Source organism: Mesorhizobium mediterraneum (assembly GCF_002284565.1).
Classification (GTDB): Bacteria; Pseudomonadota; Alphaproteobacteria; order Rhizobiales; family Rhizobiaceae; genus Mesorhizobium; species Mesorhizobium mediterraneum.
Map to the genome: position 1 here is coordinate 113101 of NZ_NPKI01000017.1, position 57671 is coordinate 170771.

General features: G+C 62.4%; 53 protein-coding genes and 1 pseudogene (2 of these 54 only partly in view). 17 read left to right on the plus strand and 37 right to left on the minus strand.

Translation table 11 applies throughout. The features are described from left to right. The 3 genes in view from CIT25_RS14435 to CIT25_RS14445 are tightly spaced (at most 7 nt apart) and all read right to left on the minus strand, a layout consistent with a single transcriptional unit that may run on beyond the window. On the minus strand, positions 1-635 hold the 5' portion of the coding sequence (locus tag CIT25_RS14435; RefSeq protein WP_095485220.1) for an ABC transporter ATP-binding protein. Its footprint begins 37 nt before the window's first position; the window shows 635 of its 672 coding nt (coding positions 1-635); the start codon lies at positions 633-635; its stop codon lies beyond the left edge, outside the window. Next, positions 632-1873, minus strand: coding sequence for an ABC transporter permease (locus CIT25_RS14440; protein WP_095485221.1), 1242 nt, complete (start codon positions 1871-1873; stop codon positions 632-634). Before CIT25_RS14440 ends, CIT25_RS14435 begins: the two co-directional genes overlap by 4 nt. Positions 1874-1880: 7 nt before the next feature. Continuing rightward, positions 1881-2909, minus strand: coding sequence for an efflux RND transporter periplasmic adaptor subunit (locus CIT25_RS14445; protein WP_095485222.1), 1029 nt, complete (start codon positions 2907-2909; stop codon positions 1881-1883). Positions 2910-3056: 147 nt separating this feature from the next. Between CIT25_RS14445 and CIT25_RS14450 the strand changes: the two genes are divergently transcribed. Further along, positions 3057-3740, plus strand: a complete 684-nt coding sequence (locus CIT25_RS14450) for a TetR/AcrR family transcriptional regulator (RefSeq protein ID WP_245329868.1) — start codon at positions 3057-3059, stop codon at positions 3738-3740. A gap of 117 nt (positions 3741-3857) precedes the next feature. Here CIT25_RS14450 and CIT25_RS14455 read toward each other — a convergent pair whose 3' ends face one another. From CIT25_RS14455 to CIT25_RS14475, 5 genes are all read right to left on the minus strand, one after another. After that, positions 3858-4382 (minus strand): cupin domain-containing protein, encoded by a 525-nt coding sequence (locus CIT25_RS14455; RefSeq protein WP_095485224.1) that lies wholly within the window; start codon positions 4380-4382, stop codon positions 3858-3860. A 21-nt stretch (positions 4383-4403) separates the two neighbouring features. Further along, positions 4404-5279, minus strand: coding sequence for a class I SAM-dependent methyltransferase (locus CIT25_RS14460; RefSeq protein ID WP_158302554.1), 876 nt, complete (start codon positions 5277-5279; stop codon positions 4404-4406). 204 nt (positions 5280-5483) lie between these two features. Then, positions 5484-6032 (minus strand): cytochrome c, encoded by a 549-nt coding sequence (locus CIT25_RS14465; protein ID WP_095485226.1) that lies wholly within the window; start codon positions 6030-6032, stop codon positions 5484-5486. Between the two features lie 142 nt (positions 6033-6174). After that, positions 6175-8697 (minus strand): two-component system VirA-like sensor kinase, encoded by a 2523-nt coding sequence (locus CIT25_RS14470; protein ID WP_095485227.1) that lies wholly within the window; start codon positions 8695-8697, stop codon positions 6175-6177. Beyond that, positions 8694-9584 carry a cytochrome-c peroxidase gene (locus CIT25_RS14475; RefSeq protein ID WP_158302555.1) on the minus strand — a complete coding sequence of 297 codons (891 nt, stop codon included), beginning with the start codon at positions 9582-9584 and terminating at the stop codon, positions 8694-8696. The genes CIT25_RS14470 and CIT25_RS14475 overlap by 4 nt, the downstream gene beginning before the upstream one ends. 258 nt (positions 9585-9842) lie before the next feature. Between CIT25_RS14475 and CIT25_RS14480 the strand changes: the two genes are divergently transcribed. Continuing rightward, positions 9843-10622: a response regulator gene (locus tag CIT25_RS14480; RefSeq protein WP_095485229.1), complete on the plus strand. Its 780-nt coding sequence runs from the start codon at positions 9843-9845 to the stop codon at positions 10620-10622. Positions 10623-10666: 44 nt separating this feature from the next. Here CIT25_RS14480 and CIT25_RS14485 read toward each other — a convergent pair whose 3' ends face one another. Next, positions 10667-10969 carry a DUF982 domain-containing protein gene (locus CIT25_RS14485; RefSeq protein WP_095485556.1) on the minus strand — a complete coding sequence of 101 codons (303 nt, stop codon included), beginning with the start codon at positions 10967-10969 and terminating at the stop codon, positions 10667-10669. A gap of 308 nt (positions 10970-11277) precedes the next feature. On the opposite strand from CIT25_RS14485, the gene CIT25_RS14490 reads away from it, so the two are divergent. Further along, positions 11278-12735: an NCS1 family nucleobase:cation symporter-1 gene (locus CIT25_RS14490; RefSeq protein ID WP_095485230.1), complete on the plus strand. Its 1458-nt coding sequence runs from the start codon at positions 11278-11280 to the stop codon at positions 12733-12735. A gap of 162 nt (positions 12736-12897) precedes the next feature. Here CIT25_RS14490 and CIT25_RS14495 read toward each other — a convergent pair whose 3' ends face one another. The 5 genes from CIT25_RS14495 to tpiA form a co-directional block, all read right to left on the minus strand. Further along, positions 12898-13437 carry a DUF1697 domain-containing protein gene (locus tag CIT25_RS14495; protein ID WP_095485231.1) on the minus strand — a complete coding sequence of 180 codons (540 nt, stop codon included), beginning with the start codon at positions 13435-13437 and terminating at the stop codon, positions 12898-12900. A gap of 18 nt (positions 13438-13455) precedes the next feature. Further along, positions 13456-15093, minus strand: a complete 1638-nt coding sequence (locus CIT25_RS14500) for a CTP synthase (protein ID WP_095485232.1) — start codon at positions 15091-15093, stop codon at positions 13456-13458. Between the two features lie 137 nt (positions 15094-15230). Further along, complete coding sequence (locus CIT25_RS14505) at positions 15231-16361, minus strand: L,D-transpeptidase (RefSeq protein WP_095485557.1); 1131 nt, start codon at positions 16359-16361, stop codon at positions 15231-15233. Positions 16362-16573: 212 nt separating this feature from the next. Further along, positions 16574-17053: a preprotein translocase subunit SecG gene (gene secG, locus CIT25_RS14510; protein WP_095485233.1), complete on the minus strand. Its 480-nt coding sequence runs from the start codon at positions 17051-17053 to the stop codon at positions 16574-16576. 178 nt (positions 17054-17231) lie between these two features. Further along, a complete protein-coding gene (tpiA, locus tag CIT25_RS14515; RefSeq protein ID WP_095485234.1) occupies positions 17232-17999 on the minus strand; it encodes a triose-phosphate isomerase in 768 nt (255 codons plus the stop codon). A gap of 144 nt (positions 18000-18143) precedes the next feature. Between tpiA and CIT25_RS14520 the strand changes: the two genes are divergently transcribed. The 6 genes from CIT25_RS14520 to lexA all read left to right on the plus strand — a co-directional run bounded on the left by CIT25_RS14520 (position 18144) and on the right by lexA (position 24525). Continuing rightward, positions 18144-20036, plus strand: a complete 1893-nt coding sequence (locus CIT25_RS14520) for a SurA N-terminal domain-containing protein (RefSeq protein ID WP_095485235.1) — start codon at positions 18144-18146, stop codon at positions 20034-20036. Further along, entirely contained in the window at positions 20033-21043 is a 1011-nt protein-coding gene (trpD, locus tag CIT25_RS14525; RefSeq protein ID WP_095485236.1) for an anthranilate phosphoribosyltransferase, read from the plus strand. The genes CIT25_RS14520 and trpD overlap by 4 nt, the downstream gene beginning before the upstream one ends. 4 nt (positions 21044-21047) lie before the next feature. Next, on the plus strand, positions 21048-21899 hold the full coding sequence (gene trpC, locus CIT25_RS14530; RefSeq protein WP_095485237.1) for an indole-3-glycerol phosphate synthase TrpC: 852 nt from the start codon (positions 21048-21050) through the stop codon (positions 21897-21899). Between the two features lie 66 nt (positions 21900-21965). After that, positions 21966-22463, plus strand: a complete 498-nt coding sequence (gene moaC / locus CIT25_RS14535) for a cyclic pyranopterin monophosphate synthase MoaC (RefSeq protein ID WP_095485238.1) — start codon at positions 21966-21968, stop codon at positions 22461-22463. Beyond that, positions 22463-23668, plus strand: a complete 1206-nt coding sequence (locus tag CIT25_RS14540; RefSeq protein WP_095485239.1) for a molybdopterin molybdotransferase MoeA — start codon at positions 22463-22465, stop codon at positions 23666-23668. The genes moaC and CIT25_RS14540 overlap by 1 nt, the downstream gene beginning before the upstream one ends. A 104-nt stretch (positions 23669-23772) precedes the next feature. Then, positions 23773-24525, plus strand: coding sequence for a transcriptional repressor LexA (gene lexA, locus CIT25_RS14545; protein WP_095485240.1), 753 nt, complete (start codon positions 23773-23775; stop codon positions 24523-24525). On the opposite strand, the gene CIT25_RS14550 is transcribed toward lexA, so the two are convergent. Then, the gene (locus tag CIT25_RS14550) at positions 24519-26963 is read right to left on the minus strand and encodes a ComEC/Rec2 family competence protein (RefSeq protein ID WP_095485241.1); all 2445 of its coding nucleotides are present in this window, start codon (positions 26961-26963) and stop codon (positions 24519-24521) included. The two genes, lexA and CIT25_RS14550, sit on opposite strands and share 7 nt — an antisense overlap. 102 nt (positions 26964-27065) lie before the next feature. On the opposite strand from CIT25_RS14550, the gene gltX reads away from it, so the two are divergent. Together gltX and gltA are read left to right on the plus strand one after the other, a co-directional pair. Further along, positions 27066-28490 (plus strand): glutamate--tRNA ligase, encoded by a 1425-nt coding sequence (gene gltX, locus CIT25_RS14555; protein WP_095485558.1) that lies wholly within the window; start codon positions 27066-27068, stop codon positions 28488-28490. A gap of 181 nt (positions 28491-28671) precedes the next feature. Next, on the plus strand, positions 28672-30000 hold the full coding sequence (gene gltA / locus CIT25_RS14560; protein WP_095485242.1) for a citrate synthase: 1329 nt from the start codon (positions 28672-28674) through the stop codon (positions 29998-30000). 61 nt (positions 30001-30061) lie between these two features. Here the strand turns inward: gltA and lpxB are convergent, their stop codons facing one another. From lpxB to CIT25_RS14625, 12 genes and pseudogenes are all read right to left on the minus strand, one after another. After that, the gene (lpxB, locus tag CIT25_RS14565) at positions 30062-31228 is read right to left on the minus strand and encodes a lipid-A-disaccharide synthase (protein WP_095485243.1); all 1167 of its coding nucleotides are present in this window, start codon (positions 31226-31228) and stop codon (positions 30062-30064) included. After that, positions 31218-32120: an LpxI family protein gene (locus CIT25_RS14570; protein ID WP_167391059.1), complete on the minus strand. Its 903-nt coding sequence runs from the start codon at positions 32118-32120 to the stop codon at positions 31218-31220. Before CIT25_RS14570 ends, lpxB begins: the two co-directional genes overlap by 11 nt. After that, positions 32107-32940, minus strand: coding sequence for an acyl-ACP--UDP-N-acetylglucosamine O-acyltransferase (lpxA, locus tag CIT25_RS14575; RefSeq protein ID WP_095485559.1), 834 nt, complete (start codon positions 32938-32940; stop codon positions 32107-32109). The genes CIT25_RS14570 and lpxA overlap by 14 nt, the downstream gene beginning before the upstream one ends. 13 nt (positions 32941-32953) lie before the next feature. Then, a complete protein-coding gene (gene fabZ, locus CIT25_RS14580) occupies positions 32954-33412 on the minus strand; it encodes a 3-hydroxyacyl-ACP dehydratase FabZ (RefSeq protein WP_095520391.1) in 459 nt (152 codons plus the stop codon). Between the two features lies 1 nt (position 33413). After that, a complete protein-coding gene (gene lpxD, locus CIT25_RS14585) occupies positions 33414-34472 on the minus strand; it encodes a UDP-3-O-(3-hydroxymyristoyl)glucosamine N-acyltransferase (RefSeq protein ID WP_095485246.1) in 1059 nt (352 codons plus the stop codon). Between the two features lie 179 nt (positions 34473-34651). Continuing rightward, positions 34652-37024, minus strand: a complete 2373-nt coding sequence (bamA, locus tag CIT25_RS14595) for an outer membrane protein assembly factor BamA (protein WP_095485248.1) — start codon at positions 37022-37024, stop codon at positions 34652-34654. 217 nt (positions 37025-37241) lie between these two features. Beyond that, positions 37242-38384 (minus strand): RIP metalloprotease RseP, encoded by a 1143-nt coding sequence (gene rseP / locus CIT25_RS14600; RefSeq protein WP_095485249.1) that lies wholly within the window; start codon positions 38382-38384, stop codon positions 37242-37244. 103 nt (positions 38385-38487) lie between these two features. Continuing rightward, positions 38488-39303 carry a phosphatidate cytidylyltransferase gene (locus CIT25_RS14605; RefSeq protein WP_095485250.1) on the minus strand — a complete coding sequence of 272 codons (816 nt, stop codon included), beginning with the start codon at positions 39301-39303 and terminating at the stop codon, positions 38488-38490. Next, a pseudogene (locus CIT25_RS14610) lies at positions 39300-40043 on the minus strand (isoprenyl transferase); the annotation flags it as partial. The gene CIT25_RS14605 and the pseudogene CIT25_RS14610, both read right to left, overlap by 4 nt. A gap of 11 nt (positions 40044-40054) precedes the next feature. After that, complete coding sequence (gene frr / locus CIT25_RS14615) at positions 40055-40609, minus strand: ribosome recycling factor (RefSeq protein WP_095485252.1); 555 nt, start codon at positions 40607-40609, stop codon at positions 40055-40057. A gap of 125 nt (positions 40610-40734) precedes the next feature. Further along, positions 40735-41457 (minus strand): UMP kinase, encoded by a 723-nt coding sequence (gene pyrH, locus CIT25_RS14620; RefSeq protein ID WP_095485560.1) that lies wholly within the window; start codon positions 41455-41457, stop codon positions 40735-40737. 138 nt (positions 41458-41595) lie between these two features. Further along, positions 41596-42702 carry an aldo/keto reductase gene (locus tag CIT25_RS14625; protein ID WP_095485253.1) on the minus strand — a complete coding sequence of 369 codons (1107 nt, stop codon included), beginning with the start codon at positions 42700-42702 and terminating at the stop codon, positions 41596-41598. Positions 42703-42815: 113 nt separating this feature from the next. Between CIT25_RS14625 and CIT25_RS14630 the strand changes: the two genes are divergently transcribed. Then, positions 42816-43754 (plus strand): LysR family transcriptional regulator, encoded by a 939-nt coding sequence (locus tag CIT25_RS14630; protein ID WP_095485254.1) that lies wholly within the window; start codon positions 42816-42818, stop codon positions 43752-43754. A gap of 8 nt (positions 43755-43762) precedes the next feature. Here the strand turns inward: CIT25_RS14630 and tsf are convergent, their stop codons facing one another. The 6 genes from tsf to CIT25_RS14660 form a co-directional block, all read right to left on the minus strand. Continuing rightward, entirely contained in the window at positions 43763-44686 is a 924-nt protein-coding gene (tsf, locus tag CIT25_RS14635; RefSeq protein ID WP_095485255.1) for a translation elongation factor Ts, read from the minus strand. A gap of 118 nt (positions 44687-44804) precedes the next feature. Next, positions 44805-45602, minus strand: a complete 798-nt coding sequence (gene rpsB / locus CIT25_RS14640) for a 30S ribosomal protein S2 (protein ID WP_095485256.1) — start codon at positions 45600-45602, stop codon at positions 44805-44807. 177 nt (positions 45603-45779) lie between these two features. Then, positions 45780-46391 (minus strand): LysE family translocator, encoded by a 612-nt coding sequence (locus CIT25_RS14645; protein WP_095485257.1) that lies wholly within the window; start codon positions 46389-46391, stop codon positions 45780-45782. Continuing rightward, a complete protein-coding gene (locus CIT25_RS14650; protein WP_029352779.1) occupies positions 46388-46666 on the minus strand; it encodes a DUF4031 domain-containing protein in 279 nt (92 codons plus the stop codon). The genes CIT25_RS14645 and CIT25_RS14650 overlap by 4 nt, the downstream gene beginning before the upstream one ends. A gap of 71 nt (positions 46667-46737) precedes the next feature. Next, entirely contained in the window at positions 46738-48036 is a 1299-nt protein-coding gene (locus CIT25_RS14655) for a hypothetical protein (RefSeq protein WP_095485258.1), read from the minus strand. A 103-nt stretch (positions 48037-48139) separates the two neighbouring features. Then, positions 48140-48970, minus strand: coding sequence for a cell envelope integrity EipB family protein (locus tag CIT25_RS14660; protein WP_095485259.1), 831 nt, complete (start codon positions 48968-48970; stop codon positions 48140-48142). A 138-nt stretch (positions 48971-49108) separates the two neighbouring features. Here CIT25_RS14660 and CIT25_RS14665 point away from each other — a divergent pair, with 138 nt between their 5' ends. The 4 genes from CIT25_RS14665 to CIT25_RS14680 are packed head-to-tail and all read left to right on the plus strand — an operon-like array spanning position 49109 to position 52027. Further along, positions 49109-49573 carry a RidA family protein gene (locus CIT25_RS14665; RefSeq protein WP_095485260.1) on the plus strand — a complete coding sequence of 155 codons (465 nt, stop codon included), beginning with the start codon at positions 49109-49111 and terminating at the stop codon, positions 49571-49573. Positions 49574-49580: 7 nt separating this feature from the next. After that, positions 49581-50309, plus strand: coding sequence for a glycerophosphodiester phosphodiesterase (locus CIT25_RS14670; RefSeq protein WP_095485261.1), 729 nt, complete (start codon positions 49581-49583; stop codon positions 50307-50309). A gap of 41 nt (positions 50310-50350) precedes the next feature. After that, positions 50351-51568, plus strand: a complete 1218-nt coding sequence (locus tag CIT25_RS14675) for a GNAT family N-acetyltransferase (RefSeq protein ID WP_095485262.1) — start codon at positions 50351-50353, stop codon at positions 51566-51568. 27 nt (positions 51569-51595) lie between these two features. After that, positions 51596-52027, plus strand: a complete 432-nt coding sequence (locus CIT25_RS14680) for an HIT family protein (protein WP_095485263.1) — start codon at positions 51596-51598, stop codon at positions 52025-52027. 84 nt (positions 52028-52111) lie between these two features. Here the strand turns inward: CIT25_RS14680 and clpA are convergent, their stop codons facing one another. From clpA to CIT25_RS14695, 3 genes are all read right to left on the minus strand, one after another. Next, entirely contained in the window at positions 52112-54580 is a 2469-nt protein-coding gene (gene clpA, locus CIT25_RS14685; RefSeq protein ID WP_095485264.1) for an ATP-dependent Clp protease ATP-binding subunit ClpA, read from the minus strand. Positions 54581-54586: 6 nt separating this feature from the next. Then, positions 54587-54913, minus strand: a complete 327-nt coding sequence (clpS, locus tag CIT25_RS14690) for an ATP-dependent Clp protease adapter ClpS (protein WP_036241697.1) — start codon at positions 54911-54913, stop codon at positions 54587-54589. Positions 54914-55209: 296 nt separating this feature from the next. Beyond that, positions 55210-55539 carry a phasin family protein gene (locus CIT25_RS14695; RefSeq protein WP_095485265.1) on the minus strand — a complete coding sequence of 110 codons (330 nt, stop codon included), beginning with the start codon at positions 55537-55539 and terminating at the stop codon, positions 55210-55212. A gap of 330 nt (positions 55540-55869) precedes the next feature. Here CIT25_RS14695 and CIT25_RS14700 point away from each other — a divergent pair, with 330 nt between their 5' ends. Continuing rightward, positions 55870-57246, plus strand: a complete 1377-nt coding sequence (locus CIT25_RS14700) for a D-alanyl-D-alanine carboxypeptidase (protein ID WP_095485266.1) — start codon at positions 55870-55872, stop codon at positions 57244-57246. Between the two features lie 45 nt (positions 57247-57291). Here CIT25_RS14700 and CIT25_RS14705 read toward each other — a convergent pair whose 3' ends face one another. Beyond that, positions 57292-57671, minus strand: partial view of a DnaJ domain-containing protein gene (locus tag CIT25_RS14705; protein WP_206072951.1) — the 3' portion only. The gene runs 322 nt beyond the window's last position; only the last 380 of its 702 coding nucleotides appear in the window; its start codon lies off the right edge, out of view; the stop codon is at positions 57292-57294.

Here is a 57671-nt window from a genome sequence, read left to right on the forward strand (position 1 = left end):
TCCATGCGCGCCGCCATGTCGAGATCATGCGTAACCGCCACGACGGTCTTGCCGCGCTCGCGCACCAGATTCTCCAGGATTGCAAAAACCTGCTCGGAGCTCTTGCTGTCGAGGCTCCCCGTCGGCTCATCGGCCAGGATAAGCGGCGGGTCGTTGGCGAGCGAGCGCGCCACCGCGACCCGCTGACGCTGGCCGCCAGAGAGCTGGTCAGGCCGCTTGTCGAGATGCTCGCCGAGCCCGAGGGATGAAAGCAGCTCCCCTGCCCGTTCGCGCATCTCGGGCCGCGCCAGTCGGCCCAGCTTGCGCATTGGGATTTCGACATTTTCGCGCGCCGTGAACTCCGGCAGCAGAAAATGAAACTGGAACACGAAGCCCAACATCGAAAGCCTGGTCCGCGCGCGCTCCCTTTCATTCATCGGCTCGGTGTCGCGGCCGCCTATTCTCAACGTCCCAGCGGTCGGCCGGTCGAGCAGCCCGAGCAGATAGAGCAATGAGGATTTGCCGGAGCCGGAGGGACCGGTGACGGCGACGAATTCTCTCTCGTCGATCGCGAGCGTGATGTCCTTGACCAGCGTGACGGGAACCGTCTCAGGCAACACGCGCGTCAGTTTCTCGGCCTCGATGAGTGCGCTCATGACGCGCCTCTGATGATCTCGACAGGGTTCAGGCGCGCCGCACGGCGCGCCGGCAGGTAGCCGGCCACTGCCGCCGAGCCCAGCGCGAAAGCCGACGCGATGACGTAGTGCATCAAGCTCCAGGCGATCGGTAGCCGGGTCATCTCCTGGCCGGTCGCGGCGATCTCGAAGCGCACCAGCGACAGCGCATAGGTCATGGAGAAGCCGAGCAGCGCGCCGAGCACGGAGCCGGCAGCACCGATGGCCACGCCTTCCAGCAGAAAGAGCCGGCGCATGTCGGACTCCGGGAAGCCAAGCGATTTCATGATGGCGATATCGCGCGCCTTCTCATGCGTGATCGTGGAGATGATGTTGTAGATGCCGAAGCCAGCGACCAGCATGATCGCGCCGACGACGGTGTACATGATGACGTTGCGCACGACGAGCGCTTCGAGGATCGATTCATTCGCCTCCTGCCACGCCACGGCTTTGTAGCCCAGTTCGGCCTCGGCACGGTGCGCCACCGCCGGAGCGCGGTTGGGATCGTCGAGCTTGATGCGGATCTCGTTGATGGCGTTCGGCCGCGCGGAGAGGATCTGCGCGTTCTTCAGCAGCACATAGGCCTCACCTTCGTCGCGCGCGGTGGTGCCGGTGTGGAACAGGCCAGCGATCTTGAAGTTGCGCGTCAGCCCTTCGGAGGAGACCGCCGTTATCGTGTCGCCGAACCCGGCGCCGAGTCGGCTCGCCATCGTGTCGCCGATGAGCACGTTATTGCCGCCCGCGGCAAGTGCCGAAAAGCTGCCTTCGACGAAGTCTCCGACGATCGGCGACACGCCGGACTCGCGCTCCGGTTCGATCCCAATGATCGCCGCGCCCACTTCGCGGCTGGAATAGCGGATCACCCCTTGCGCTTTGAGGCTTGCCGCGAACCGGCCGGGAAGCCAGCTCTCGAGCCAGGAGGTTGCGGCGGTCGGATTGATGATGCCGCGGCGATCGTCGCGCGGCCTGAGCCCGGAGATCGCAACTGTCGCGAAGGCATCCTCGGCTGGCTGTCGGCGAGCGGTGCGCTGCTCGTCGGTGATGTCGACATGCGGCATCGTGTCGACGAGCTGCCTGACGAAATCGTCCTGCCCGCCCTGCATCAGCGCCGCCATGGCGATGGAGAATCCGACACCGACCGCAACGCCGATCACGGCAACCAGCGTCTGGCGACCGCGGCCGGCGATATGCGTGATGGCGATGTCGAAGATGAGCGGCATCGTAGCTTTATCTCTCCTGAGCGGCGGTGATGCTTACGCGCCCTCCATCGGCCAGATCGGCGGGATAGGGCGAGATGACGCGAGCCTTCTCGTCGACACCAACCTTCCCGTCGGCACCCGACAGAACCTCGACGCCATTGGTGCCGCGAATGCCCGTTCGGATTTCACGCCGCGAGGCCTTGTCGCCTTCGACTACGAACACCTTGTTCCCATCCATCGCAGCGGACGGGATCAACAGGGCATTTTTCGCAACGCGGATGACGATGTTCACGTCGGTCGACATGCCTATACGAAGCGGCGTGTCGTCCGGCAGGCGGAAACGGACGCGATAGGTCTTCGTCACCGGATCGCCCTTGGGCGTGATGCTGTCGACCACCGCTTCCAGGTTCTGCCTGAGAAACGCATCGGATTTAAGCAGCGCGCGCTGGCCGACCTCGACCCGGGGTATGTCCTCCTCGTTGACCTCGGCGACCACCAGGAGTGGCTTGGGCTCGCCGACCCAGAACAACACCGTGCCGAGCTCGGCGACTTCACCCACCTCGCCGTCCTGCCTGAGCACGACACCGGCGCTCGGCGCACGTAAGACGTAGGTGTCGAGTCGCGCTTTCTGTCCGGCAACCAGCGCCTCGATCTGGCCGAGCTCGCTCTGCGCACGATCGAGCGCCTGCTGGCTCGCCGCACGCCTTTCAGCAAGCACCGTCAGCCGCCGAAGCTCTTCCTGGGCAAGCGCCTGGCGCGCTTCGAGCTCGCCAAGCACGGCCCGGGCTTCGCTGTCGTCGAGCTTGGCGAGCACGTCGCCTTGTGCAACCCTCGACCCCTCGCAATTACATTGCTCGACGATCCTCTCGCGGACCACGGGAGTGACCTTGGCCCAGGTTTGCGGCTCGACGGAGCCACTCGCGTAAACGATTTCCGCCGCGTCGCCGCGTTGTGGCGTCACGACCGAAACCTTGGCCGGCTGCCACAGATACCAAGCGCCGACAGCGGCAGCCGCCGCGACAAAAACGATGCCAACAGTCCAGCGTAGCCGTCGCAAGAAACTCTCCCTCCATCATCGAATCCGAACGTAGGGCGATAGCAGACATAGCACTAGACCGACCGTCGGTCTATAAAGATTGCATAAAGATACGGTTCGTGCTCCTCTTGCCCCAACCTGTACTTTGCGAGGTCGATTTTGCCCCGAGTGATAAAGCCGCCGGAGATACGATCCGCCGAGCTCCTCGACTGTGCCCAGCGGCTGTTCTTCGAGCAAGGCTACGACAGCACGACGGTGAACGACATCATCCGCGAGGCCGGCCTGTCGAAAGGCGCGTTCTACCACTATTTCGCGTCGAAAGAGGCGCTGCTAGAGGCACTCGCCGCACGTCTCGCGCGCGACAGTTTCACCGAGTTGCAACCCGTGCTCAACGATCCGTCACTTGATGGGCTTGGCCGGCTCAATGCGCTCTTTGCCGGCTCGCGACGGCTGAACGTCGAGCTTGCTCCGCAACTGCGCAAAACAATTTTCGTCCTGTTCCGGCCCGAAAACCTTGCCCTCTTCCATCGGGTCGACCAGGCGGCCAGGGAATTGGCAATGCCGATAATCACCAATCTGCTTAGGAAAGGGAGCGAGGAAGGCATCTTCGACGTGCCCGATCCGGATGCTTTCGCCGAGATGTTTTTGCAGCTGCGGCTGATCTTTCGGGATGTGATGCACCGCGCCTTGCTGAAGGCCGAGCAGGGCAATATCGACGAAGCGGCGCGGCTGCTCGACGACCGGCTGCGGCTCTATGGCGTCGCAATTGACCGGCTTTTGAAGCTACCCGATGGAACGATAGAAGCGGCGCAACCTGGGTTTGCCCGGGCTTTCCTCGAAGCAGGCCCGTGAGCCGCCGAGCCCGCCAGGCCGCGGAGCAGCAATTCACCGCTTCGGTAGATCCGGACCCACCCCGACCCAGCGCCTCCTCGTACTGCCGTGGAGAGGGCTTTGCCGATGCTGTTCAAATCACGTCAGTGAAAGACCTACACTCGCATTCTCTTCCGGCGTCGCGTTCCAGTAGCCGTATGCCGCGGCGGTCTTCAGGAAATGCTGGACCGCTTCGGCTGAGGGAGGATCCGAATGCCTGCTTTCCCCGGCGATCGGCTTTCCGACTTCCCGGAAGAACCGGCCTATCCTTGACGTGCTGACGAGGATCATCACGGCCGCCTCAGTCGACAGGTTTCGAAAGGCGTGCTTCGCCCCGCCCGGCACATGGAAAATGTCGCCCGGCCGGATCGATACCCAGACGAAGCCTTTCTGCGACTGCGAAAGCCCTTCGATCTCGCCGGAAATCTGGATGAAGGTCTCCGGGTCGGCGTGGCTGTGCAGCGGCACGGTAACACCCGGCGGGATGGTGCCGCGCATGACGCAAGGCTCGCCGTCGCGCGGCGATGTAAGAAACTGGACCACAGGGCCCAGCACGTCGAGCGTCTCGACATTGCGAGGGTCGACGAGATGCGCCGCGCGCTCGCTGATGGCAGTGTCGAGCATCCGATATCTCTCTTTGGTTCGTTATCCCGGCGTATTTGTCCATGCGCCGACAAAGGGCGGCAGCATGATGCACATCTGCTGTTCGACAGCCTCGTTGCGCAGTCGCTCGGCGAGCGTGTCGACCTTCATTTCGGCAGCGGTCGCGGCACCGACGGCCTCGGCCATCGGCAGCAGGCTACGCAAGGTGCCCGCGATATAGTCGTAGATCGGCGAGTCAGGCCCGCTGCCGGCGAGGCCGGCGGAATTCAGCTGCGGCGCAGGCAGCCCTGCGCCGGCGAAAACCATGGGCAGCCTGCCACCCATGTCGACCTCGAAACCCGCCCGCTCGATCGTCTCGATGATCCAGCCGCGGCATTTGCTGAACAGCGGCGCCTCTGGAAAACTGCGGGCGAGCGGCATCGCCATTTCCTGGAAGGCGATGAGGCCGCCCGGCCGAACAAACCCGGCAAGCCTGCGCAGGGTTGCAGCCGGGTCGGGCAGATACATCAGGACCAGCCTGCCGATCACCGCATCGAAGGTCTCGTCGGGCGAGAATTTATCAAGCTCGCCCACAGTGAAGCGTGTCCAGTAACACTGGCCGGATTCGGTGGCGCGCCGCTCGGCAACGTCTACAGCCTCTGCCGAGCGATCGACGCCGAGCACCCTTCCGGTCGGTCCGACCAGCTTCCCGGCCAGCAAGGAGACGTCGCCGACGCCGCAGCCGATGTCGAGCACGCGCATGCCTGGTCCTATCCCCGCGCTGCGCAGGACATGCTCCGTAAGGTCGTGAATGAGCGCTCCCTGCAGCTCCAGGCGCTTGAATTCACCCTCCGTGTAACCCAAGGCATAGGGACGCGGATCCGTGGTGCTCTGATCGCGATCGATCTTCGGCGCGTGTTCGGCAAGCAGATTGTACATCATTTGACTCCATGATTATCTGGATTTGACTCCCGATTATCTGGCCCTCGGCTGCCATATGGCCGCCTGATCTGGACCGTCACGATCGGAGATCAGTGCTACAAGGTGATTTCCGGAATCGGGAATTGCGTTACGACTGAAACACGCGGCCGTGTCTGACGTACCGCAGAGGCGGAGAACCCTCCGCCGGGCCTCAGGATGCGCCTATGACTTCGGAGCCTGCGGTACGAACACAATGTGCGGTGTCTTCGGCGGACGATCGGGCGGCACATAGTCTGGAACCGGCGTATCGTCTGCCGGCAGCGAAAGCACATATCGGTGTATGGCGCGCAGGTCGGCCTCGGTCATGGCACGCAGGTTGAACCACGGCATAGGGGGGCGCGTCTCGATTGTACGCGCTAACTGTACCCAGTCGTCCTCGTCCATGGTGCGCAAAAGGTAGCGAAGATTGGTTGGATAAGTCGTGCCCCACGGCCCATTGAAGCCGAGAGAGCCGCCGATCAGCCATCGATCCTCGGGGACGTTGCCGGCCTTCTCCAAGTACCCTGGCGTGTGGCAGTCGTTACAGCCGCCAATTTTCACCAGGTATCGACCGTGCTCGATCGAGTCGGCCGCTGTCGCCGAACCCAGCCCATTTCGGTCGAGCATCGCGACTGTGAGCACTCCGCCCAGCCCAAGGGCGGCAATTCCGATGAGAGCCCGTCGTATCATCAGCTTCTCCGGTTTGCTGCCATTTGACGCCGACGAGACCATGATCTTTTCCGAAAACCGGTTTCCATTTTTCAGGGATCATGGTTTGGGCGCAGGAGAAACATCGAACAGCCCGGCTACGGGTTGATTTCAGCCAGGGGGACTTTTGGTTACGTCTGTAACGAAGAAACCCACCCGACCCTGATCAGCCTGACTGCAGATGGCGGGCGAGGCATTTTGCAATGGCGGCCGGCAGCAGCGGCTTCTTGATGACTTCGCTTATGCCGGCTGCCGTCAGTTGACGCGATCGGAGCGGGCGGCCGTAACCGGTCATCAGGACAATTGGAAGGTCCGACCGGATCTCATGCAACTGGCCGGAGAACTCGATGCCTGTCATGTCAGGCATGACCTCGTCCGTCAGCACCAGGTCGAAGCGCTCCGGATCGGTGCGGAATGCATTGAGAGCCGCAGGGCTTCGGTCGAACCCGACGGGCTCGTAGCCAAGCGCGGCGAGCATCTCCTCGGCAAGTTGCATCAGCGGCGTATCGTCGTCCACGACCAGGATCGTCTCGCCATTGCCATGCTGGATCGGAACCTCGGCGCCCTCACCCTCGTCCTCGTCCGCATCGGTCGCAGCGGATTCGATCTGCGGAAAATAGACCTCGAAGATCGTGCCTTCGCCAAGTTGGCTCTTCACGTCCACCGCGCCTCTATGCGCCGCGACGATGCCGTGCACCGTCGACAGGCCGAGCCCGGTGCCTTGCCCCGCCGGCTTGGTCGTGAAGAACGGCTCGAAAATACGCTCGAGCGTCGCCTGATCCATGCCGCTGCCGTTGTCCCTGACGGCGAGGCGGAGATGGCGGCCGGCCGGCAGGTTTCCGTGCGAAAGCATCCGCGCCTCCACGAGTTCCGTCGTGTTGAGAGCGACCTCCAATACGCCGCGGTTGTTCATCGCCTGCGCCGCGTTGGTGCCGAGGTTCATCACCACCTGCTGAAGTTCGGTCGGATCGCCCATCATCGCGGCATCCGCGCCTGCAAGATGCGTCTCCACTGAAAGTGTGGCCGGGAACGAGGCGCGCAGCAGGTCGACCGCCTCCGCAACCACGGGCTGCGCCCGCAGCGCGTGGTGCTGCCGCTCGCGGCGACGGCCGAAGGCAAGGATCTGCTCCGTGACGTCCTGCGCCCGCCGGCCGGCCTTCATGATCTGCTGGACGTAGCGCCGCGCGCGAGACTCCTTCAGCAGCACCGCCAGCGCCATCTCGCCATAGCCGAGGACGGCGCCGAGGATGTTGTTGAACTCGTGCGCTATGCCACCGGCGAGTATCCCGATTGCTTCCAGCCGCTGCGACTGGTTGAGCCGCGCCTGCAGCGCCTCGCGTTCACGTTCATTGTGCTCGCGCGCGATGGCATTGGCGAAAATCTCGGCGGCGGTGCGCAGCAGGGCGATGTCGTCGTCGGTCCAACGCTTTTCGTGCGTGACGGTATCGAGAGCCAGAAAACCTAGCCGCTCGCCGGCATGCGACATCGGTATGCACAGCCAGGATTGAAACTGGTGCGCCTGCAGGCATGCCTTCTCCCGCCCTTCAGGAAGCTCGCCGACGCGGGGAACGTCGATGCAGCCTTGCCGCTCGTGGCCCGCCAGCGTCCAGCGTGAAGCGAGCTCGATCATGTCTTTCGACAGGCGGGCCGGCGTGTTCCCGCTCGGACGGCGATAGAAGTAGCCTCCGGAAGATTCCGCATCTTGTGTGCGGCTGACGATAATCTGGGCGCCGTCGAGCCCGGCATGTTCCACCAGGCGCGCGAGGCCCTTGCTGATGCCGGCCCGGATGCGGTCGCGCGGCAGATTGATGAACTGGGTGGAGATCGAGGCGATCAGACCCTCGAATTCCAGCCGCTCGCGCAGGATCCGCGCATTGTGGCGCAGCCGGGCGAACAGATAGACCACATAGCACACGAGAACCAACGCGGCGATGTAGAGCAGCGTCTGAAACCGCGCGGCCCGCGCCGCAGCGCGCCCATGCGCATCGAGATAAAGGTCCTGCAGCGCGCGGGCCAGTTCGCTCGTTGGCGCAGTCTGTAGGCGGGCGACGAGGTCGTCGACCGCCGGAAGCCTGGTGACGATAAGCCGGCCGTGGGAGACGAGCGAGTGGACGTCGCTTGGCTGCACGGCATCGACGGACGACTTGGCCAGCCGGTCGAGCGCAGCGGTCACTGCCCTTGCCGCCTCCGGTTGGGGATCGCTGATGAACCGCGACATTGTGATCATCAGGGCTCCGATCTCGACCGCTCGAAGGCCGTCACCCTCGCTCGTAAGCCGACCGCTCATGTAGTTGAAATAGTTCAGCGAGTTCTGCAGCAGCGCGTTGTCCGACTTGAACGCCTCGACAAGCGTTTCCTCGTCGCGCACCGCGGCGGCGACATCGGCGATCCCCCGGTCGATCTCCGCCCGAACTCCGCCGCTGGCGATGTCCCGGGCGGCTGGCAGCGTCTGCGTCGCAGCGTTCAGGTTCTCGATCGACCGCACAAGCGGATCGTAGCTGCGCAGCAGTCCCGTGCGTGCCCGCAACACATCGCGCTGGAGGGCGGCGTTATAGAGGATGACGGTCCTGAGAGCATCGAGCGTGCGTTCGTGGCGCGCGGCATCAGGAGCCGCGCCCTGCACCAGGAAATAGGTCAGGACGATGAGCAGGCAGGCGACGACCGGCGCCAGGACGCGTAGCGACTTCATTGCTGCAGACGATCGGCTGCGCTGGTCAACGGCTGGCCGCGATACTCGCCCGTCAGCGTCCCGAGGAATTCGACGATAAGATCGGCATCGCGCTGGTCGATCTCCCTGCCGAGCTGGTTCCGCGCCATGATCCTCACTGCCTGTCCAAGCGATGCGGTACGGCCGTCGTGAAAATACGGCGCCGTCACCGCGACGTTGCGCAGGCTGGGAACGCGGAACACATGGCGGTCGCTCTCGGCACCTGTAATGGCGAAACGGCCGAGATCCGCCTGGCTCAAGGTCTTCTGGCCGGCGAAGGGATCCTGGAAGATGCCGAACTTCTGAAACAAATTGCCTCCTACATTGGCGCCTTGATGGCAAGCGATGCAGCCATACGCCTTGAACAGCTGATAGCCATGTTCCTCGTCCGCCGTGATGGCGCCGCGCTCGCCCTTGAGATAGCGGTCGAAACGGGCGTTGGGCGTGATCAGCGAGCGTTGAAAGATGGCTAGGGCGTCGAGCACTTCCGCCTGGCCGGGGGCGGCGCCGTAGACGTCTGCGAATCGCCGCGAATAGTCCGGATCGGAGCGCAATTTCGGCAGCAATTCCTCCCAGCTCGTGTTCATCAGCCTGTCATCGAGCAAGGCTGCCTCGTTCTGCTCCTCGAGAGTGCGGAAATTGCCACGCCAGTTCAGCCGGAAATCGAGCGTTGCGTTGAAGACCGTCGGCGTGTTGAAGTCGAGCGGCTCGCCATCCGCCGCCGTGGAACGAGCCCTGCCGTCGTCGCCGCTGAGATCGAGCCTGTGGCAGCCGCTGCAGGCGATGACATCGTCATGTGACAGCCGGACATCGTTGAACAGGCTCTCGCCAAGTGCGATCTTCGCCTGGTCGGAAGGACCAATGCCCACTATCGGAGCAATCGGCTCGCCGATCGGAGGGGCCGGCTGATTAACCAAGGCCAACGCAAATGGTGCCGCCGCTGCCAGGCAAAGCGGAACAAAAAGCCCCGCACGAACCTTACCAATCTGCTCATGCGCCATCGAGTGAGCCTGTGGTATCCGATCACGAAGATCATCGGCGCTTACCAACAAATCGCCGAAAATCAACGGTAAGTCTAATAAAGCAACGGCTCGGGTCATGGGTTCCATACGTGCGGACGGTCTGAGATGTCAGTCGAACAGAACACTCGCTACAAAGAGCAGTCGAAAGGCAGAATCGAACAGGCAGTGACGCCGAAGCATATTCTTGTCGTCGATGACGACCCCGAAATCCGCGAAATGCTCACCAATTACCTGGAGAGCGAGAACTTCAGGGTCAGCGCTGTCACCGACAGCCGGTCCATGTCGCGTGTCCTCAATGAAAGACCGGTAGACCTGATGATCCTCGACATGCGGCTTGCCGATGAGGACGGGTTTGAAATCATGCGGCAACTCGGCAGTCCGCCGGAAGCTCCCATCATCATTATCACCGGCCACAGGCGCGACGAAGTGGATCGCGTCGTTGGATTGGAACTCGGAGCCGACGACTACATCACCAAGCCCTTCAGCCTCAGGGAACTGCTTGCGCGCGTTCGCGCCGTGCTGCGGCGATCGGGGTCAACGCGCCAGAATTCGCGGGGCAAGAAGCACAAACGCTACCGCTTTGCCGGCTGGGAGCTCGACATGCGGATGCGGCGCCTGAAATCGCCCGCGGGCGAAACAACGCCGCTGACCGCGGGGGAGTTCAACCTGCTGGCAGCGTTCCTGCAATCGCCGCAGCAGATCCTGAGCCGCGAGCAGCTTCTCGCTGCCAGCAGGATTCACGACGAAGAGGTGTTTGACCGCAGTATCGACGTGCAAATACTGCGACTGCGCCGCAAGCTCGAGGTCAACCCGAGCGAGCCGAAGCTCGTTGTCACCGAGCGGGGCGCTGGCTACCTGTTCGCTGCCTCGGTTGAGGTGCTGTGACTTTGCCGTAGGCCACGTTCACGGCGGGGCGCAAATGTGAAGGTTCATCGCCTTAGCGCATGCACGCTATCAATATTTTCGCCGCCCATCGGCAGCGCCATATCGTCGTCGAGCAAGCGCGTGATGCGGGCGAAGCCGGCAAAGGCCTTCCTTGCTTGCTCTGCCGACATCCGGCCCGCCAGAGCCGCGGAGCAGCAATTCACCGCGCATTGGTAGACTGGCCCCCGACGGCCTATTGGCCATTTACGCAAGAACCCCATCGCTTCGGCTACGCTATAAATTTCTTCGACAGGGCTTTCCTGCCCGCGCGAAATCCGCACAGGCGTAAAGAATTGCAGGCGATCCATCGTTTCCTCCCGGTCGATCGCTATGTGCTTGATCGAACCTTTAAACTCACGGCTGGCCATTTGGATTCCGGCAAACAGAGCCCGGTGAAAAAAGAGGTCGGGCTAAAATGAAGTCTCTCACATCGTTCGACCGAAATCGAATCACCAAACATGACAAACATGCGACGAACCGTTGCGCAGCGCCGATAAGCGCGATTCTCATTGAATATCTTTAAGGTCAAAGCCGGCAAATCAATCGGTTGCCGGTTCTCCAGCGTCAGGCTTAACCTGCGTAGTCAACGCGTGGCAACCAAGGGGAGGACATCGCAATGACCATACAAGGCGCATCACCCGACCTATACAACGAAGATCTCGCTCCGGCGAAGGTTCGAAACTGGGGACCGTTCTCGATCTTCAACGTCTGGACGTCGGACGTCCACAGTCTCTGGGGCTACTATCTGGCGGCAAGCCTGTTCCTGTTCTGCGGTGGCTTCGTCAACTTCATCATCGCCATCGGCATCGGTTCGCTGATCATCTACGTGCTGATGAACATGGTCGGCTATGCCGGCGTGAAGACCGGAGTGCCCTACCCCGTGCTTGCCCGCGCATCCTTCGGCATCTGGGGCGCCAACATACCAGCGCTGGTGCGCGCCATCGTCGCCTGCTTCTGGTACGGCGCGCAGACGGCGGCCGCGTCCGGCGCGATCGTGGCGTTGCTGATCCGATCGCAGTGGTTCGCCGATTTCAACCAGAACACGCATTTCCTCGGGCACACGGGCCTGGAGGTGATCTGCTTCGCGGTGATCTGGGCACTGCAGCTGCTGATCATCCAGAAAGGCATGGAAACGGTGCGCCGCTTCCAGGACTGGGCCGGACCGGCGGTATGGGTGATGATGCTGATCCTGGCGATCTATCTCTGCGTCAAATCCGGGACTTTTGCCTTCACCAGCGACATCCCGATGGACGTGCTGCTCGACAAGACCAAGGACGCTGGCGTGCCCGGCACGCCGGGCTCATGGACCTCGCTGTTCGCGGTGGCGGCGATCTGGGTGACCTATTTCTCGGCGCTCTATCTCAACTTCTGCGATTTCGCCCGCTATGCGCCGGACAAGGCGTCGCTGCGCAAGGGCAATATCTGGGGCCTGCCGGTCAACCTTATCCTGTTCTCGCTGGTCGCCGGCGTTACCACGATTGCCGCCTTCGACGTCTATGGCGAGGTGCTGCTGCATCCAGACCAGATATCGGCCAAGTTCGACAGCTGGTTCCTGGCGGCGCTCGCCGCCTTGACCTTCGCCGTGGCGACGCTCGGCATCAACGTGGTGGCAAACTTCGTGTCGCCGGCATTCGATTTTTCCAACGTCTTTCCACGGCAGATCGACTTCAAGAAGGGCGGCTATATCGCGGCGTTGATCGCGCTGGTGCTCTATCCCTTCGCGCCATGGGAAGGCAGCGCCGCTTCCTTCGTCAACATCATCGGTGCGACGATGGGGCCGATCTTCGGTGTCATGATGGTCGACTATTACCTGATCCGGAAGGGCGAGGTCGACGTTGAGGCCCTCTACAGGGAAGACGGCGAGTTCCGCTTCCAGGGCGGCTGGCACGTCAACGCCTTCGTCGCCGCCGGTATCGGCGCGATCTTCTCCTCGGTCCTGCCGAACTTCACCAACTGGCTGCCGTCGTGGTGGGGCGTCTATGGCTGGTTCTTCGGCGTGGCCATCGCCGGCGCCATCTATTACGTGCTGCGTACGATGGCACTGGGCGCCAGGGCCAGGATGGCAAAGGCCTGAGCGGTTTCTGCCTTCTCCCCTTGTGGGAGAAGGTGGATCGGCGCGCAGCGCCGAGACGGTTGAGGGGTGTTCCAGCGGAGTGAGACGTTGGCGTTCCCTGGAACACCCCTCATCCGTCGCCTTCGGCGACACCTTCTCCCACGAGGGGAGAAGGGAAAGCGCCTATCCGCCAACCATCTCCGCCAATTTGCGGACTGTGTTCCAGTTGCGCGACGTGCCGACACCGAGACGTTTATGGCTTGCCGCCGCAAGCAATCGCGAACTTGGCGTTTCGCGGGAAAAGACGACCCAGATGTCGCCGCTGACCGCCCGCATCTTTTCATCCTTGCCGACATAGGCGTCCAGCGCCGCGACGGCTTCCGCCGGAACGGGCTTGCGCATTACGCGCACCGCCACCTGGTCCGCGGCGGCAGCCGATTCGGCGGGAAACGGATTGCCGGCCGCAAGCATCAACCAGTCATTTGCGCAGCGCACGATGATATCGACATGGCGGCCGAAGGTTGCCTCGAACGCTGCTTCGAGCCGCCCTTCCAGCACTGCAATTTCCGTTTCTTGCGCCTCGAAGACCAGATTGCCGGTCGCCACCAGCGTGCGCGGGTTGCTCAGCCCCAGGCCTTGCGCCATAGCCCTGAGATCGGACATGACGACCCGGCGTCCCTCGCCCAGGACGATGCTGTAAAGCAGAGCGACATAGGTTTGCACGGCAGCCGGGCGGCAGGCCTAGACCAATCGCGACTGTTCCACTGCCGCTTCGATGAAGCTGGCAAACAGTGGATGCGGGTCGAGTGGCCGGCTTTTTAGTTCGGGGTGGTACTGCACGCCGATGAACCAGGGATGGTCTGGATATTCGACCGTCTCCGGCAGGACGCCGTCCGGCGACATGCCGGCAAAGACCAGGCCGCAATCCTCGAGCCGCTCCTTGTAGTCGACATTGACCTCATAGCGGTGGCGGTGACGCTCGGAAATCTGCGTGTCACCATAGATGTCGGCGATTTTCGAGCCCTTGGCGAGGTCCGCCTGATAGGCGCCGAGCCGCATGGTGCCGCCGAGGTCGCCGGTTTCCCTGCGCTTCTCCAGCATGTTGCCTTTCAGCCATTCGGTCATCAGGCCGACGACCGGTTCCTCGGTCGGGCCGAATTCGGTCGACGAGGCATGCTCGACGCCGGCCAGCGAACGCGCTGCCTCGATGCAGGCCATCTGCATGCCGAAGCAGATGCCGAAATACGGCACTTTTCGCTCGCGGGCGAACTTCGCCGCCAAGATCTTGCCTTCCGCGCCGCGCTCGCCAAAGCCGCCGGGGACCAGAATGCCATGGACCTTCTCCAGCCACGGCGCAGGATCCTCCTTCTCGAATATTTCGCTCTCGATCCAGTCGAGCTTGACCTTGACGCGGTTGGCAAGACCGCCATGCGACAGCGCCTCGATCAGCGATTTGTAAGCGTCCTTGAGACCGGTGTATTTGCCGACGACGGCGATGGTCACCTCGCCTTCCGGATTGTGGATGCGCTTCGACACCGCTTGCCAGGGCTCCATACGCGGCTTCGGCGCCGGATCTATGCCGAAAGCGGCCAGCACTTCCGAATCCAACCCTTCATTGTGATAGGCCATCGGCACGTCGTAGATGTGCGGCACGTCGAGTGCCTGGATGACTGCACTTTCGCGCACGTTGCAGAACAGCGACAGTTTACGGCGCTCTTCCCTAGGGATGGGACGGTCGGCGCGGACCAGCAGGATGTCGGGCGCGATGCCGATGCCGCGCAATTCCTTGACCGAATGCTGGGTCGGCTTGGTCTTCAATTCGCCCGCCGTCGGGATGTAGGGCATAAGCGTCAGATGCACATAGACGGCGTTGTTGCGCGGCAGGTCGTTACCGAGCTGGCGAATCGCCTCCAGGAACGGCATCGCCTCGATGTCGCCGACGGTGCCGCCGATCTCGCACAGGACGAAGTCGTAATCGTCATTGCCGTTGAGGACGAAATTCTTGATCTCGTCGGTAACGTGCGGAATGACCTGCACCGTGGCGCCGAGATAGTCGCCGCGCCGCTCCCGCTCGATGATGTTCTTGTAGATACGGCCGGTGGTGATGTTGTCCTGCTGGTTGGCCGAGCGACCGGTGAAGCGCTCATAATGGCCAAGATCGAGATCGGTCTCGGCGCCGTCGTCGGTCACGAAGACTTCGCCATGCTGGTATGGCGACATCGTGCCGGGATCGACGTTGAGATAGGGATCGAGCTTCTTTATGCGCGCGCGATAGCCTCGCGCCTGCAAGAGGGCCCCAAGGGCCGCTGCGGCGATGCCTTTTCCGAGTGAGGAGACCACGCCGCCTGTGATGAATACATATCGCGCCATGGGAGTCATCGCTTAACGCGGCCGAATTGATTCCGCCAGAGAAAAAACCGCCGCGAAGGCTTTTTCCCAAGAAGGCGCTGTGGTGATGGATGAGCAAAACAAAAGGGCCGGCGAGGCCGGCCCTTTCGGCAGTATGGGTTAATACGTCAGATGATGACGACCTTGGTGCCGACTTTCACCCTGCGGTAAAGGTCCATGACGTGCTCGTTGATCATGCGGAAGCAGCCATTGGAGGCGCTCGTTCCGATCGACTGCGGCGCGATGGTGCCGTGAATGCGCAGATGCGTGTCCTTCTTGCCTTCGTAGAGATAGATGGCGCGCGCGCCGAGCGGATTGTCGCCGCCGCCGGGCATGCCGTCCTTGTACCGGCCATAATTCTTCGGTTCGCGCTTCTGCATGTCGAGCGTCGGGATCCAGCGCGGCCATTCCTGCTTATCGCCGACCGCGACCGTGCCCTTGAACTGCAGGCCGTCACGGCCGACGGCGATGGCGTAGCGGCGGGCCGTCGACGAGGACTCGACGAGATAGAGGCGGCGCGCGCTCGTATCGATGACGATGGTGCCGGGATTGTAGCCGGTGAACTCCACGCTCTGCGGCACGAACTCCGGCTTTACCGTGAACTGTTTCTTGGCTTCCTTCCTGGCGAGTACGGCATCAAGAGCGCGCGTCTCGGGGAGCAGCGACATCGAAGAGGACGAGGCGGTGCCGCCGAACAGACCGGCAAAGAGCCCGACGTTCTGCGGCTTCTGTCCGACCGGCTCGCTGCGCAATTCGCCGTTGTTGCGGACCAGCGCGACGTTCATGGCCTCGGCGGAAACTGGTTCGGCCGACTGGATCGGCGCGATGGGTTGAACCGGTTCGATGATCTTGACGGTCTTCTTCTTAGCCGGCTTGGCGTCGGCCAGCTGGGCAGGTTTATCTTTCTTGGCAAGGCCCTTCTTGGCAAGAAATGCCTGCCGTTCCGCGTCGGCCTTGGCTTTGGCCGCCTCCCGCATCGCCAGCTTCCTGGCTTCGACCGCCTTGGCTCGAGCGGCCTCCTTGTCGGCCGCGATCTTGGCTTCGAGCTTGCTGATCTGGGCAAGATCGTCCGAGGTCGGTTTTTTCTTCTTCTTGAGGAGTCTTAGTTGCGCCGTGTCGCTTTTGGCGGCGACGTTGACGACGTCAGTTGTCACTGCGGCTTTAGAGGCCGAATTGCCCGCCGGCATAGCCGCGTAAGCGGGCGCACCAAGGCTGAGCACGGCACAAAGGCCGGCTAAAATGAAGCTGCGAAGCTGCATGGCGAAGATCCGATCGTTCAATGCTTGTTGCCCACGGCGTCGCCCGGCGTCCCCCAAGGACCCCGAAAGTGCCGCGCGCAATCTATAATCGATTAAGCGGAGACGCCTCAAGCGCCCTGTCGTGCCGTGCCCGGTCGAATCGTCGTGATCGTGCGGCATTTGCCGCGACTGTGTTCAAACAACAACAGATCGCGGCGCCGGACGCCTGCCGATTACTGGTTTGGGACCTGCGGCGTTACTGGCAGGGTGACGCCGTTTGTGGCCGGCGGTGTGGTCGAACCCGCTGCAGGCGGCGCAGCGGGAGCCGGAGCTGCGGCATCATTGCCGGAAGGTGGCGTTGGTGCCGTGTTGCCGGAAGGTGCCGTGTTGCCGGAAGGCGGCGTCGGCGCCGTGGTGCCAGGCAACTGGTTGAGCACGCCACCACCCGCGCCGTTCGCCGCCGGCACGCGATCGAGAATATCGATCGGCTTCTCGCCGTAACGGGCGATGATCGACAGCGTCAGCGAGGTGGCGAAGAAAGCCGCGGCCAGGATCGCCGTCGCCCGCGTCAGCGCGTTGGCGGCGCCGCGCGCGGTCATGAAGCCCGATCCGCCGCCGATGCCGAGGCCGCCGCCTTCGGAGCGCTGCAGCAGCACCACACCGACAAGAGCGAGCACGACCATGAGGTGGACGACGATTAGTACGGTTTCCATAGTTTATCCTGGCAAAGCCTTGCGCGGCCGTGGATACGACCGGTGATTTGGAGGCGGCTCAATACAATGCTTTGACGGCATTTCCAAGCCCGTGGCCGGAATATGGGAAGCAATGCGCCCTTTGCAACGATTTCCGCTGCGGCATGGCCTATCCGAGGTGCCCGACAGGATCTGGCTGCTACGAGATATTTCGATAGGCTTCGGCGATGCCGAGAAAGTCCGCCGCCTTCAGACTGGCGCCGCCGACCAGCGCGCCGTCGACATTTTTCACGCCAAGCAGTTCGACGGCGTTCGACGGCTTGACCGAGCCGCCATAGAGGATACGCATCTTCGCCGCTGCACTGCCAAGCTTTTCCGACAGTTTTTCGCGAATATGCGCATGCGCCTCCGTAACGTCGGCGGCGGTCGGCGTCAGCCCCGTGCCGATCGCCCATACCGGCTCGTAGGCGATGACGGTATTCGACGCCGTGGCGTTGGGCGGCACCGAGCCGGCGATCTGGCGCGACAGCACGTCGAGTGTAGCGCCAGCTTCGCGTTCGGCTCTCGTCTCGCCGATGCAGATGATGGCCACCAGCCCGGCCCGCCACGCAGCGGACGCCTTGGCCTGAACGATCGCGTCGTCCTCGTTGTTATCGGCGCGGCGTTCGGAATGACCGACGATGACGTGGCTGGCGCCCGCATCTTTCAGCATCTCGGCCGAAATGCAGCCGGTATGGGCGCCGCTCTCCTTGGTGTGGCAATCCTCGCCGCCGGCCCGGACCGGCGTGCGCGACAAAATCTCTGCGGCGTGCGCAAGCAGCGTCGCCGGAACGCAGACCAGCGCTTCGGTCTCCGCATCGAGCCCACTCATGAAGCCGTTGCCGATCATCCTGAGTTCGTTGAGCGAGGCGCTGGTGCCGTTCATTTTCCAGTTGCCTGCGACCAGCGGGCGGATTCCTGGCGTCATGGGATTTGTTTCTCCGGGCAACATTCGGCTGCGTCCTCACTACCAAACTCAGCCCACAAAGCAATCGACAGTGGGCCGGAAGGACGCTATTGCGCTTGTTTCAGACTCGGCGCATGCGAAAATGCGCAAAAAATCGGAAGTGACATGCTTGGTATCTTGAGAAGCGCGGCGGGGACCTGGGTGGCGAAGGCGCTGCTGATATTGTTGGTGTTGAGCTTCGCCGTCTGGGGCATTTCGGGACAGCTTCTGGGTGGTTTTGCAGGCCACGACGCGGTTATCACGGCCGGAGGCACCAAAGTATCGATCAACGAGTATCGTCTCGCCTATGATCGCCAGATCAGCGTGATGTCGCAGCAATTCGGCCAGCGCATCAGCCGCGAGCAGGCGACGGCGCTCGGCCTGGACAACCAGGTGCTGGCGCAACTCGTGTCGGGTGCAGTGCTCGATGAGCAGGCCCGCAAGCTCGGGCTTGGGCTGTCCAAGGACCGCCTGGCCCAACTCACGCATGAGGACCCGGCCTTCAAGGGCCCCGGCGGCACCTTCGACAGAAGGACTTTCGAATACATACTGCAACAGGTCGGCATGCGGCCTGAAGACTATCTCAGGAATCGCGCCCAGGTGGCTGTGCGCCAGCAGATCGTCGAGGCGGTTTCGGACGGTCTCAAGACCCCGGATACCTTCTTGAAGGCGGTCGCGCTCTATCGTGGCGAAGACCGCACCATCGACTACCTGACTTTACCGAAATCGCTGGTCGAGCCGATTGAAGCGCCGTCCGACAGCGTGCTTTCGACCTATTTCGAGGAAAACAAGAAGACCTATGCGGCGCCTGAATACCGCAAATTCTCCTATGTCAGGCTCGAGCCGCAAGACATTATGGATCTGAGTGCCGTGACCGACCAACAGGTCAGCGACGACTACAACAAGAACAAGGGGCGCTACACCACGCCGGAAACGCGCACCATCGAACAGCTCGTGTTCAAGACACCTGATGCCGCCAAGGCCGCGCTCGATTCACTCAAGACCGGCGCGACCTTCGACAAGATCGTTGCCGCCGAAGGCAAGACGCAAGCCGACACGCTGCTTGGCACGCTGCCCAAGGACAAGATTGCCGACAAGGCGGTGGCCGACGCCGCCTTCGCGCTCAACGCCAACGAGATCAGCCCGGTCGTTCAGGGCGCCTTTGGTGCGGTGCTGCTGCGCGTCACCGACATCAAGCCCGAAGTGGTGAAGCCGCTGGCCGAAGTGTCCGCCGAGATCCGCAAGGATCTGGCGTTGAGCGAGGCAAGCCGCATTCTGCTGGACGTGCATGACAACTACGAAGACATGCGCGCTTCGGGCAGCACGCTTACGCAAGCTGCCGAAAAACTGAAGCTGAAGGTCGTCACTATCGATGCGATCGATCGCACCGGCCAGAGGCCGGACGGCACCATCGTCAACGACCTGCCGGAATCGCCGGATCTCATCAAGGCGGTGTTCGACGCCGAACCCGGCACCGAGAATCCCGACCTCACCACCGCCGGCAACGGCTTCGTGTTCTACGAGGTGGATTCGATCACGCCGGCCCGCGACCGCACGCTGGATGAAGTCCACCAGAAGGTAGTGGCCGACTGGACGGCGGCGGAAACGACCAAGCGGCTCACCGCAAAAGCGGTCGAACTCGAAAAGCGTCTCAAGGCCGGCACCACGCTCGATGTAATCGCAAGCGAGCTCAAGCTCGAGAAGCAGACCAAGCGCGGCGTCAAGCGCGAGGCGGACGACGTCGATTTCGGCAAGGAAGGGGCGGCAGCGATGTTCGGCGAAGGCGAAGGCGGGACCGGGTTGATCCCCTCGCCCACCGGCGACGGACAGATCCTGTTCAAGATTGCCGAAGTCTTCGAGCCTGCCGGAGCCGACGCCAGCTCGGTGCCGGACGACGCGCAGAAATCCTTCACATCCGGCATGTCCGACGACCTGCTCGACCAGTTGGTGGCGCAGTTGCAGACGCAATACGACGTTCGTATCGATCAGACAGCCGTTGCCCAAGCCCTGACCAGATGAGCGCGCTCAAGACCCATATCGCAAAGGTCGCCGCAGGCACCGCCCTTTCCTTCGAGGAGGCGCGCGAGGCCTTCGACATCATCATGTCGGGCGACGCTACGCCCGGCCAGATCGGCGGCTTCCTGATGGCGCTGCGGGTCCGCGGCGAGACGGTGAGCGAGATTTCCGGCGCCGTCGCCACGATGCGCGCCAAGATGCTGCGTGTCGATGCGCCCGCTGACGCCATCGACATCGTCGGCACCGGCGGCGACAATTCGCACAGCGTCAACATCTCGACCGCTTCCGCCTTCGTCGTCGCCGCTTGTGGCGTGCCGGTTGCCAAGCACGGCAATCGCGGACTGTCCTCGCAGACCGGCGCCGCCGACGTGCTGACCGCGCTCGGCGTCAAGATCGATATCCCGCCGGAAACGATCAGCCGCTGCATCCACGATGCAGGCGTCGGCTTCATGTTCGCGCCGGCGCATCATCCGGCGATGAAGCATGTCGGCCCGACCCGCGTCGAGCTCGGCACCCGCACCATCTTCAACCTGCTTGGCCCGCTCTCCAATCCGGCTGGTGTCAGCAGGCAGATGGTTGGCGTCTTCTTGCCGGAATGGATCATGCCGGTGGCCGAGACGCTGAAGGCATTGGGCGCCGAACACGCCTGGGTCGCCCATGGCGACGGCTATGACGAAATCACCACCACTGGCGAAACCCAAGTGGCCGAGCTGGTCGGCGGTGAGATCCGCAGCTTTACGCTAACCCCGGAAGCAGTCGGGCTGAAGCGGCACACCAAGGACGAGTTGCGCGGCGGCGACGCCGCCTATAACGCCCAGGCGCTGCGCGACATGCTGGGCGGCGCCGCCGGCGCCTTTCGTGATACGGTGCTGATGAACGCCGGCGCCGGACTGGTGGTGGCTGGCAAGGCGACGATGCTTGCCGACGGCATGGCGACGGCGGCGCAAGCCATCGACAGCGGCCGGGCGCTGCAAGTGCTCGACCGGCTGGTCGAGATTTCGAACGGATAGAGCCGTGTCTGATATCCTGCGCAAGATCGAAGCCTACAAGCGCGACGAGATCGCGGCGGCGAAGGCGCGCGTGCCGCTCGCCGAGATCAAGGCGCGGGCGAAAGACACCGATGCGCCGCGCGGCTTTCTCTCGGCCCTTGAAGCCAAGCGCAAATCCGGCAGCTTCGCGCTGATCGCCGAGATCAAGAAGGCGAGCCCTTCCAAGGGGCTGATCCGAGCCGATTTCGATCCGCCGGCACTGGCCAGGGCCTATGCGAAAGGTGGCGCCGCCTGCCTCTCGGTGCTGACCGACGCGCCGTCCTTCCAGGGCGCGCCTGAATTCCTCACCGATGCGCGCAGCGCCGTGACATTGCCCGCCTTGCGCAAGGATTTTCTGTTCGAGCCTTATCAGGTGTTCGAAGCCCGTGCGTGGGGCGCTGACGCCATTCTGATCATCATGGCGAGCGTCGATGACGCCGTGGCCAGGGAGCTCGAAATGACGGCTTTCGAGCTCGGCATGGACGCGCTGGTCGAGGTGCATGACGAAGCCGAGACGGAACGCGCGCTGAAACTGTCGTCACGGCTGATCGGCATCAACAACCGCAACCTCCGGACGTTCGAAACCAGTCTCGATACTTCGGAGCGGCTCGCGACGATGGTGCCGGCGGACCGCCTGCTGGTCAGCGAGAGCGGTATTTTCTCGCACGAAGATTGCCGCAGGCTTGATAAAAGCGACATTGGCACCTTCCTCGTCGGCGAGAGTCTGATGCGGCAACAGGACGTGGCCGCCGCAACGCACCTGCTTTTGACCGGCAAGGCGCCGGCCCATGCATCGGCCCGAAAATCGGAATCGGTTTTCGGAGAGCACGATGCATAGATTCAAAGTGTTAGAGCGTACTATGTGCGTCCAAACGGACGCACGTCGCTCTAAGGCCGTCTGACGATGACGGCTGCCCTCACCCATCTTGGCGCGAAAGGCGAAGCCAATATGGTCGATGTCGGCGACAAGGCGGAAACGACCCGCACGGCGATCGCCGAAGGTCTTGTCTCGATGCGGCCAGAAACGCTGAAGATGATCCTCGACGGCGATGCCAAGAAAGGCGACGTGCTGGGCACGGCGCGCATCGCCGGCATCATGGCGGCCAAGAGGACGCATGAGTTGATCCCGCTCTGTCACCCGCTGCTGTTGACCAAGATATCCGTCGACATCGAACCGGACGCGACGCTGCCCGGCCTGAAGGTCACGGCGCTGGCCCGCGTCACCGGCAAGACCGGCGTCGAGATGGAGGCGCTGACCGCCGTCTCGGTCGCTTGCCTGACCATCTACGATATGGCTAAGGCGGTCGACCGCGCCATGGTGATCTCCGGCATCAGGCTGGTGGAAAAGACCGGCGGCAAATCCGGCGACTACAAAGTAGACGCCCAAGAGGCAGGCCAATAATGGCGCTGCTTCCGGTTGCCGACGCGCTCGAGCGCCTGCTTGAAGATGCTGCGCCCTTGCAAGCTGAAAGCGTCACCCTGATGGACGCCGCCGACCGGATACTGGCGGAGCCGCTCGCGGCGCTCCGCACCCAGCCGCCCTTCAACGCGTCCGCCATGGACGGCTATGCAGTGCGGGCCGAGGATGTCGCCTCCGTGCCGGCAACACTTGCGGTGATCGGCATGGCGCCGGCCGGACGCGGCTTTGCCGGAACAGTCGGCCCGGCGCAGGCCGTGCGCATCTTCACCGGCGCGCCGCTTCCCGCAGGCGCTGACACCATCGTCATCCAGGAGAATGTCCGCGACCTCGGCGGCGGCAGCATCGAAGTGACCGCGTCGACAGTTGAAGGCCGCAACATCCGCCGCCTCGGGCTCGATTTCTCGAAGGGCGACGTTCTGCTGGAGAAAGGCCGCCTGCTTGATCCGGCGGCGTTGTCGCTGGCGGCGTCGGCCAACCATCCGCAGGTCAGCGTGGTGAAACGGCCGCTGGTCGCCATCATCGCCACCGGCGACGAATTGCTGCCGCCAGGCAGCGACCTTGGCCCGGACCAGATCATCTCGTCCAACGCCTATGGCGTCGCTGCCGCGGCCCGCTCGGCCGGCGCCAGCGCGCTCGACCTCGGCATCGCCCCCGACCGCAAAGAGGCGATTGCCGCGCTGGTGAAAAAGGCGGTTAACGCAGGGGCTGACGTCATCGTCACGCTGGGCGGCGCCTCGGTCGGCGACCACGACCTCGTCCACGACGTGTTGACCGGCGAAGGCATGACGCTCGATTTCTGGAAGATCGCCATGCGGCCCGGCAAGCCGCTGATGTTCGGCCGGCTGGGCGACATCCGCTGCATCGGCCTGCCCGGCAATCCGGTGGCGAGCCTGGTCTGCACGCAGCTCTTCCTGAAGCCGCTGCTTGCGCGGCTTGGCGGACGCGCCTACCGGCAGGACATGCGTCAGGCGCGGCTCGGTGCCGCCATGGCGGCCAACGATATCAGGCAGGACTATGTACGCGCCGTGGTGAAGGAAGACGCGGGCACGCTCAAGGCGACGCCGTTCGGCATCCAGGATTCCTCGATGCTCAGAATGCTGGCCGACGCCAACGGGCTGATCGTGCGCGAGCCATTCGCTCCCCCCGCCGCGACAGGTGCCGCCTGCAGCGTGCTGATGCTACGCTGAACAAAACGTCAACGCATTCATTAAACTTTAAACAGTTGCGGAACACAACTGGAACAGATAGTGTTTGTTCTGGGTTTGTTTTTCTGATTCTGTCGGGGGTCGCGATGCTGACACGCAAACAACATGAGCTGCTGATGTTCATCCACGAGCGGCTGAAGGAAAGCGGCATTCCGCCCTCGTTTGACGAGATGAAGGAAGCGCTAGATCTCGCGTCCAAATCGGGAATCCATCGGTTGATCACGGCGCTGGAGGAACGCGGCTTCATTCGCCGGCTGCCCAACCGCGCCCGCGCGCTGGAAGTGCTGCGCCTGCCCGATTCGATCGCGCCCGGCCTCAATGCGGCGCGCAAATTTTCGCCGAGCGTCATTCAGGGCAGCCTTGGGCAGGGCAGCCTTGGGCAGGGCAGCCTCGGCCGACAGATCAAGCCGGCGCCGTCACGCATGCCTGCGGCCGGCAATGACGACGAGGTCGTTGCCACTGTCTCCATCCCGGTGATGGGCCGCATCGCTGCCGGTGTGCCGATCGATGCCATCCAGCACCAGACGCATTCGATCTCGGTGCCACCGGACATGATCACAGGCGGCGCGCACTACGCGCTGGAGGTCAAGGGTGATTCGATGATCGAGGCCGGCATCTTCGACGGCGACACGGTCATCATTCGCAACGCCGACACCGCCCAGCCTGGCGAGATCATTGTCGCCCTGGTCGACGAGGAGGAAGCGACGCTGAAGCGGTTCCGCCGCAAGGGCGCCTCGATCGCCCTGGAAGCCGCCAACCCGGCCTATGAGACGCGCATCTTCGGGCCGGACCGGGTCAAGGTGCAAGGCAAGCTCGTCGGATTGATCCGACGTTACTGAACGGCAGCTTTCTTGGGTTTCTCAGGCTTACGGTATGGCGGCAGGCCCCTCGCCTCGCGCGAAAATCTCCGCTGCTCATGCCAAGGCCTATATGGCTGTTTGACGGCAAAACGGATTTCTGCGCGCGTCGTCGCCGATAGCGGATCGAAAAAGACGGCGGCACTGCCCATGCGAGCGAGCTGCCGTTTGGTCACGACGAGGACCAGCGGGTTGCGGCAGGGATTATAATAGGCCGTGGCATCGTCGATGACGATCAAGTCCGCAAAGGCACAGGCTGGCCGCGCGATTTTGCGGTCGTCGGCGAGCGCGATGATCGCGCCGGACGGATGCCGGGCGAGGCACAGGCCGGCAGTGCAATAGAAAGGCGCTCCCGGCGGCAGGTCGGCCGGGTCGGCGATGTCGAACCGCACGTCTCCTTTTTCGAACGTCTCCGGCTCGACAATGGTCGCTGAAGTCAGCGCATGTTTCCAGTTGTCGGTGGTGAATTCGTTCGAGCGCACCCGGTTGACGGCAAGTTCGCCGCCGCCGATCGGCAGCGCCACCAGATGCGCATCCTCCGAGATCAGCACGTCGGGGGTTCGCGTCTCGGAAATCGTCAGCAGGCCGGCAAGCGCAAAGGGAAGTGCCGCAAGCCGCAACCATGTCGTCGCCATCGTGGCGATGACCAGGGCGACCGTCACCAGCAGAACCGACTGCAACGAAATCAGCCCGACTGCATCGACCGGCGAACGCTCGGAGATCCATCCCGATATTGCAATCATGGCCGTCAGCCCCTTGCCCATCATGTAGAGGAAAGGTCCGTCGAAGCCGAAAGGCATTGCCAAGGCGCTGACGACCGCCAGGAACATGACGACCGTGACGATCGGCATGACGGCCAGATTGGCAAACAGACTGAGCGGCGAGACGCGCTGGAAGTGCCAGATGGCGAAGAGCGCGGTGGCGCTGCCGGCAATGATGGAGGTCATGGCGATGGTGCCTGTTCCAGCGACGAGCTTCCGCGTGACGAAAGCGGCCGGTGACCGTCGCTGTGGCGGCGCCGTGGCCTTGTCGGCACGATAGTCGGACCAGCCGGCATAGGCGCCCACGAGAGCCGCGGTCGCGGCGAAGGACATCTGGAAGCTTGGGCCGACCACCTCGTGCGGCGACACGACGATGACGGCGATGGCTGAAATCGTAAGATTGCGCATGGTGAGCGCAGCCCGGTCGAACAGCACGGCGACAAGCATTACCGCCAGCATGATGAAGCTGCGCTCAGCCGCGACCACGATGCCGGAAAAAATGAGATAGGCAGCGATGGAAAGGAGTGCGGCGGCAGCCGCATATTTTTTGACCGGCCGGCGCGACGAAAAATCGGGAAACAGCGCAAAGGCGCCGCGCAGCAATCCCATGATGGTGCCGGCGACAAGCGCCATGTGCAGGCCGGAAATGGAGATGATGTGGTAGATGCCGGTGCGCCGCATCGATTCGTTGATCTCTTCGGGGATGCCGGCACGCACGCCGACGATCAGCGCAGCGGCAATCTCCCCCTCGGCGCCACCGATGCTGTCCCTGATATGGTCGGCGATGGTTTCACGCGCCTTTTCGATCGACGAAGAAAGGCGCGCGGCTAACGGTGCATCTTCGGAAGCGACGATCTTCGGATTGCCGAGGAAAAAGCCACTGGCGCCGATACCGGCGAAATAGCTGTCAAAGGAGAAGTCATAGCTGTCGGGCCGAACCGGGCCAGTCGGAGGCAAAAGCCTTGCATAGCCGGTTGCCACCGAGCCTGCGGTCATCTCAGCGGGAATTTTGCGTGCCGAAACCCTGACACGTTCCGGTGCATAACGCAGTGTCGGCCGGGCGGTCGATATCACGTCGAGGGTCAGCCTGATCCGGCCATTCGCCATCTGGTCGAGCCTGACGACGCGGCCGGTGAGTTGGGTCTGGATTACCGAACCGAGCATCTGCGTTCCCGCGCGCCAGGTTTCAACCTTGGCGGCGAGCACACCGAGCGCGCACAGCAACGCTGCCATGAAACACAAATGTGTTTTGCGCCATGACCGCGTGACCGCTGCGCACAATGCTGTGAGGACCACCACGGCAATGGGCTGCGGAAAGTCCGGTTCCACGGCAAGCGAGAAATAGACGATCACTCCGGATGCCAGGAAAACCGGCACCAGCAGGAAGGCGACGCCGCGGTCGAGCTCCATGCCCGCCGCCGAAACCACGCTGTTGCGGATAGCGGATAGTGAAAGACGGCGGAAATGAACGACAGGAGCCGGTATTGGCGCCGGTATTGGCGCGGAGCGGTCCGGCGAGAGAGGCTGGATGCCGGGGTGCGACGCAGGCAGCGAAACGGGTAGCGGCTCGACGGGAGAAACGTCGGCAAACAGCGATCGTTCGCTGACGCTCGCGATCGCGCCCTCGCTCTCGTCCACGCCGCGGCCTGGTCCAGCCATCGGGTCTGCCCCTTGCGCCCTTGACCTCCTATGCTACATGAACGCGCGACGCGCGAAAGTCCGCGCAACCACATCGGTTTCCTGCGCTTGCCCGAGAGTTCCATGTCCGACAAGGTCGTCACCCGTTTTGCCCCCTCGCCCACCGGCTTCCTGCATATTGGCGGGGCCCGGACGGCGCTGTTCAACTGGCTGTATTCGAAACACACCGGCGGCAAGATGCTGCTGCGCATTGAAGACACCGATCGTGGGCGTTCGACCGATGCGGCAACCGCCGCCATTCTCGACGGGCTCTCCTGGCTCGGCCTCACCTGGGACGGCGAGCCGGTATCGCAGTTCGAGCGCGCGCCGCGCCACCGCGCTGTCGCCGAGGAGCTGGTGCGCCTCGGCAAGGCCTATTACTGCTATGCGACGCCGGCTGAGCTGGAGGCGATGCGTGAGAGCGCGCGGGCCAAGGGGCTGCCTCCCCGCTATGACGGCCGCTGGCGCGATCGCGACCCGTCGGAGGCGCCGGCCGGCGCCAAGGGCGCGATCCGCATCAAGGCGCCGGCCGACGGCGAGACGGTGGTGCATGACCTCGTGCAGGGCGATGTCCGCTTTCCCAACAAGGATCTCGACGATTTCATCATCCTGCGCTCGGACGGCAATCCGACCTATATGCATGCCGTCGTCGTCGACGACCATGACATGGGCATCACCCACATCATCCGCGGCGACGACCATCTGACCAATGCCGCCCGCCAGATGGTGATCTATCGAGCCATGGGCTGGGACGTGCCGGCGATGTCGCATATCCCGCTGATCCATGGCGCCGACGGCGCCAAGCTGTCGAAGCGGCACGGCGCCCTCGGCGTCGAAGCCTATCGTGCCATGGGCTATCTGCCCGAGGCACTGCTCAACTACCTGGCGCGGCTCGGCTGGAGCCACGGCGACGACGAGATCATGTCGATCGCCGACATGATTGCGTGGTTCGACATCGGCGACGTCAACAAGGGAGCCGCCCGCTTCGACTTCGCCAAGCTCGAGGCGCTGAACGGCGTGCACATGCGCCGCATGAACGACGCCGAATTGCTCGATATCTTCATCGCCACTTTGCCCTATCTCGAAGGCGGCCCGGCGATCGCCGCGCGTCTCGACGACACGCGCAAGGCGCAGTTGCTTGCCGCCCTGCCAGGCCTGAAGGAGCGCGCCAAGACGCTGGTCGAGCTGGCCGACGGTGCCGCCTTCCTGTTCGCCGAGCGGCCGCTGCCGATCGATGAGAAGGCGGCTGCATTGCTCGGCGGTGGGGCGCGCGAGATCCTGCGGGGCGCGCACGTGGCGCTGAAGACGATTTCAGGCGATTGGACGGCCGAAGCAGCGGAAGCAGCGATCCGGGAATATGCGCTGGCCGGCGGCCATAAGCTCGGCGCCGTGGCCCAACCTTTGCGTGCCGCGCTCACCGGAAAGAGCACCTCGCCCGGCGTGTTCGACGTGCTTGCCGTGCTTGGCCGCGAGGAAAGCCTGGCGCGCGTCGCGGATCAAATCGATTAGCAAAACTGGCCCAAGAAGATTGGCATTGAAAGGTGGGTTTCGCAGTGCAACATTAGGTCTTGGCCCAATTTGGCACGCAAATCCAATTGCGGGCGCAAACGCGCGGACTCCGATCCTTTCGACGTGTTGCGTTGCAGATATTTCGCCTTTGCCGGCATGAGAAAACCAAAAGGAGTTTGCAATGTCCGAAGCTGCGACAAAAATGGAATTTGGCGGCAAAACCCAGGCGTCGACTGCAAAACTTGAGTTCGGCGGCAAAACTCACGAACTCAAGGTGCGAAGCGGCTCGGTCGGACCTGATGTCATCGATATCGGCTCGCTTTACAGCACCACCGGGGCCTTCACCTACGATCCCGGCTTCACGTCGACGGCAAGCTGCGAGTCGGAAATCACTTTCATCGACGGCGATGCCGGCATCCTTTTGCATCGCGGCTATCCCATCGACCAGCTGGCCGAGCATGGCGACTTCCTCGAAGTCTGCTATCTCTTGCTCTACGGCGAATTGCCGACCAAGGCGCAGAAGGACGATTTCGACTACCGGGTGACGCGCCACACCATGGTTCATGAGCAGATGTCGCGCTTCTTCACCGGCTTTCGCCGCGACGCGCACCCGATGGCGGTGATGTGCGGCGTGGTCGGCGCGCTGTCGGCCTTCTATCACGATTCCACCGACATCTCGGACCCGTATCAGCGCATGGTCGCATCGATGCGGCTGATCGCGAAAATGCCGACGATCGCGGCGATGGCCTACAAATATCACATCGGCCAGCCCTTCATTTACCCGAAGAACGAGCTGAATTTCGCGGCCAACTTCCTGCATATGTGCTTTGCCGTGCCGTGCGAGGAATACAAGATCAACCCGGTGCTGGCCCGTGCGATGGAGCGCATCTTCATCCTGCACGCCGATCACGAGCAGAACGCCTCGACATCGACCGTCCGCCTCGCCGGCTCGTCGGGCGCCAATCCGTTTGCCTGCATCGCCGCCGGCATCGCCTGCCTGTGGGGACCGGCCCATGGCGGCGCCAACGAGGCGGCCTTGAACATGCTGGGCGAGATCGGCCATGTCGACCACATCCCGGAATTCATAGCCCGCGCCAAGGACAAGAACGACCCGTTCCGGCTGATGGGTTTCGGCCACCGCGTCTACAAGAACTACGATCCGCGTGCCAAGATCATGCAGAAGACGGCACATGAGGTTCTGGGCGAACTCGGCATCAAGGACGATCCGCTGCTCGACATCGCCATGGAGCTGGAAAAGATCGCGCTGACCGACTCCTATTTCATTGAGAAGAAGCTCTATCCGAACGTCGATTTCTATTCCGGCATAACGCTGAAGGCGCTGGGCTTCCCCACCACCATGTTCACGGTGCTGTTCGCAGTCGCCCGCACCGTCGGCTGGATCGCGCAGTGGAAAGAGATGATCGAGGATCCGCACCAGAAGATCGGCCGCCCGCGCCAGCTCTATACAGGTGCGCCGGAACGCGACTACGTGCCGATTGCGAAGCGGTAAAAAGAAAAAGTGAGTAGTGAGTAGTAAATAGGAATTTTCTTCACTACTCACTACTCACTACTCACCCGTTGATGTACTTCATCACGACCCCCGCTGCGATGTCGCCCGAAGGTCTGTCGACGGCCATGCGTCTGGCCACCTCGGCAAAACCGTCCTTCTGCCATGCGCGATAGGGGGTGTCGGAAAACAGCGCCTCCAACTGCCGCGCCAGGTAATGCGGCCGCACATATTCGTTGTAGTTTTCCGGCACGACCGGACGGTCGGCGATGAGATTTGGCAAGGCGGCGCTCCATACGGTGATCAGGCGCTGGGCCATCCGCATGACCGGATCGAGCCGGTAGCAGGAGATCATCGGCACACCCGACAGCGCCAACTCCAGCGACACCGTTCCCGATGCGATCAGCGCCGCATCGGCCTTACCGAAAGCCTGCCATTTGCGTTCGGGATCAAGGATGATCTCCGGCTTCTCGTCCCAGCTTGCCACCGAAGCCCTGACCAGGTCGGCGACATGCGGCACCGTCGGCAACAGCAGGCGCAAGCGGTGTCCGCGCGCGCGCAGGATCGAGATCGTCTTGCCGAATGGGCCGACCAGCCGTCGCACCTCGCCGCGACGCGAGCCGGGCAGCACAAGCAGTGTCTTCACGCGATCCTCGGACAGATCGCGCGGCAAGCTTTGCGCCTTGGCAGCGCCGAGCACGCCCGGATCATGCGTGAGGCGATGGCCGACATAGGTGCTGGGCGGACCGCCGAGGCGTGCGAGGTCCTTCACTTCGAAAGGCAGGATGCAGAGGATATGGTCGACATACGGTTTCATCGCCACCGCCCTGCCCGGTCGCCACGCCCAGACGCTCGGGCAGACATAGTGAACGATCGGGATCGTCGGATCGGCGGCGCGAACCTTCTTCGCCACGCGCAGCGAAAAATCCGGGCTGTCGATGGTGATGAGACAGTCGGGCTTTCCACCAGCGACCGCGCTGGCCGTCTGGCTGATCCGCCGCATCAGGCGCGGCAGGTCTCGCAGGATGGCGCTCAAGCCCATCAGCGCGATCTCGCCGCCGTCGAAGAGGGGCGTGAGGCCGAGCGCCTGCAAATGGCGGCCGCCGATGCCGACGAGCCGGACCTCGCGGCCGGTCGCGCGCTTGAGCGCCTCTACGATGTCGGCACCAAGCAGATCGCCGGATTCCTCGCCGGCAACGATGGCGATCTTCAGCGGTTTCTCAATCGCCATGCGCCGGCTCCGCAGCGGGCAGGCCAATCACGAACAGGCCGAGCGCATTGGCGCGTGCGACGACGGTGGGGCCTTCCAGAACCAGCGAGCGGCCGGCTTCGACGGCAATGCCGGCAAGTCCGGCGGCATGCGCCGCCTCGATCGTCTGTGGGCCGATGGAGGGCAGGTCCGCGCGCAACTCCTGGCCGGGCTTGGCGCATTTGACCAGGACGCCGCGCGTTCTGCCGGCAAGTCTGCCATGGCCGCGCAACTGCCTTGTTCGATCAAGCAATCCATCGGTGCCCTCGACGCCCTCCAGCGCGATGGCGCGGCCGCCGATCGCGACAGCTGCCTGGCCGATATCCAGCGCACCGATGGCCTTTGCCGCCGCATGTGCCGCTTCGATGTCGCGCCAGTCGGATTTGCGCGGCGCTGCCTTGGTCAGCGTCCCTTCGGCCGCGACCAGCTCCGGCACGATCTCATGGGCGCCGACGACCTTGACCCCACGCGCCTCCAGAGCCCGCGTCAAAACCTTCAACAGACCGTCGTCACCACGGGCAAGCGCTATGACCACCGACGGCACCACAGCCAGCAAGCCGAGGCTCGGGCGCATGTCGATCAGTCTCGGCCGGCGCCTGATCTCGCCGGCAAGGACGAGATGGCTGATCCGTCGACGCCTCAGTAACGAAGCCAGCGAACCGATGTCTTCCAGAGCGAGGCTCTCATGCTCGTAGCCGCTGAGGTCGGACTTGCGGTCGACTTCGCCCTCGATCAGGATAATGACGGGCGGGTAGCCTTGTCCGGCCAGGCTGATCGCAACTTCGACCGGCAAACTGCCGCCGCCGGCGATGATGCCGACCCTGGCATCTGGCGCGAGATCAAGGCCCGTCCGGGTGGCCTCAATTTTCGTCATCTGCATCGTCGCCGTCGCCACCCCTGAGCGACGGGACGGCATAGTGCCGCTTGCCGCGACTGGCGATGAAATCGATGATTTTCATGGCGGTCGGTGAGGAGGCGAATTCCGCCTTGGCGAACTCGACGTTTTCGCCGACGGTTCGGGAGCGATCGAAGATTGTCCTGTAGGCCTTGCGCAGCGTATGGATCTCGGAGCGCGGCAGGCCGGCGCGCTTCAGGCCGATGATGTTGAGGCCGCGAAGTTTGGCGCGATTGCCGACGGCGATGGCGTAGGGAATGACATCGCCGACGATTGCCGAGCAACCGCCGAGAAAGGCGTTGTCGCCGACGCGGACAAACTGATGAACGGCGGTGAGGCCACCGATATAGACGTTGTCGCCGATCTCGCAATGGCCGCCCAACGTCGCCTGATTGGCAAAGGTGGCGTTCTTGCCGACGATGCAGTCATGGGCGATGTGGGCGTAGGCAAGGAAGTTGCCATTGTCGCCGATTGTCGTCTCGCCGCGGCTGGAATCGGTGCCGAGATGCATGGTCACGCCTTCGCGGATCGTGCAGTTCTCACCGATGACCAGCGTGGTGCGGCCGCCCTTGTGCTTGGTGTTCTGCGGCGGCGCGCCCAGTGTCGCCATCGGATAGACCTTGGTCGACGCGCCGATGGTGGTCGCGCCCATCACCGAGATATGGCTGACCAGTTCGACGCGGTCGCCGATCACTGCGTCGGCGCTGATGTGGCAGAACGGCCCGATGCGGACGCCTTCGCCGATTTTAGCGCCTGCCTCGATGACCGAAGATGGATGGATCACTGTCTGGATTTTCATAAGCATTCGATCGTCAGTCGCTCGTAACCATCATCGCCGAGATCTCGGCTTCCGCGGCCTTGACGCCGTCGACCAGAGCCTCGCAGGCGAATTTGAGAAGGTTGCCGCGTTTCTTGATTTTCTTCACATGGATCTTCAACTGGTCGCCGGGAACGACCGGTTTGCGGAATTTGGCGTTGTCGATGGTCAGGAAATAGACCAGCGACGGTTTTTCGGTGCCAAGGCTGCGGATGCAGATGGCGCCGGCCGTCTGCGCCATCGCCTCAACGATCAGCACGCCGGGCATTACCGGCTGGTCCGGGAAATGACCCTGAAAATGCGGCTCGTTTATGGTCACGTTCTTGATGCCGATAGCGGACTCGTCGCCATCGATGTCGATAATGCGGTCGATCATCAGGAACGGATAGCGATGCGGCAGGAGCTTCATCAGCCCCAATATGTCGACCGCCTCGAGCGTCGTCGCCGCCACCATCTCAGCTATTCCCTCCGTCGCCGGATTTGCGCGCCCTGGCCAGTCTTCGCAGGGCCGCGATCTCCCGCATGGCTTCCGCCATCGGCTGTGCCGGATACCCTCCCCAAATCTCGCCCGCAGGGACGTTGCTCATGAACCCGCTTCTTGCGGCAAGCTTGGCCCCTGTCCCTATGGTCAGGTGATCCGCAAGGCCGACACCGCCACCCATGGTGACGTTGTCGCCCACCGTTACGGAACCGGAAATACCCGAAAGACCGGCGATTATGCAGTTGCGGCCGATGCGAACGTTGTGGGCGATCTGCACCAGATTGTCGATCTTGGTGCCTTGGCCGATGATCGTGTCGGACATGGCGCCACGATCGACCGTGGTGTTCGAGCCGATCTCGACATCGTCCTGGATAACGACCCGGCCGATTTGCGGGACGCGCTCCGGGCCCTTGGCGCCGGCCACGAACCCAAAACCGTCCTGACCGATGCGGGCGCCGCCATGGATGATGACGCGGTTGCCGATCAGGGCGTATTGGATGCTGGCGCCCGGACCGACATAGCCATCGCGGCCGAACTGGCAGGAGGGACCGATAACGGCATGAGGAGCAATGACGGATCCGCTGCCGATAGAAGCGCGGGGGCCGATGATCGCGCCGGCCTCGATGATCGCGCCGGCCTCAATGTGCGCCGAAGGATCGATATGGGCATGCGGTGAGATACCGGTTTCGCCGGTCATCGGCGCCGGTGTAGCGGCAGCCGGGAAAAGAAGCCGTCCGACCATCGCGAAAGCCTGTTGCGGGCGCGGATGGACCAGAACCGCGATGCCCGCCGGCGCCTTGCCGGCAAATTCGGCGGGACAGAGGACCGCCGCCGCCCGCAGCGATTGCATCAGCGCGAAGTTGCGTCTGCCGTCGACGAAGACAAGGGCATGCTCGCCGCCTTCGCTCGCCGGCGCCAAGGCTTCGATCGATATGTCGGACTGGCCGGAATCGACAAGCACCGAGCCGGTCAGATTCGCGACTTCGCCAGCCGTATACCGGCGTGAGGGCGCGAAGAACACCGGATCGGTCATTCCAGAAGCTATATCCAGCTAGCGCATGACCCGGAAAATCGGAATCGATTTTCGCTGGGGATCATGCGCAAAATCAAAGTGCTACAGCGTTCTTTGCGCGTCCAAGAGGACGCGCGGCGCTGTAGTGTCGGATCACTCTCTTCCGGGCCCCAACGGCCCGGAAACATCGTTGCCGCCGATCAGAAGCGGGTCGATATGCCGAAGTTGAATTCCTGCACGTCGTCGGTGTCTTCCTTGAGGACCGGGATCGCATAGTCGATGCGGATCGGGCCGAACGGCGACGCCCACATCAGACCAACGCCGACCGAGGCGCGCCACTGCATGTCGGTTGTCGATTGATCGACCAAATCAGCACTGACCTTGCTGCCATAGAGCGTTGCCGCATCGGCGAAGACCGCGCCGCGCAGGCCGAAGCTCTCCGGAATGACCGGCATTGGGAACTGGGCTTCCGCCGAGGCGTTGAAATAGGTGGTGCCGCCGAGATGGTCATCAAATCCGTCCGAGTCGACGGGGCCGATGCCGCCATAGGCAAAGCCGCGGATCATGCGGTCACTGCTCTGGAAATGATCGAAGATGCGCAGATCGCCGCCGCCGAAGCCTTGGACGTGGCCTGCCCCGCCCGAAACCAAGCCGACCAGATCAAGCTGCTCCGACAATGTCTGGTAGACGCTGCCACGCGCCGTCACCTTGACGAACTTGGCGTCACCGCCGAGCCCGGCCACCTCCGTGGTGACATTGGCGTAGATGCCCTCATGCGGGTTCTTCATGTCGTCGATGGTGTTGTAGACCAGGCCGAGACTGACCGACGACTTGAGCCACGGGCTTTCCTGAATACCTTCAAAGATTGCCTCAGAGACGTCGCAGCCGGCGTCGGGCTCGCCATCATTGTCAACATCGCAGTCGTCATCGAGCTTATACTTCTCCTGCGAGATATTATACGCAAGCTGCGTCGAGATGTTGTCGGTGATCGGCAGGCCGAAGCGCACTGTCGCGCCTATCGTCTCGCTCTCGTATTCGTCGTAGTTCCTGGTCCGGTTGAAGACATCGAAACCGGCAGCGATACGCCGCCCAAGGAAATAGGGTTCGGTGAAGGAGAAGCTGTAGTCGCGCGAATTCTTGCCGCCGCCCGCCGACAACTTGATGAACTGGCCGCGTCCGAGGAAGTTGCGCTCGGTGATCGAGCCTTCGATGGATGGGCCTGACGTGTCGCCGCCGGTCGAATAGCCGGCGCCAACCGAGAACTCGCCGGTCGATTTCTCGACCACGTCGACCACGAGCACCACTTGGTCTGGCTCAGAGCCGGGCACGGTGGAAACCTCGACTTTTTCAAAGTAATCGAGCGCTTCCAGCCGCTTCTTCGCGCGCTGGATGAGAACCTGGTTGAAGGCATCGCCCTCACTGACGTCGAATTCGCGACGAATGACATAGTCGCGTGTCCGGTCGTTGCCGCGAATCTCGATGCGTTCGACATAGGCCTTGGTGCCTTGGTCGATCGTATAGACCACCGAAATGGTGTGGTTCTCGAAATTGCGGTCGCCGCGCGGCGTCACCTGAGCGAAGGCATAGCCGGAACCGGCAACCTTCTCGGTCAGCGCGATGATGGTGTCTTCAACGTTCTTGGCGTTGTAGACATCGCCCTTGTGGGTCTCGACCACCGACTGCAGCGACGCACCGTCGACCTCGGGAATCGTGCTCTCGACGCTGACCTCGCCGAATGTGTAGCGATCGCCCTCCTGCACGGTGATGGTCACCGTATATTTGTTGGTGGTCTCGTCGAGTTCGCCGACCGCGGAAACCACCTGGAAATCGGCATAGCCGTGATTGTAATAGAAACGGCGCAGCAGCTCCTGATCGGCGCGCAGCTTGTCGTCGTCATAGACGTCGTCGCGCAGCACGAACGAGAGGAAGGTCGAGCGCTTGGTTGAGATGACGTCGGACAGGCGACGGCTTGAATAGGCGCTGTTACCGACGAAATTGACCGCGGCGATCTGCGTGCGGCCGCCTTCGTTGATGTTGAAGACCACGTTCACGCGGTTGTCGCCGAGATCCATGATCTGGGTGGTCACGGCGGCGTCGTCGCGACCGATACGCCTGTAGGCGGCCTTGACCGCCTCGACATCGGCATCGAGCGCCTGCTGCGAGAATGTTCCGCGCGGCTTCAACTGAACCGCGGCCGCAAGGGCGTTGTCCTTGAGCTTCTTGTTGCCTTGGAACAGCACCTGGTTCACGACCTGATATTCGGAAACCTTGACGACCAGCGACGAACCGACCTGGTTGATCTGGACGTCCGAGAACAGCCCGGTGCCGAACAGCGCCTTGACCGCATCGTCGATATCGGCGCTGGAAAAGGCCTTGCCGGGCTTGATTGTGATGTAGTTGCGGATCGTGTCGGCGTCGACACGCTGATTGCCGCTGACTTCAACTCTTGAGACAACAGCGGCCTCGGCCGCCGATGTGGCAACGAATTGCACTGCGAGCGCACCTGGCACGACCAGAGCGGCGGACAGGGCCACCGCGGACGCGGCGCTCAAAAACTTGGATGCTGCCTTCATCGGGCTTTTGTACCTTTTCTCGAAGTCCCCACGGCGAGAAAACCGGACGTGCGGTAATTTCCCCTACCGTATTAACCGGATTTTCCCTACACGCAAGGCTCCTGGTTAATTTGTATTTACTTAACCCTGTTGCGTGGCTTTCGCGTCACGCATATCCCCATGCATGGTAAACGGCGTCTCAACGTTGGCTGTGCCGAAGCCAAATTTCTTCATGATTTCAGCACCCAAACAGATCGTTCCAGAAAACGAACCCCATGAAGCCCAACACGAGCATGAAGCCAGCCCTATAGCCCATCTCCATCATCCGCTCCGACACCGGTCGCCGAATGACGGCCTCCACGCCGTAGAATAAGAGATGGCCGCCGTCGAGGGGGGGAATCGGCAAAAGGTTGAGAATGCCGATGCCGACCGACAGCAGCGCGACAAGTTGCACAAGCCAGTCGAAGCCCAATTTCGCCGCCTGCCCCGACATCTTTGCGATCTTGATTGGGCCGCCCAGCTGGCATTTGTCTTCGCGCCCGACGACGAAACGCTGCAGGAACTGACCGGTGCGCTGAATGATGTATCCCGTCTCCTCGACCGCCGCCCCTACCGCTTCGATCGGGTTGTAAGTGACTAGCCTGGGTTGGCCGAATTCCTGATTGTTGACGACGCCGATCACGGCCACTTTGACCTTGTTGCCCAGCCCATCTTGCTGCTCCATCAGCTCCGGCGTCGCCGTGGCGGTGATCTCCTTGCCGTCGCGCAGCATGACGAAGGTGATAGCATCGCCGCCGCGGCCCGAAACCAGGCGCTGGACGTCGGAGAACGTCTGGACCTTGCTGCCGTTGACGCTGACGAATCGGTCACCGGGCAGGATGCCAGCCCTGGCGGCCGGACTGCCGGCGGTGACTTCAGCCACCATTGGCTCCATCACAGGGCGGCCATAGGCGGAAAACAGCACCGCAAAGACGGCAATCGTCAGCAGGAAATTGAACAGCGGGCCGGCCACCACAGTCGCCGCGCGCTTCCAGACCGGCTGCGTGTGAAAGGCAATCTTGCGTTCGGCAGTGGTCAGCGATTCGAGCTCCTCCGAGCTGGGCTGGCTCGATGTGGCATTCATGTCGCCGACGAATTTGACATAGCCGCCAAGCGGAATGGCGCAGAGTTTCCAGCGTGTGCCATGGCTGTCATTGAAGCCGAAGAGTTCCGGGCCGAAGCCAATCGAAAAGGCCTTTACGCCGATGCCGCACCAGCGGCCGACGAGGTAATGGCCCATCTCGTGGACGAACACGACCACGGTCAGCACGAACAGGAAAGGCACCAGCGTGCCGAGGAAAAAGCCCTCCGTGCTGAAAACCGCGTGAAGAATCTCGTTCAACTCATGTCCTCAAAACTCGTCCGCAGCACGGGCGTACCGCGACTGTGACATCAATCCAGGCGAATCCATGGCGCATCCTGCGCAAGTCAAGACACAATGCCGATCAAGCTGGAAACAGCCCCTGCGCCGGATGGTCGGCGGTCGCCGAAATCCAGCCGATGACGTACAGGGCGAAGGCCGCCGCGACAAGCCCGTCGACCCGGTCCATGACACCGCCATGGCCAGGTATCAGCGTGCCCGAATCCTTGCGGTCGTGGCGGCGCTTCACCCATGATTCGAAAAGGTCGCCGGCCTGGGCGACGATCGAAAGCACGAGCGCAACGACGCCAAGCACTGCGAGATTGCCGGCTCCGGCCGCGGCGGCCAAAAGCAGTCCGGCAACCACGCCGCCGACCGCGCCGCCGAGTGCCCCGCTCTGCGTCTTGCCGGGCGAGATCGACGGCGCCAGTTTCGGGCCGCCGACAGCGCGGCCGACGAAATAGGCTGATATGTCGGTCGCCCAAACCACCGCGAACAGGAAAAGAATGGCGACGAGGCCGGGATGATCGCCGTCGCGCAAAAGAGCAAGCGACAGGCCAGAAATGGCGGCATAGGCAAGGCCTGACGGGTCCCACTGTCCCGTTTGGCGCATCGAACCCACGACCACGGTGACAACGACCATCACTGCTCCAAGAAGCAGCAGCCAGGACGCAGGCAGGCCGGCAACCAAGGCGACGACGAAGACCAGAAGCAGCGCATCCGGCAGAAGACCAAGACCCGTGGCGGCGACCGGGCGGCACATTCGCGTCCATTCATAGAAGATCAGGATCGACATGGCGGCGCAAAGCAACCGGAAAGGCAGTCCGCCGAGCCAGGTCAGACCAAGCGTGACGACGGCAAGCACGATGGCGGAAATAACACGAAGCTGGAGGTTGCTCATCCCTTGGCCGTCACGGCGACGTCTTGAGAGCCAAGCCCGCCGAAACGGCGCTCGCGGCCAGCGAAATCGCGCAATGCGTCGGCCAAATGCTCGCGGCTGAAATCGGGCCAGTAGCAAGGCAGGAAGACGAGCTCGCTATAGGCCGCCTGCCACAGAAGAAAATTCGACAGCCTGAGTTCGCCGCTGGTGCGGATGACCAGTTCAGGGTCCGGAATACCCTGGGTATCGAGAGAGCCGGCAAAGGATTCGGCCGTGATCGCCTCGCTGTCGAGCTCGCCGCGCGCCACCGCCGAGGCAAGCTTGCGCGCCGTGCGCACGATCTCGTCACGCCCGCCATAGTTGAAGGCGATGACCAGGGTCAGCGCCTCGTTGCGCATGGTCAGCGTTTCGGCCTCTTCAAGCAGGGTCCTGATATCAGGCTGCAACCCTGCCCTGTCGCCGATGATCCTGACCCGCACGCCGCTCTGGTGCAGTTCGGCGAGATCGCGGCGGATGAAGATTTTCAAGAGGCCCATCAGGTCGCTGACTTCGGACTTCGGTCGCGACCAGTTTTCCGACGAGAAAGCGTAGACGGTCAGGAAGGAGATGCCGAGGCCAGGAGCGGCGCGCACCGTGTTGCGCAGCGCCTCGACGCCGGCACGATGCCCGGCAAGCCGCGGCATGCCGCGCGCTTTGGCCCAGCGTCCGTTTCCGTCCATGATGATCGCGACATGCGCGGGGCTTGTCATAGTTTCGCTTTCGGGTCGGACCCTTAAACCTGCATGATTTCGGCTTCCTTATCGGAAAGCAGATGGTCGATGGTGCCGATCATCTCGTCGGTGAGCTTCTGGACCTGGTCGGACCGCTTGCGCTGATCGTCCTCGCTGATATCGCCGTCCTTTTCCGCCTTTTTGAGAAACTCCATGCCGTCCCGGCGCACGTGGCGCACGGCGATGCGGGCATTCTCGGCATAACCGTGCGAGATCTTGACCAGCTCCTTGCGGCGCTGCTCGTTGAGCTCGGGCAGCGGAATTCTAAGATTGGTGCCGTCGACGATCGGATTGAAGCCGAGATTGGATTCGCGGATGGCGCGATCGACCGCGCCGACCATCGACTTGTCCCAGACCGAAACCGAAATCATGCGCGGCTCCGGCACCGACACGTTCGCCACCTGGTTGATAGGCATGGTGGTGCCATAGGCCTGCACCTGGATTGCGTCGAGCAGGTTGCTCGAGGCGCGACCGGTCCGCAGCGAAGCCAGATCGTGCTTGAACGCAGCGATCGCCCCGTCCATGCGCCGTTTGAGATCATCGTATTCGCCACTCATCATCGTCTCCTCGACCCGTTAGCCCGGGTTCACTGTTCAGGGATAACCCCGTGTTCGAGCCTCAATCCGAAACCGGCTCCCGCTTTTCGCTTACGCGGACCCTCGGTTCGGGATAGTGCTCCCGATCAGTCGTCCGCGACGACCGTGCAACGGCCGCCGCCCCTCAGAATATCACCGAAACCACCCTTCTCGTGGATCGAATAGACGATTATCGGAATGTTGTTTTCGCGCGCAAGTGCAATCGCGGCTGTATCCATGATCGAAAGGCCGCGTTTTATGACGTCGCCATGGCTGATGCGCTCGAAGCGTGTAGCATTCGGGTCCTTCTTGGGATCGGCCGAATAGACGCCGTCGACCTGCGTGCCCTTGAACAGCGCATCGGCGCCGATTTCCGCCGCGCGAAGCGCCGCGGCCGAATCGGTGGTGAAGAACGGATTGCCGGTGCCGCCGGCGAAAATGACGACCTTGCCCTGGTTCATGTAGGCGGTCGCCTGGCGCTGCGAAAAGCTCTCGCAAAGCTCTGGCATGGCGATTGCCGACAGCACCACCGCGTCGACGCCGATCTTGTTCAGCGAAGTGCGCAGCGCCAGCGAGTTGATGACGGTGGCGAGCATGCCCATGTGGTCGCCGGTGACCCGGTCACCGCCCTTGGACGCAACCGCCACGCCGCGAAAGATGTTGCCGCCGCCGATGACGACGCCGACCTCGATGCCCAGGGCGCGGGCCTCGGCGATGTCGGCAGCGATGCGATCGACCACCGATACGTCGATGCCGAAATGCTGTTCACCCATCAGCGCTTCGCCCGAAGCTTTCAGCAAGACACGTCGATAGAGGGGCTTCACCGTCATCTGGTCCTCATCATTATGCGTGTGACGCGTCTGGGGCGGCTTCCCCGCGCAGGCGCTGCCCCGAAACATTGGCGTTCCGATACACGAAGGGCGCCGCGATGTCACGCGGCGCCCGAGCCGGAAAACTCTCTTCCCCTCTTAGCTTACGCCAGCAAAAGCACCTTGCATGAGCAGATCCGGCAGATAGCCAGCCGGCTTATCGCCGACCGCCTGGCCTCCCGTAAGGCCGCCCTGTATTTCCGAGCCGAAGAACGAATACGGAAAGGGTGTGATTGGTCGGCTCACCGCATCGAGCCGTGCCCGAAGCTCCTGCGGAATGTCGAAATCGAGCGCGCCGAGATTGTCCTTGAGTTGATCCAGCTTCGTCGCACCGATGATCACCGACGCAATGCCGGGCTGGGTCGCGGCCCAGTTCAAGGCGACCTGAGCCATGCTGCGGCCGAGCTGACTTGCGACCTTTTCCAGCTCGGCGACGATCTCCCAGTTGCGATCGTTGAATTTCTGAAACCCAGGATTGGTCGAGCCGCGCATCGTCTCCAGCCTGCCGCCTGCCCCATTCACTGTATCGGAACGATATTTCCCGCTGAGCAGACCGCTGGCCAACGGGCTCCAGACCATTATACCCGCACCGTGGCGCGTGCCGAATAGCACGAACTCATGTTCGATGTTGCGCTCCGCCAGCGAATATTCGAGCTGAAGCGCCGAAACCGGTTCATAGCCGCGGTGCTCGGCTACCGACTGGGCCCGGCTTGCGTACCACGCCGGCACGTCCGACAGGCCGACATGGCGGATCTTTCCGGCGCGGACCAGATCATCCAGCGTCCGCATCACCTCCTCCGGAGGCGTCAGCCTGTCCCAGGCATGCAGGATGTAGAGATCGATATAATCGGTGCTGAGGCGCTTCAACGAGCCTTCGACCGCGCGGATGATGTTCTTGCGGCCGTTGCCTCCGGCATTCGGATTGCCTTCTTCGAGGTTCATGCTGAATTTGGTGCTGATCACCGCCTTGTCGCGCAGCCCACGCTCGGCGATGAATTCGCCAAGCCAGGTTTCGGATGTGCCTCCGGTATAGGCGTCGGCCGTATCGAAGAAATTGCCGCCGGCCTCGACATAGGCATCGACCATCGCGCGGGCCGTTTCCTTTTCGGCTCCCCAGCCCCATTCCGTGCCGAAGGTCATAGTGCCGAACGCGAGGCGGGTGACACGCAGCCCGCTGTTGCCGAGCGTGTAATAGGACATGGTCATGGGTCGTCTCCTTGCTGCTTACAGAATTGGTGTTCAATGCAGCCTAGATGCGCCTCCTCTGTCCGATTGATAAGTTTGCATTATTAGCATGGACTATGCGATATTGTTCATGAATGGATCGAGACCTGCTCAGCCATCTTCCTGTCGTCGTCGCTGTGGCGCGGCGCGGCGGCTTTGCCTTGGCCGCCGCCGAACTCGGCATGAGTCCGTCGGCAGTCAGCCATGCGGTGCGGCTGGTGGAGGAGCGGATCGGCCAACCGCTGTTTGCCCGCACCACGCGCAGTGTCGCTCTGACTGAGGCCGGCGAGGCGCTTGTCGCGGCAGCGGAGCCGGCGCTGGAAGACATCGCGGACCGGATGGAGCGTATCCGCTCGGTCAAAGGCAGAGCGAGCGGGCTGCTCAGGATCAACGCGCCGCGCATTGCGCTGCCTCTGGCCCTGATGCCCATCCTGTCGGCAATGGCGGAGCGTTATCCCGACGTGACGGTGGAGATCGTCACCGACGAACGCTTGAGCGACATCGTCGGCGAAGGTTTCGACGCTGGCATCCGGCTTGGCGAGATGATCGCCGAGGACATGGTGACGGTGCGGCTGACCCAGCCTTTCCGCACCATCGTCGTCGCCTCTCCGGCCTATGTTGGCCGTCATGGACAGCCACCGACGCTGGCCGATCTCTCGGCGCACAACTGCATCGGATACAGGCTGCTGCGATCGCGTGCTCTCTACCGCTGGGACCTGAACGACCAGGGCAAGGATATCAGCGTCGAGACGCGCGGCAGCGTCGTCCTCACCGATCCGCTTTCGGCGCGAGATATGGCGCTGGCCGGCATCGGCCTCGCCTATCTGTTCGAGCCGCTTGTCCGGGCTGACGTAGAGGCCGGCCGGCTGGTAGAAGTCCTGCGCGACACCTCGATCGATGAACCGGGGCTGTTCCTCTATTTTCCACGCCGGGCGGCGATGGCGCCGAAGCTCAGGGCCTTCATCGACACCGCGCAAGAAATCGGCCGGGCATCCTCGCGGACACCCGGCCGTAAAGTCTTTTCAGAAAGATAGAGTGCGGTTTACTTCTTGACCGCTGCCGCGACTTCCGCCGCGAAATCGGTCTCTTCCTTCTCGATGCCCTCGCCGAGCGCGAAGCGCAGATAGGCAGTGATCTTGGCCGGTGCGCCGATTTCCTTTTCGGCATCCGTCAGCGCCTTCTCGACGGTGATGTCGGGATTGAGCACAAAAGCCTGCTTGAGCAGCACGACCTCTTCGTAGAACTTGCGCAGACGGCCCTCGACCATCTTCTCGATGATCGCTTCCGGCTTGCCGGACTGGCGCGCCTGGTCGGCGAAGATCGCCTTCTCGCGCTCGACCGCGGCCGGATCGAGCTGTTCCGTCGTCAGCGCCATCGGGTTGGTGGCGGCGACATGCATGGCGACTTGGCGGGCAAAGGCGTTGGCTGCCTGCGCGTTGCCTGTTGTTTCGATGGCGACCAGCACGCCGAGCTTGCCAAGGCCGTCGGCAACCGCATTGTGGACGTAGGTCGCAACAGCGCCGTGCTCGACGGTGAGCTTGGCCGAACGGCGGAAACCAAGATTCTCGCCGATCGTGCCGACAGCGTCCTTGATGGTCTCGGTGACCGACTTGTCCGAACCCGGATACGGCGCGGCTGCGACGGCCTCGGTCTTGCCACCATAGGCGAGCGCGACCTTGGCGACCTTGGCGACGATCTCCTGGAAGGCAGCGTTGCGGGCAACGAAGTCGGTCTCGGAATTGACCTCGACGACTGCCGCCTCGCGGATACCGGAATCGACGCCGATGAGACCCTCGGCCGCGGTACGGCCGGCCTTCTTGTCGGCCTTGGAGATGCCCTTCTTGCGCAGCCAGTCGACGGCCTCTTCCATGTTGCCGTTGGTCTCGTTCAACGCCGCCTTGCAATCCATCATGCCCGCGCCGGTCAAGTCGCGGAGTTCTTTGACCTGTGCAGCCGAAATGCTCATTGTCGCCTCTTTGTTTTAAAATGCACCGACGCACCACCGGTCCTCGATGATGCGCCTGGCGCCAGCGCTTAGCGCGCCAAAATATGAGAAAGATGAAGGCCGAAACCGGCCTTCGCTGTTACGCTTCCGGAGTCTGGGCAGCCGGTGTCTCGGCGGCCGGCGTCGGCTCGAGTGCCGGCTCGACCGGAGCCTCGGCCAAAGCGCCGACATCGACACCGAGCGCGCCCTGCTGGCGAGCGATGCCGTCGATTGCAGCCTTGGCGATCAGATCGCAATAGAGCTGGATGGCGCGGGCCGCGTCATCATTGCCCGGAATCGGGAAATCGATCTTGTCCGGATCGCAGTTGGAATCGATGATGGCGACGACCGGGATGCCGAGACGCTTGGCCTCGAGGATGGCGATCGCTTCCTTGTTGGTGTCGATCACGAACATCAGGTCGGGCGTCGAGCCCATGTCCTTGATGCCGCCCAGCGCCTTGTCGAGCTTCTCGCGCTCGCGATCGAGGTTGAGGCGCTCCTTCTTGGTGAGCCCCTGGGCCTCGCCGGCCAGCATCTCGTCGAGCTTGCGCAGTCGCTGGATGGAATTCGAGATCGTCTTCCAGTTGGTCATCATGCCGCCGAGCCAGCGGGAGTTGACATAGTACTGGGCCGAGCGCTGCGCGGCGTCGGCGACGATGTCGGACGCCTGGCGCTTGGTGCCGACGAACAGCACGCGGCCGCCCTTGGCGACGGTGTCGGAAACCTGCTTCAGCGCCTGGTGCAGCAGCGGCACCGTCTGCGAGAGGTCGATGATGTGGATGTTGTTGCGGGCGCCGTAGATATAGGGCGCCATCTTCGGGTTCCAGCGGTGGGTCTGGTGGCCGAAGTGAATGCCAGCTTCCAAAAGCTGACGCATGCTGAAATCAGGCAGAGCCATTCTAAAGTTCCTTTTCCGGTTAGCCTCCACGGACACAGGCATTTTTGGACTTTGTCCTCGAACGCCACCGGAGGTTTCAGCCGGATTTCTCCCGGGCAGACACCAAAGTCCGTGTGTGGAATGAGCGCGCATATAGAGGGGATGCGCGACAAACGCAAGCGCTGCGGTGTGTTGTGCTCAGCGTGCGGCGATCAGCGCACCGGTGCCGATCATGGCGCCGCCGGCAAACCTGCTCATCAAGCGCATCCGTCTTGGCGTCTTGAACCAGCTCGAAGCCTGCCCGGCAAGCACCGCATAGACGCCCATAGTGATAATGTTGACGCCGATCACGACCGCAACCACGAGCAGCCCCTCAGCGAAGGTCATTGCGTTGAGATCGAGGATCAACGGCATGATCGAGGCGTGGAACAGGATCGCCTTGGGGTTGCCCAATGCGATGGAGACGCCGAGGTAAAACGATCGAGACAGTCTTGCCTGCGTTACCTCCAGTCCATCCGATCGCGCGGAAGCCGATCGCCACATCCTGATGCCAAGAAACATCAGATAGGCAGCACCCGCATATTTCAGGATGAGAAAAACCCATTCGAAGGTCTGTGCCAGTGCCACGAGACCGAGCAGCGCCAAAGTCACCAGCACCGCGTCGCCAGCGGCGATACCGAGGCCAGCCAGGAACGCGCGAACGAACCCGCGCGAGACGCCGTTGGCAATGACCGTGAATACCGCCGGGCCAGGCGTGGCGGCGGCGAATGTGATCGCAGCGCAGTAAGCCAAAAATGCCGTCAACGTCATGGCCGTATCTTCCCCTTCGGCACGCGGACACGCCGGAAAACAGCGACGATCTCCTCGCGGCTGCATTCGATGGCGCCTAACCGCACCGCGCGGTCGCGCTCGAAGCCGGTTATGTCATAATGCGGCGCCGATGTCTTCGGCGGTCCCTGATAGGACGAGCGCTTGACGCCGAGCTGTGCTGCAAAACGATGCAGCTCGTCGGTGTCGTCGGCCAGCAGGTGACACCAGCGGTGGCCGACCCATTTCCAGATCGCCGCGTCGACATAGACCGCCATGAGGCTTGCCGCACTCCTTCATCTTGCGCCGACCAGCGGAGCCGCAGCTCACATAGAGCCAAGATCCAATGCTAGCGATGATAGAAGGGATTCGGATAGAAAATGAAGCCGCCGGCGGCTTCGAGTTCGGCTACGGTCCTGGTGACGGCCTCCTGCATGCGGCTGTGCAACTCTGCAAGCGCATCTTCGATCGAGCCGGGATAGGCGTGCAATCCCAACGGCTCCGGCACCCGGATATGAGCGCAGCGCGGCCCGGCCGGTTGCGGCACGAAGCGGTTGACCGTGTCGCGCAGCGTGCCTTTGCAATAATCATTGCGGATACGCTTCAGATGCTCGGCGATCTCCTCTTGCGTGATGCGCGGGTTGGCTGAGGCCCACTTCCCAACGCGTTGGAGACGCTGGATCGTGTCCGCCAGCGCCCGGACCTGTTTTTGCCGTTCGGCGTCACCGGTGTTTTCCCGCAGCCAGCGGCGCGACCGGCGCAAAAGCTCGGCAGCCTCGTTGGCGCCGGGATCGACCGAAATACCCTCCCCCAGACGCCGGCTCAGCTCGAACAGCAGTTGCTTTTGACGCGCGGCATACGAAGCCCGCTCGTCGGGCGCCATGCCGCAGGCAATCTCATCGCGCGACAGCAGCGTCGCATAGATGTGGTGGACGCGCTCCGGCAGCGTATCGCCGGCACGGCGCTCGATCTTCAGGCTCTTCTCGACATAGGCGCATTCCTGCGCCAGAGCCGGCTCGACATTCTTGGTGAAGGCGAGCTTCCAGACAACCGGCGCGATCCAAACCCTAGAATCCTGATCGGTGGCGCGAGCGCGCTTGAGCGCTTCGAATCCCATCTCGACCGCGCCCGGGAGAAGCGGACCGACAACATCGGCATGCCAGCCGACGCCGCCTTCGGGATGCAAGAGCACACCATGCCCTTTCAGCGCCCAGGCGATCGAGTGTTCCTTGGCAGCCCCACTGTTGCCGGGAATCTGGGCGATCAGATTGTTGGCCAGCCAGAATTTCTGCATGATCCGGCCGAGGCCGTTGACGACGCCATGCGTGGCCCATGATGCCGCGAGCGGACTGACCTGCGAGACGATCTCCTTGTCGATCATCCAGTCGGTAAAGAATTCCGGATGGTTGGGCGTGATGAACGTCGCCTTGCCTGGCCCGCAACAGGCCTTCAGCCGCTGCCGGTCGTCGTCGGGAAAGTCGATATGGCGGACATTGGCGACGCCGCGCAATCCGGCCAGGCGGTTGAACGGCAACAGGTCGCGAAATCCGGGAATGCCGTGCAGCATGACAAGCCGGTTGACGACAGTCATGATCCTGATCAGCGCCGGATTGGGCCTCGGCGCCACGAACACATCGATTCTGTTCAACCCATCCCCCCGATCGACCCGTCGGCGTAGAGGTTGAGATGCAATTGCGGCGTGTTCAAGTCATTCGCCGCCGCCGCTTTGTGGCGTGGTTAAGCTGAAAGCCCTATTTCGGCGGACAGGCCTTCGACTGATCGAACAACGACAGATTGACCAGCTTGCCGGTCATCGAGAACTCGCCGTAGTCCATGACGAGGTCGCGCGTGATGCCGTTCTCATGCAGCTTGAAGCTGATCCGGTACTCCGGCACCTCCTCGCCTGTCTTGTCGGTGCCATCGAAATAGGCGATGTCGACTGGCCAGTATTTGTCGGTGGCGAGTTTCGCCAGTGCCGGCGCTTCCGGATCGGTCTTGTCGGCATCGGCTTTCTTGCCGACGACGACGGTGGTGGTCATCACCTTGTCTGCATCTTCCGAGCCGTCGAACAGATTGGTTTCGTAGAAATTTTCGCCCTTTTCGGCCTTGTCGATCAGCTCGACCAGATGCTGGGTCGGAAACTGGGTGGCGGCCAGTTCGAGGCTGTTCTTCTCCGGCTTGTCGATGTCGACCTTGAGGCCCTTCGTCTCCTTCGTCGCCGTGCCCTTGACCTCCTTGTCAAGGTTCTGGTCGACAAAGGATTTTGTCACGAACGAGAAAGTCTTGCCTTCGGCGTCCTCGAAAGTGGTCGTCTGCTGGTCGGTCAGCTTTGTTGTGTTGTCGTTGGTGGCAATCTGGGTGACGAAGCGAAACTTCACCGTGTAGCCTTCGCAAGGCGAGCCGTTGAACTCATAGACCATGCGGCCGGAAATGCCAGTGATGCCCGAGCGGTCGGAAGCCTTGTCCAGGCTCAGATCATAAACCGCGCGATGCGCCTGCAGTGCCGGCACGGCAAAAGCCGGCGCCATCGAGAACACCGCTGGCAGCAGGACTGCATGGAATGCGAGACGTGTTGCGCGCATGAGGAGCTCCGATGATCGCGCCTGATGGCAGGCCGCAGGGAAAGATGGTCCAGCTTAAAAAAAGTCGTGGCGGAAGCGAGGCAAAAATAGCAATTTCGGCCCGACCTGCGCGGCGTCATCAAGCAATAGGGAAATACCATGAATGAAACAATCGAAAAGCGGCTGAGCGACCTCGGCGTGACGCTTCCGATCGCCGCCGCGCCCGCCGCCAACTACGTGCCCTTTTGCAGGTCAGGCAATCTGCTGTTCACCGCCGGACAGCTGCCGCTCAAGGACGGCAAGGTGCAGGCGAGCGGACTGCTCGGCCGCGATGTCGACACCGCAACTGGCAAGGAAGCGGCAAAATACTGCGCGATCAACATATTGGCGCAGGCCAAGGCAGCACTTGGCGATCTCGAGAGAATCCGCCGCCTGGTGAAGATCACCGTCTTCGTCGCCTCGGCGCCCGATTTTGTAGAGCAGCATCTGGTTGCCAACGGCGCCTCGGATTTTCTGGTTGCAGTGCTTGGCGATCACGGCAAACATGCCCGCTCCGCCGTCGGCGCCGCCTCCCTGCCGCTTAATGCCGCAGTGGAAATCGAAGCCATTTTCGAAGTCGAATGAGCCAGACATGACCGACCTTTCCTGGCTGACCGCCCGACCCGTGGCCCATCGCGGCCTCCACGACATGAACAAGACGCGCTGGGAGAACACTCTCTCCGCCTTCGCCGCGGCAGCCGAACGCGGCTATGCGATCGAATGCGACGTGCATCTGTCGTCTGACCGCATCCCGGTCATCATCCATGACCGTGATCTGAAGCGGCTGACCGGCCAGGACGGTTTCGTCTGGCAGCGCACGGCAGCGGAAATGACGGCGCTCAAGATCGGCGGCACATCGGACCATCTGCCGACCCTGCAGCAGGCACTCGACCTGGTCGATGGTCGTGTGCCGATGGTCGTCGAGCTGAAAGGGGCCCCCGGCCATGACGAAGGCCTGGTGGAAAGCGTCGGCAAGATGCTCAAGCGCTACAAGGGCAAGGCGGCAATCATGTCGTTCGACCACTGGCTGATCCGCGATTTCCCGAAACACGCGCCCGGCATTCCGGGCGGGCTGACCGCCTATGGCAAAGACACACCCCTGATCGAGGCGCATTTCGCCATGCTGGCGCATGACATCGCCTTCACCTCCTATGCCGCCGGCGACCTGCCGAACCGGTTCGTCTCCTTCGTGCGCGAAAGGCTCAAAATGCCGGTAATCACCTGGACGGTGCTCGACCAGCCGGCGGTCGACCTGACCTTCAGATATGCCGATCAGATGACGTTCGAAGGATTCGAACCCGATCTTATACAGGTCGCTTGAACCGGGCTTGCATGGACCGGCATGGAGCTTAAATAAGCCCAATGGATCAAGGCGATGAAGGCGACGGGCAAACGGCGAATGGAGAGTATGCGATCCGGATTGCCTCCGGCATCGGAGCTTTTACCTGCGCGGAATGGGATGGCCTCGGCAGCACCACCCGCGGCGATACAGAAAACGGCTACAACCCTCTCGTTTCATTCGCTTTTCTGAGCGCGCTTGAAGATTCCGGCTGCGCCGTGCGGCGCACCGGCTGGCAGGGCCATCATCTCAGGCTGGAGACAGCGCAGGGAAAACTGCTCGGCGCCGTTCCCTGCTACCTGAAATCGCACAGCCAGGGCGAATATGTTTTCGACCACGGCTGGTCGGACGCGTTTGAGCGCGCCGGCGGGCGCTATTATCCAAAACTCCAATGCGCCGTGCCGTTCACGCCGGTCACCGGCCCTCGCCTGCTGGCCAACAAGGGCGAGGACAGTTGCGCAGTGAAAGCCGGCTTGGCAGCAGGCCTGAAGGCGGTGACGGAAAAGCTCGGCGTGTCTTCCGCGCACGTGACCTTCGCGCAGGAAAAAGATGTTGGGGCATTGGAAGCGGCGGGCTTCCTGCACCGCACCGACCAGCAGTTCCACTTCTTCAATGAAGGTTTTTCGACCTACGACGATTTTCTCGCCACTCTGGCATCGCGTAAGCGCAAGGCGTTGAAGAAGGAGCGGCGCGAGGCGCTCGCTCACGGCATCTCGATCGACTGGCTGACCGGCAAGGATCTGACCGAAAGGGTCTGGGACGACTTCTTTGCCTTCTACATGGATACCGGCAGCAGGAAATGGGGGCGGCCCTATCTCAGCCGCGAGTTCTTCTCGATGATCGGCGAGCGCATGGCCGACGACATCCTGCTGGTGATGGCCAAGCGCAATGGGCGCTACATTGCCGGCGCCATCAATTTCATCGGTTCCGATGCGCTCTACGGGCGCAACTGGGGCTGCATCGAAGACCATCCCTTCCTGCATTTCGAGGTCTGCTATCACCAGGCGATCGACTTCGCGATCGACCGCAAGCTGAAAGTGGTCGAAGCGGGCGCGCAGGGCGAGCACAAGCTGGCGCGTGGCTACAGGCCGGTTACCATGCATTCGGCGCATTACATCGCGCATCCCGGCTTGCGCAACGCGGTCGCCGACTATCTCAGGCGCGAGCGGCGTGAAGTGGAGCGGATGGGCGGCTATCTCGAAGAGCACACCCCGTTCCGCAAGGATCTGGCGGACGATTAAAGTAAGGCACAATCGGGAGCGCACGCCATGGCCGACCCCACCTACGACAGCAACAATATCTTCGCGAAAATCCTGCTCGGTGAAATCCCGTCGCATCGCGTCTATGAAGATGACGCGGTCGTCGCCTTCATGGACGTAATGCCGCAAGGGCCGGGTCATACACTGGTTGTGCCGAAGGCGCAGTCGCGCAACCTGCTCGACGCGGACCCAGCAACATTCGGCCCGCTCTTTGCCGTCGTGCAGAAGGTGGCGTTAGCGGTGAAGAAGGCTTTCGGCGCCGATGGTGTCACCATCCTGCAGTTCAACGAGCCTGCCTCGGGCCAGACCGTCTATCACCTCCATGTCCATGTCATTCCTCGCTTCGAAGGAATTCCTTTGACGCCGCATAGCGGGCAGATGGAGAAACCGGAAGTATTGGCTGAGAACGCTGGTAAGATACGAACGGCGCTGGGAAACTGAAGCTGGGCGTCGCACACAACGCCCCCGACCACTCATTATCCAATAAAAAAGCCCCGTTTCCGGGGCTTTTCAGCTTTCAGGCTATCAGCCCTTGCGGGGCAGTTGCGGCACCAGGCTGCGCTTGCTGCCATCCTTGCCTTTGGGCTCCGCCTTCTGCGCGATCGCCTTTTTCGCGACGGGCTTCTTGCTGGCAGCCTTCTTGGGCTTCGGCGTGTCGTCCGGTTCTTCCTTCTTCGGCTTGACCGGCGCCTCGTCGGCGAGCGACTCGAGCTTCAGGCCGGTCTCGCCGGTCTCCTTCTTCTCGACGGTGACACGCACCGTGCCGCCCTTCTTGAGCTTGCCGAACAGCACCTCGTCGGCCAACGGCTTCTTGATGTGCTCCTGGATGACCCGGCCGAGCGGCCGCGCTCCCATGCGCTCGTCATAGCCCTTCTCGGCCAGCCAGGCGATCGCCTCCTGCGACAGGTCGAAGGTGACGCCACGCTCGGAAAGCTGGGCCTCGAGCTGCATGACGAACTTCTGCACCACCTGGTGGATGACTGGAACCGGCAGCGAGCCGAACGGGATGATCGCATCGAGACGATTGCGGAACTCCGGCGTGAACAGCCGATTGATCGCTTCGACGTCGTCGCCTTCACGCTTGGTCGAGCCGAAACCGATCGCCGCGCGCTGCGCATCCGAGGCGCCCGCATTGGTGGTCATGATCAGGATGACATTGCGGAAGTCGATCTGCTTGCCGTTGTGGTCGGTCAGCTTGCCGTGGTCCATGACCTGCAACAGAATATTGAACAGGTCCGGATGCGCCTTCTCGACCTCATCCAGCAACAGCACGCAGTGCGGATGCTGGTCGACGCCGTCGGTCAACAGGCCGCCCTGGTCGAAGCCGACATAGCCGGGAGGCGCGCCGATCAGCCGCGAGACGGTGTGGCGTTCCATATATTCCGACATGTCGAAGCGGATCAGCTCAACACCGAGCGAGGCGGCGAGCTGCTTTGCCACTTCGGTCTTGCCGACCCCGGTCGGTCCCGAGAACAGATAGGAGCCGATCGGCTTCTCCGGTTCGCGCAGGCCGGCCCGCGCCAGCTTGATCGCCGAGGTCAACGCCGTGATCGCGGTATCCTGACCGTAGACGACGCGCTTCAGCTCGATGTCGAGACCGGCCAGCACCTTCTCGTCGTCGGCGGAAACCGTCTTTGGCGGGATGCGGGCGATGGTGGCGATCGTCGCTTCGATCTCCTTGATGCCGATGGTCTTCTTGCGCTTGGCCTCCGGCACCAGCATCTGCGAGGCGCCGGTCTCGTCGATCACGTCGATCGCCTTGTCCGGCAGCTTGCGGTCGTTGATGTAGCGCGCCGACAGTTCGACCGAAGCCTTGATCGCCTCAGCCGTGTAGCGAACCTTGTGGAACTCCTCGAAATACGGCTTCAGCCCCTTCATGATCTCGATGGCGTCCTCGATGGTCGGCTCGTTGACGTCGATCTTCTGGAAGCGCCGCACCAGGGCGCGATCCTTCTCGAAGAACTGGCGGAACTCCTTGTAGGTGGTCGAGCCGATGCAGCGGATCGCGCCGGACGACAGCGCCGGCTTCAACAGATTCGACGCATCCATGGCGCCGCCCGACGTCGCCCCTGCCCCGATCACGGTGTGGATCTCGTCGATGAACAGCACCGCGCCCGGATAATCCTCGAGTTCCTTGACAACCTGCTTCAGCCGCTCCTCGAAATCGCCGCGATAGCGCGTGCCGGCCAGCAGCGTGCCCATGTCGAGCGCGAAGATGGTGGCATTGTGCAGCACTTCCGGCACGTCGCCCTCGACGATGCGCTTGGCAAGGCCTTCGGCAATCGCCGTCTTTCCGACGCCGGGGTCTCCGACATAGAGCGGATTGTTCTTCGAGCGGCGGCACAGCACCTGGATGGTGCGGTTGATCTCGGACTCGCGGCCAATCAGCGGATCGATCTTGCCGGCCTTGGCTTTGTTGTTCAGGTTGACGCAATAGGCGGTCAGCGCGTCCTGCTGCTGCTTTTTCTTGCCGCCGTCCTCTTGCGGCTCGGCGCCGTTCTGGCCGCCCTGCTCGTCGTCGGCGCCGCGCGGCGACCGCGTCTCGGATGCGCCGGGGCGCTTGGCGATGCCATGCGAGATGTAGTTGACCGCGTCATAACGGGTCATCTGCTGTTCCTGCAGGAAATAGGCGGCATGGCTCTCGCGCTCGGCGAAGATGGCAACGAGCACGTTGGCGCCGGACACTTCCTCGCGGCCGGACGACTGAACATGGATCACCGCGCGCTGGATGACGCGCTGGAAACCGGCCGTCGGCTTGGAATCCTCGTCGTAACCGGTGACGAGATTGTCGAGCTCTGTGTCGATATAGGTGAGAACCGTATGCTTCAGCTCGTCGAGATCGACGTTGCAGGCGCGCATTACCGCGGCCGCCTCGGTGTCGTCGATGAGGGCGAGCAGCAAATGTTCAAGGGTTGCGTATTCGTGGTGCCGCTCATTGGCGAGCGTCAGCGCCTGGTGAAGCGCCTTTTCCAGGCCTTGGGAGAAAGCCGGCATGTTACCTCACTTCTTCTCCATCACGCATTGCAGCGGATGCTGATTCTGTCGGGCGAAATCCATGACCTGAGACACTTTGGTCTCGGCCACCTCGAATGTATAGACCCCGCACTCGCCAACTCCATGATTGTGAACATGTAGCATGATGCGTGTGGCGGCTTCACGGTCCTTCTGGAAAAAACGCTCCAGTACGTGAACCACGAATTCCATGGGCGTGTAGTCGTCGTTGAGAATAAGGACCCGATAAAGACTAGGCTTCTTGGTCTTGGTTTTGGTGCGCGTGATGACAGCCGTGCCGCGACCGGCCTCGTTGCCGTCGCTGCCGTTTTGCATACGCACCACATCTCCTGTGGCAGTCAAACCTGTAGTCACGTAATCCTGCCTTTTTCGAATCCCCAAGCGAGTTCGACATGTAGGTGTTCGATGGACGATTTTAAGCCCTTCTGTTTAGCTGACAATATGGCTAGGTGGTCAAACTTGATGGCTAGGTGGTCAAACTTGGCCGATTTTCGAAATCGTGAAGCAGCAGAGAGCCCTGATTTCAAATTGCCACGAAAAAACCCGGCCGCGCGTTCGCGACCGGGTCTGTCTTGCAGGCCCGAGGGCCATCTTCACATTTTATAGCGAGATTATTTCGCTTTTGCGACGATTGATTCGAACGGCTTGTAGGCTTCTTTGGCGAGCTCGGCATAGAGATCGCCGATCTTGGTCGCTTCGGCGACGAAGGATTCGTAGGACTGCTTGGCAAAATCGGACTGGATCTCGATCGCCTTCTCCAGCGACTTGGCCGACAAAAGTTTCTCGGCTGCTGCACTGCCGGCTTCGAAGCTCTTCTTGGTGTACTCGCCCGCCTCCGTGGCGATGGCCTGCGCACCTTTGGAAAGGGATGCGAAGCTCTTCAAGCCGGTGTCGGCAAACTCCTTGCCGTATTTGCTGAAATCTTCATAGGTCTGGGTCATTTCACGCTCCCTTGAGGGTTGCCCTTGAACGGCGGACGCGCCCTGTTCGGGCCGCGTTGTGCAATGCAAGTAATGTATTGTGCAATGCACAAAAAGTCAATGTTCGCGGAGTACGGCGCCAGCACGCCGGCATGGCACATCGGCCCGGTCACCGGCCCAGGCACTAGCGGTGGCTAAAATTCGAATAAAGAGAAGCTCAAACCCGAAGAAAATGGTGAACGCGGCGGTTACCATAAACGGATTGGTAACGCTGACCGCGATAGCTTGGCTGGAAGTGAGGCAGGAACCTTTGCCGCCTCCAGAGCAACAAAAAATCCAAAGGAACCATCGGTGCGTCAGGCGTTGTCGGGCATTCTCTCCAAATCCTCTTTGAAAACGATCATGATCTTCGCTTTAGCGATGACATTCGTCGTCGCCGATGCTGCTTCGTCCATGGCGGCGAGGTCGGCGGCCATTGTCATCGACGCCAAGACCGGGAAGGTGCTTTATTCTTCGAATGCGGATGGTCGGCGCTATCCCGCCTCGCTCACCAAGATGATGACGCTCTACCTGGCCTTCGAAGCCCTGGCGAAGGGCAAGATCAGCAAGAACTCCCGGGTCGTCTTCTCGGCCAATGCTGCTGCCGAACCGCCGACGAAACTCGGCGTCAGACCGGGCGGCGCGATCACGGTCGAGACCGCGATCCTGTCGATGGTGACCAAGTCGGCAAACGACTCGGCAGCGGCGCTCGGCGAGCTTCTCGGCGGCAATGAAGCCAATTTCGCCCACATGATGACAGCCAAGGCACGTGCGCTGGGCATGAAGGGGACCGTTTTCCGCAACGCCCACGGCTTGCCAAATCCCGGTCAGTTCACGACCGCGCGCGACATGGCGGTGCTCGGCATCGCGCTACGGGAGCATTTTCCCCAGTACTACGGCTATTTCTCGCAGCGTTCCTTTCTCTACGGCCGCAAGCGCATCAACGGCCACAACCGCCTGCTTGGGCGCATCAAGGGCGTCGACGGCATCAAGACGGGTTACACCCGCGCCTCCGGCTACAATCTCGTTTCCTCGGTCGACGACGGCGATCGCCGCATCGTAGCGGTGATCATAGGCGGGAAATCCGGTGGCAGCCGCGACAACCAGATGGCCGAATTGATCAACACCTACATGCCGAAGGCGTCGTCACGCGGCAGCGGCATGCTGATCGCCAAGGCAGGCGGCGGCAATCCGATCACCGCGCTGGCAAAAGTGTTCCTGCCCAAGCGCGATGCGCCGACGCCGGACAGCAGGCCGGACGACGATGTCATTGCCTCGCTTGTTGAGGAAACCGAGCCGGTCGTCGAAGAAACCACCCCCGTCGTTGAGACCAGGAAGGTCAAGACGGTGGCCGTGGCCACGGCGGACGATGTGGCGACCGCACGGGTCGCAGCAGCCTATGCCGAACCCGCTTCGGTCGACCCCGTCAACACGGCATCGGTGCCGTCCGGCTGGGCGGTCCAGGTCGCCTCTTCGCCAAAACAATCCGAAGCCCAGGCTCTCCTGGACGAGACGAGCAAGCAGGCGCCTTCGATCCTCGCCGATGCCACAGGTTTCACCGTCGCCTTCGAAAAGGACGGTGTCACCTACTACCGCGCCCGGTTCGGCTTTGGTTCGAAGACTGCCGCCTGGAAAGCCTGCAACGCCCTGAAGAAAAAGAAAATCGAGTGCTACGCCGTCCAGCAGTAGACGGCGTCGAAAACATCTCCCGGAAAAATTCTGCGTCGAAGGAGACTAGTTGTGATCGGAGAGCAAGACGTCCTTGGCTTCATTGATCCGCGCCGCCAGAAAAGACGTGCCGCCGATATCGGGGTGCAGGCGCTGCATCAGGCGGCGGTGCGCCTTGCGGACATCCGCCGCGGCGGCCCCCGCTTCAAGACCAAGGATCTTGTAGGCCTCCTCCTTAGTCATGGCGCCCGAACCTGGCGAAACACCCAGCCCTTCGCCACCATTCGCCTCAGCGTCTTTGCGCCAGATGGGAAATCTGCCGTCAAGATACGTCTCTAGCAGCTGGCGGCTCTCCGGGTCGCCGGGGAGTTCGCGATAAAGCTGCTGCAATTCCGCAAGGCTCATGGTGCCGAGCATCTTGCCTTCATGCCGGCCGGCAAGCACCA

Excerpts from the sequence above, each read along its gene's own strand:
- CIT25_RS14440 (WP_095485221.1), bottom strand. The coding sequence starts at position 1,873 with ATGCCGCTCATCTTCGACATCGCCATCACGCATATCGCCGGCCGCGGT.
- CIT25_RS14455 (WP_095485224.1), bottom strand. The coding sequence starts at position 4,382 with ATGCTCGACACTGCCATCAGCGAGCGCGCGGCGCATCTCGTCGACCCT.
- CIT25_RS14460 (WP_158302554.1), bottom strand. The coding sequence starts at position 5,279 with ATGTACAATCTGCTTGCCGAACACGCGCCGAAGATCGATCGCGATCAG.
- CIT25_RS14465 (WP_095485226.1), bottom strand. The coding sequence starts at position 6,032 with ATGGTCTCGTCGGCGTCAAATGGCAGCAAACCGGAGAAGCTGATGATA.
- CIT25_RS14470 (WP_095485227.1), bottom strand. The coding sequence starts at position 8,697 with ATGAAGTCGCTACGCGTCCTGGCGCCGGTCGTCGCCTGCCTGCTCATC.
- CIT25_RS14480 (WP_095485229.1), top strand. The coding sequence starts at position 9,843 with ATGTCAGTCGAACAGAACACTCGCTACAAAGAGCAGTCGAAAGGCAGA.
- CIT25_RS14485 (WP_095485556.1), bottom strand. The coding sequence starts at position 10,969 with ATGGATCGCCTGCAATTCTTTACGCCTGTGCGGATTTCGCGCGGGCAG.
- CIT25_RS14490 (WP_095485230.1), top strand. The coding sequence starts at position 11,278 with ATGACCATACAAGGCGCATCACCCGACCTATACAACGAAGATCTCGCT.
- CIT25_RS14500 (WP_095485232.1), bottom strand. The coding sequence starts at position 15,093 with ATGACTCCCATGGCGCGATATGTATTCATCACAGGCGGCGTGGTCTCC.
- CIT25_RS14505 (WP_095485557.1), bottom strand. The coding sequence starts at position 16,361 with ATGCAGCTTCGCAGCTTCATTTTAGCCGGCCTTTGTGCCGTGCTCAGC.
- secG (WP_095485233.1), bottom strand. The coding sequence starts at position 17,053 with ATGGAAACCGTACTAATCGTCGTCCACCTCATGGTCGTGCTCGCTCTT.
- tpiA (WP_095485234.1), bottom strand. The coding sequence starts at position 17,999 with ATGACGCCAGGAATCCGCCCGCTGGTCGCAGGCAACTGGAAAATGAAC.
- CIT25_RS14520 (WP_095485235.1), top strand. The coding sequence starts at position 18,144 with ATGCTTGGTATCTTGAGAAGCGCGGCGGGGACCTGGGTGGCGAAGGCG.
- trpD (WP_095485236.1), top strand. The coding sequence starts at position 20,033 with ATGAGCGCGCTCAAGACCCATATCGCAAAGGTCGCCGCAGGCACCGCC.
- moaC (WP_095485238.1), top strand. The coding sequence starts at position 21,966 with ATGACGGCTGCCCTCACCCATCTTGGCGCGAAAGGCGAAGCCAATATG.
- CIT25_RS14540 (WP_095485239.1), top strand. The coding sequence starts at position 22,463 with ATGGCGCTGCTTCCGGTTGCCGACGCGCTCGAGCGCCTGCTTGAAGAT.
- lexA (WP_095485240.1), top strand. The coding sequence starts at position 23,773 with ATGCTGACACGCAAACAACATGAGCTGCTGATGTTCATCCACGAGCGG.
- CIT25_RS14550 (WP_095485241.1), bottom strand. The coding sequence starts at position 26,963 with ATGGCTGGACCAGGCCGCGGCGTGGACGAGAGCGAGGGCGCGATCGCG.
- gltX (WP_095485558.1), top strand. The coding sequence starts at position 27,066 with ATGTCCGACAAGGTCGTCACCCGTTTTGCCCCCTCGCCCACCGGCTTC.
- gltA (WP_095485242.1), top strand. The coding sequence starts at position 28,672 with ATGTCCGAAGCTGCGACAAAAATGGAATTTGGCGGCAAAACCCAGGCG.
- lpxB (WP_095485243.1), bottom strand. The coding sequence starts at position 31,228 with ATGGCGATTGAGAAACCGCTGAAGATCGCCATCGTTGCCGGCGAGGAA.
- CIT25_RS14570 (WP_167391059.1), bottom strand. The coding sequence starts at position 32,120 with ATGACGAAAATTGAGGCCACCCGGACGGGCCTTGATCTCGCGCCAGAT.
- lpxA (WP_095485559.1), bottom strand. The coding sequence starts at position 32,940 with ATGAAAATCCAGACAGTGATCCATCCATCTTCGGTCATCGAGGCAGGC.
- fabZ (WP_095520391.1), bottom strand. The coding sequence starts at position 33,412 with ATGGTGGCGGCGACGACGCTCGAGGCGGTCGACATATTGGGGCTGATG.
- lpxD (WP_095485246.1), bottom strand. The coding sequence starts at position 34,472 with ATGACCGATCCGGTGTTCTTCGCGCCCTCACGCCGGTATACGGCTGGC.
- bamA (WP_095485248.1), bottom strand. The coding sequence starts at position 37,024 with ATGAAGGCAGCATCCAAGTTTTTGAGCGCCGCGTCCGCGGTGGCCCTG.
- CIT25_RS14605 (WP_095485250.1), bottom strand. The coding sequence starts at position 39,303 with ATGAGCAACCTCCAGCTTCGTGTTATTTCCGCCATCGTGCTTGCCGTC.
- frr (WP_095485252.1), bottom strand. The coding sequence starts at position 40,609 with ATGAGTGGCGAATACGATGATCTCAAACGGCGCATGGACGGGGCGATC.
- pyrH (WP_095485560.1), bottom strand. The coding sequence starts at position 41,457 with ATGACGGTGAAGCCCCTCTATCGACGTGTCTTGCTGAAAGCTTCGGGC.
- CIT25_RS14625 (WP_095485253.1), bottom strand. The coding sequence starts at position 42,702 with ATGACCATGTCCTATTACACGCTCGGCAACAGCGGGCTGCGTGTCACC.
- CIT25_RS14630 (WP_095485254.1), top strand. The coding sequence starts at position 42,816 with ATGGATCGAGACCTGCTCAGCCATCTTCCTGTCGTCGTCGCTGTGGCG.
- tsf (WP_095485255.1), bottom strand. The coding sequence starts at position 44,686 with ATGAGCATTTCGGCTGCACAGGTCAAAGAACTCCGCGACTTGACCGGC.
- rpsB (WP_095485256.1), bottom strand. The coding sequence starts at position 45,602 with ATGGCTCTGCCTGATTTCAGCATGCGTCAGCTTTTGGAAGCTGGCATT.
- CIT25_RS14645 (WP_095485257.1), bottom strand. The coding sequence starts at position 46,391 with ATGACGTTGACGGCATTTTTGGCTTACTGCGCTGCGATCACATTCGCC.
- CIT25_RS14650 (WP_029352779.1), bottom strand. The coding sequence starts at position 46,666 with ATGGCGGTCTATGTCGACGCGGCGATCTGGAAATGGGTCGGCCACCGC.
- CIT25_RS14660 (WP_095485259.1), bottom strand. The coding sequence starts at position 48,970 with ATGCGCGCAACACGTCTCGCATTCCATGCAGTCCTGCTGCCAGCGGTG.
- CIT25_RS14665 (WP_095485260.1), top strand. The coding sequence starts at position 49,109 with ATGAATGAAACAATCGAAAAGCGGCTGAGCGACCTCGGCGTGACGCTT.
- CIT25_RS14670 (WP_095485261.1), top strand. The coding sequence starts at position 49,581 with ATGACCGACCTTTCCTGGCTGACCGCCCGACCCGTGGCCCATCGCGGC.
- CIT25_RS14675 (WP_095485262.1), top strand. The coding sequence starts at position 50,351 with ATGGATCAAGGCGATGAAGGCGACGGGCAAACGGCGAATGGAGAGTAT.
- CIT25_RS14680 (WP_095485263.1), top strand. The coding sequence starts at position 51,596 with ATGGCCGACCCCACCTACGACAGCAACAATATCTTCGCGAAAATCCTG.
- clpA (WP_095485264.1), bottom strand. The coding sequence starts at position 54,580 with ATGCCGGCTTTCTCCCAAGGCCTGGAAAAGGCGCTTCACCAGGCGCTG.
- clpS (WP_036241697.1), bottom strand. The coding sequence starts at position 54,913 with ATGCAAAACGGCAGCGACGGCAACGAGGCCGGTCGCGGCACGGCTGTC.
- CIT25_RS14695 (WP_095485265.1), bottom strand. The coding sequence starts at position 55,539 with ATGACCCAGACCTATGAAGATTTCAGCAAATACGGCAAGGAGTTTGCC.